Source organism: Lentzea jiangxiensis (assembly GCF_900104175.1).
GTDB lineage: Bacteria > Actinomycetota > Actinomycetes > Mycobacteriales > Pseudonocardiaceae > Lentzea > Lentzea jiangxiensis.
Map to the genome: position 1 here is coordinate 1 of NZ_FNIX01000024.1, position 56,875 is coordinate 56,875.

The 56,875-nt window shown below is 70.3% G+C and carries 51 protein-coding genes (1 of these 51 cut by a window edge); 19 read left to right on the forward strand and 32 right to left on the reverse strand.

The features are described 5' to 3' along the window. Positions 1-760: 760 nt before the first annotated feature. The 3 genes from BLQ91_RS35295 to BLQ91_RS35305 are packed head-to-tail and all read right to left on the reverse strand — an operon-like array spanning position 761 to position 2,955. The gene (locus BLQ91_RS35295) at positions 761-2,041 is read right to left on the reverse strand and encodes a HAMP domain-containing sensor histidine kinase (RefSeq protein ID WP_090104202.1); all 1,281 of its coding nucleotides are present in this window, start codon (positions 2,039-2,041) and stop codon (positions 761-763) included. After that, on the reverse strand, positions 2,038-2,703 hold the full coding sequence (locus tag BLQ91_RS35300; RefSeq protein WP_090104203.1) for a response regulator transcription factor: 666 nt from the start codon (positions 2,701-2,703) through the stop codon (positions 2,038-2,040). The genes BLQ91_RS35295 and BLQ91_RS35300 overlap by 4 nt, the downstream gene beginning before the upstream one ends. A gap of 6 nt (positions 2,704-2,709) precedes the next feature. Next, the gene (locus BLQ91_RS35305; RefSeq protein WP_090104204.1) at positions 2,710-2,955 is read right to left on the reverse strand and encodes a hypothetical protein; all 246 of its coding nucleotides are present in this window, start codon (positions 2,953-2,955) and stop codon (positions 2,710-2,712) included. A gap of 109 nt (positions 2,956-3,064) precedes the next feature. Here BLQ91_RS35305 and BLQ91_RS41830 point away from each other — a divergent pair, with 109 nt between their 5' ends. Continuing rightward, the gene (locus tag BLQ91_RS41830; protein WP_090104205.1) at positions 3,065-3,280 is read left to right on the forward strand and encodes a hypothetical protein; all 216 of its coding nucleotides are present in this window, start codon (positions 3,065-3,067) and stop codon (positions 3,278-3,280) included. A gap of 108 nt (positions 3,281-3,388) precedes the next feature. Here the strand turns inward: BLQ91_RS41830 and BLQ91_RS35315 are convergent, their stop codons facing one another. Together BLQ91_RS35315 and BLQ91_RS35320 are read right to left on the reverse strand one after the other, a co-directional pair. After that, complete coding sequence (locus BLQ91_RS35315; RefSeq protein ID WP_090104206.1) at positions 3,389-4,594, reverse strand: YyaL domain-containing protein; 1,206 nt, start codon at positions 4,592-4,594, stop codon at positions 3,389-3,391. A 293-nt stretch (positions 4,595-4,887) separates the two neighbouring features. Further along, complete coding sequence (locus tag BLQ91_RS35320) at positions 4,888-5,871, reverse strand: alkaline phosphatase family protein (protein WP_090104207.1); 984 nt, start codon at positions 5,869-5,871, stop codon at positions 4,888-4,890. A gap of 109 nt (positions 5,872-5,980) precedes the next feature. On the opposite strand from BLQ91_RS35320, the gene BLQ91_RS35325 reads away from it, so the two are divergent. Further along, a complete protein-coding gene (locus BLQ91_RS35325; protein WP_090104208.1) occupies positions 5,981-6,865 on the forward strand; it encodes a Ppx/GppA phosphatase family protein in 885 nt (294 codons plus the stop codon). A 7-nt stretch (positions 6,866-6,872) separates the two neighbouring features. On the opposite strand, the gene BLQ91_RS35330 is transcribed toward BLQ91_RS35325, so the two are convergent. Together BLQ91_RS35330 and BLQ91_RS35335 are read right to left on the reverse strand one after the other, a co-directional pair. Continuing rightward, complete coding sequence (locus BLQ91_RS35330) at positions 6,873-7,223, reverse strand: STAS domain-containing protein (RefSeq protein WP_090104209.1); 351 nt, start codon at positions 7,221-7,223, stop codon at positions 6,873-6,875. A 369-nt stretch (positions 7,224-7,592) separates the two neighbouring features. Beyond that, on the reverse strand, positions 7,593-7,979 hold the full coding sequence (locus BLQ91_RS35335) for an ATP-binding protein (RefSeq protein ID WP_090104210.1): 387 nt from the start codon (positions 7,977-7,979) through the stop codon (positions 7,593-7,595). A 126-nt stretch (positions 7,980-8,105) separates the two neighbouring features. On the opposite strand from BLQ91_RS35335, the gene BLQ91_RS35340 reads away from it, so the two are divergent. Continuing rightward, entirely contained in the window at positions 8,106-8,453 is a 348-nt protein-coding gene (locus BLQ91_RS35340; protein ID WP_090104212.1) for an STAS domain-containing protein, read from the forward strand. A 220-nt stretch (positions 8,454-8,673) separates the two neighbouring features. Here BLQ91_RS35340 and BLQ91_RS35345 read toward each other — a convergent pair whose 3' ends face one another. Then, positions 8,674-12,819 carry a HAMP domain-containing protein gene (locus BLQ91_RS35345; protein ID WP_090104214.1) on the reverse strand — a complete coding sequence of 1,382 codons (4,146 nt, stop codon included), beginning with the start codon at positions 12,817-12,819 and terminating at the stop codon, positions 8,674-8,676. Between the two features lie 137 nt (positions 12,820-12,956). Between BLQ91_RS35345 and BLQ91_RS35350 the strand changes: the two genes are divergently transcribed. Both BLQ91_RS35350 and BLQ91_RS35355 read left to right on the forward strand, forming a co-directional pair. Then, complete coding sequence (locus BLQ91_RS35350) at positions 12,957-14,342, forward strand: PP2C family protein-serine/threonine phosphatase (protein WP_090104216.1); 1,386 nt, start codon at positions 12,957-12,959, stop codon at positions 14,340-14,342. 84 nt (positions 14,343-14,426) lie between these two features. Continuing rightward, positions 14,427-16,058 (forward strand): PHP domain-containing protein, encoded by a 1,632-nt coding sequence (locus BLQ91_RS35355; RefSeq protein WP_090104218.1) that lies wholly within the window; start codon positions 14,427-14,429, stop codon positions 16,056-16,058. On the opposite strand, the gene BLQ91_RS35360 is transcribed toward BLQ91_RS35355, so the two are convergent. Continuing rightward, complete coding sequence (locus BLQ91_RS35360) at positions 16,025-16,885, reverse strand: helix-turn-helix transcriptional regulator (RefSeq protein WP_090104357.1); 861 nt, start codon at positions 16,883-16,885, stop codon at positions 16,025-16,027. The genes BLQ91_RS35355 and BLQ91_RS35360 overlap by 34 nt on opposite strands. A 135-nt stretch (positions 16,886-17,020) precedes the next feature. On the opposite strand from BLQ91_RS35360, the gene BLQ91_RS35365 reads away from it, so the two are divergent. Continuing rightward, entirely contained in the window at positions 17,021-17,971 is a 951-nt protein-coding gene (locus tag BLQ91_RS35365; protein WP_090104220.1) for an SDR family oxidoreductase, read from the forward strand. Here the strand turns inward: BLQ91_RS35365 and BLQ91_RS35370 are convergent. Both BLQ91_RS35370 and BLQ91_RS35375 read right to left on the reverse strand, forming a co-directional pair. Further along, positions 17,937-18,545 carry an alpha-ketoglutarate-dependent dioxygenase AlkB gene (locus tag BLQ91_RS35370; protein ID WP_245734131.1) on the reverse strand — a complete coding sequence of 203 codons (609 nt, stop codon included), beginning with the start codon at positions 18,543-18,545 and terminating at the stop codon, positions 17,937-17,939. The genes BLQ91_RS35365 and BLQ91_RS35370 overlap by 35 nt on opposite strands. A gap of 38 nt (positions 18,546-18,583) precedes the next feature. Beyond that, on the reverse strand, positions 18,584-19,123 hold the full coding sequence (locus BLQ91_RS35375; RefSeq protein WP_176960126.1) for a TetR/AcrR family transcriptional regulator: 540 nt from the start codon (positions 19,121-19,123) through the stop codon (positions 18,584-18,586). A gap of 51 nt (positions 19,124-19,174) precedes the next feature. On the opposite strand from BLQ91_RS35375, the gene BLQ91_RS35380 reads away from it, so the two are divergent. Beyond that, positions 19,175-20,773 (forward strand): AMP-dependent synthetase/ligase, encoded by a 1,599-nt coding sequence (locus BLQ91_RS35380; RefSeq protein WP_090104226.1) that lies wholly within the window; start codon positions 19,175-19,177, stop codon positions 20,771-20,773. A gap of 49 nt (positions 20,774-20,822) precedes the next feature. Here the strand turns inward: BLQ91_RS35380 and BLQ91_RS35385 are convergent, their stop codons facing one another. Further along, positions 20,823-21,581: a DUF2382 domain-containing protein gene (locus BLQ91_RS35385; protein ID WP_090104230.1), complete on the reverse strand. Its 759-nt coding sequence runs from the start codon at positions 21,579-21,581 to the stop codon at positions 20,823-20,825. Positions 21,582-21,712: 131 nt separating this feature from the next. Then, positions 21,713-22,438, reverse strand: coding sequence for an SDR family oxidoreductase (locus BLQ91_RS35390; protein ID WP_090104232.1), 726 nt, complete (start codon positions 22,436-22,438; stop codon positions 21,713-21,715). Positions 22,439-22,514: 76 nt separating this feature from the next. Here BLQ91_RS35390 and BLQ91_RS35395 point away from each other — a divergent pair, with 76 nt between their 5' ends. Next, the gene (locus BLQ91_RS35395) at positions 22,515-23,393 is read left to right on the forward strand and encodes a LysR family transcriptional regulator (RefSeq protein ID WP_090104235.1); all 879 of its coding nucleotides are present in this window, start codon (positions 22,515-22,517) and stop codon (positions 23,391-23,393) included. Here BLQ91_RS35395 and ilvD read toward each other — a convergent pair. The 4 genes from ilvD to BLQ91_RS35415 form a co-directional block, all read right to left on the reverse strand. After that, positions 23,370-25,058, reverse strand: coding sequence for a dihydroxy-acid dehydratase (ilvD, locus tag BLQ91_RS35400; protein ID WP_090104236.1), 1,689 nt, complete (start codon positions 25,056-25,058; stop codon positions 23,370-23,372). The two genes, BLQ91_RS35395 and ilvD, sit on opposite strands and share 24 nt — an antisense overlap. A gap of 19 nt (positions 25,059-25,077) precedes the next feature. Next, positions 25,078-26,247 carry an alginate lyase family protein gene (locus BLQ91_RS35405; RefSeq protein WP_090104238.1) on the reverse strand — a complete coding sequence of 390 codons (1,170 nt, stop codon included), beginning with the start codon at positions 26,245-26,247 and terminating at the stop codon, positions 25,078-25,080. A gap of 287 nt (positions 26,248-26,534) precedes the next feature. Then, positions 26,535-28,004, reverse strand: coding sequence for a DUF1996 domain-containing protein (locus BLQ91_RS35410; protein ID WP_090104239.1), 1,470 nt, complete (start codon positions 28,002-28,004; stop codon positions 26,535-26,537). Positions 28,005-28,096: 92 nt separating this feature from the next. After that, entirely contained in the window at positions 28,097-29,020 is a 924-nt protein-coding gene (locus BLQ91_RS35415) for a DUF4142 domain-containing protein (RefSeq protein ID WP_090104241.1), read from the reverse strand. Between the two features lie 164 nt (positions 29,021-29,184). Between BLQ91_RS35415 and BLQ91_RS35420 the strand changes: the two genes are divergently transcribed. After that, entirely contained in the window at positions 29,185-29,946 is a 762-nt protein-coding gene (locus tag BLQ91_RS35420; protein WP_090104243.1) for an SGNH/GDSL hydrolase family protein, read from the forward strand. Positions 29,947-29,978: 32 nt separating this feature from the next. Here the strand turns inward: BLQ91_RS35420 and BLQ91_RS41835 are convergent, their stop codons facing one another. Continuing rightward, complete coding sequence (locus BLQ91_RS41835; protein ID WP_176960127.1) at positions 29,979-30,164, reverse strand: hypothetical protein; 186 nt, start codon at positions 30,162-30,164, stop codon at positions 29,979-29,981. A 571-nt stretch (positions 30,165-30,735) separates the two neighbouring features. On the opposite strand from BLQ91_RS41835, the gene BLQ91_RS35430 reads away from it, so the two are divergent. Both BLQ91_RS35430 and BLQ91_RS35435 read left to right on the forward strand, forming a co-directional pair. After that, positions 30,736-32,064 (forward strand): cellulose binding domain-containing protein, encoded by a 1,329-nt coding sequence (locus BLQ91_RS35430; RefSeq protein ID WP_090104247.1) that lies wholly within the window; start codon positions 30,736-30,738, stop codon positions 32,062-32,064. A 171-nt stretch (positions 32,065-32,235) separates the two neighbouring features. After that, positions 32,236-33,252 carry an MFS transporter gene (locus BLQ91_RS35435; protein WP_245734132.1) on the forward strand — a complete coding sequence of 339 codons (1,017 nt, stop codon included), beginning with the start codon at positions 32,236-32,238 and terminating at the stop codon, positions 33,250-33,252. On the opposite strand, the gene BLQ91_RS43150 is transcribed toward BLQ91_RS35435, so the two are convergent. The 3 genes from BLQ91_RS43150 to BLQ91_RS35445 are packed head-to-tail and all read right to left on the reverse strand — an operon-like array spanning position 33,246 to position 34,326. Further along, positions 33,246-33,458, reverse strand: a complete 213-nt coding sequence (locus tag BLQ91_RS43150) for a hypothetical protein (protein WP_245734133.1) — start codon at positions 33,456-33,458, stop codon at positions 33,246-33,248. The genes BLQ91_RS35435 and BLQ91_RS43150 overlap by 7 nt on opposite strands. Next, a complete protein-coding gene (locus tag BLQ91_RS43155) occupies positions 33,416-33,604 on the reverse strand; it encodes a hypothetical protein (RefSeq protein WP_245734135.1) in 189 nt (62 codons plus the stop codon). Before BLQ91_RS43155 ends, BLQ91_RS43150 begins: the two co-directional genes overlap by 43 nt. A gap of 26 nt (positions 33,605-33,630) precedes the next feature. Continuing rightward, positions 33,631-34,326 carry an LLM class flavin-dependent oxidoreductase gene (locus BLQ91_RS35445; RefSeq protein ID WP_245734136.1) on the reverse strand — a complete coding sequence of 232 codons (696 nt, stop codon included), beginning with the start codon at positions 34,324-34,326 and terminating at the stop codon, positions 33,631-33,633. Positions 34,327-34,461: 135 nt separating this feature from the next. Between BLQ91_RS35445 and BLQ91_RS35450 the strand changes: the two genes are divergently transcribed. The 3 genes from BLQ91_RS35450 (at position 34,462) to BLQ91_RS35460 (ending at position 37,635) form a co-directional block, all read left to right on the forward strand. Next, positions 34,462-35,316 (forward strand): bile acid:sodium symporter family protein, encoded by an 855-nt coding sequence (locus tag BLQ91_RS35450; RefSeq protein WP_245734138.1) that lies wholly within the window; start codon positions 34,462-34,464, stop codon positions 35,314-35,316. A 33-nt stretch (positions 35,317-35,349) separates the two neighbouring features. After that, positions 35,350-36,756 (forward strand): carboxylesterase/lipase family protein, encoded by a 1,407-nt coding sequence (locus BLQ91_RS35455; RefSeq protein WP_090104253.1) that lies wholly within the window; start codon positions 35,350-35,352, stop codon positions 36,754-36,756. Between the two features lie 123 nt (positions 36,757-36,879). After that, positions 36,880-37,635, forward strand: coding sequence for a lipopolysaccharide kinase InaA family protein (locus BLQ91_RS35460; RefSeq protein WP_176960128.1), 756 nt, complete (start codon positions 36,880-36,882; stop codon positions 37,633-37,635). Here BLQ91_RS35460 and BLQ91_RS35465 read toward each other — a convergent pair. Both BLQ91_RS35465 and BLQ91_RS35470 read right to left on the reverse strand, forming a co-directional pair. Next, positions 37,552-38,340, reverse strand: a complete 789-nt coding sequence (locus BLQ91_RS35465) for an ABC transporter permease (RefSeq protein WP_090104256.1) — start codon at positions 38,338-38,340, stop codon at positions 37,552-37,554. The genes BLQ91_RS35460 and BLQ91_RS35465 overlap by 84 nt on opposite strands. Beyond that, positions 38,337-39,275 (reverse strand): ATP-binding cassette domain-containing protein, encoded by a 939-nt coding sequence (locus BLQ91_RS35470; protein ID WP_090104258.1) that lies wholly within the window; start codon positions 39,273-39,275, stop codon positions 38,337-38,339. Before BLQ91_RS35470 ends, BLQ91_RS35465 begins: the two co-directional genes overlap by 4 nt. 98 nt (positions 39,276-39,373) lie before the next feature. Between BLQ91_RS35470 and BLQ91_RS35475 the strand changes: the two genes are divergently transcribed. Next, positions 39,374-40,123, forward strand: a complete 750-nt coding sequence (locus BLQ91_RS35475; protein ID WP_176960129.1) for a TetR/AcrR family transcriptional regulator — start codon at positions 39,374-39,376, stop codon at positions 40,121-40,123. 206 nt (positions 40,124-40,329) lie between these two features. Continuing rightward, positions 40,330-41,085, forward strand: coding sequence for an anti-sigma factor family protein (locus BLQ91_RS35480; protein WP_090104262.1), 756 nt, complete (start codon positions 40,330-40,332; stop codon positions 41,083-41,085). Positions 41,086-41,152: 67 nt separating this feature from the next. Here the strand turns inward: BLQ91_RS35480 and BLQ91_RS35485 are convergent, their stop codons facing one another. From BLQ91_RS35485 to BLQ91_RS35500, 4 genes are read right to left on the reverse strand one after another with little or no spacing between them, the layout of a single operon-like run. Continuing rightward, positions 41,153-42,532 (reverse strand): nickel/cobalt transporter, encoded by a 1,380-nt coding sequence (locus BLQ91_RS35485; RefSeq protein ID WP_245734140.1) that lies wholly within the window; start codon positions 42,530-42,532, stop codon positions 41,153-41,155. After that, on the reverse strand, positions 42,529-43,821 hold the full coding sequence (locus BLQ91_RS35490; protein WP_090104264.1) for a tetratricopeptide repeat protein: 1,293 nt from the start codon (positions 43,819-43,821) through the stop codon (positions 42,529-42,531). The genes BLQ91_RS35485 and BLQ91_RS35490 overlap by 4 nt, the downstream gene beginning before the upstream one ends. Then, positions 43,818-45,416 (reverse strand): DUF4331 domain-containing protein, encoded by a 1,599-nt coding sequence (locus BLQ91_RS35495; protein ID WP_090104267.1) that lies wholly within the window; start codon positions 45,414-45,416, stop codon positions 43,818-43,820. The genes BLQ91_RS35490 and BLQ91_RS35495 overlap by 4 nt, the downstream gene beginning before the upstream one ends. A 23-nt stretch (positions 45,417-45,439) precedes the next feature. Next, entirely contained in the window at positions 45,440-46,624 is a 1,185-nt protein-coding gene (locus tag BLQ91_RS35500) for a pyridoxal phosphate-dependent aminotransferase (RefSeq protein ID WP_218130531.1), read from the reverse strand. A gap of 573 nt (positions 46,625-47,197) precedes the next feature. Here BLQ91_RS35500 and BLQ91_RS35505 point away from each other — a divergent pair. Both BLQ91_RS35505 and BLQ91_RS35510 read left to right on the forward strand, forming a co-directional pair. Further along, the gene (locus BLQ91_RS35505; protein ID WP_090104270.1) at positions 47,198-49,249 is read left to right on the forward strand and encodes a DNA gyrase/topoisomerase IV subunit B; all 2,052 of its coding nucleotides are present in this window, start codon (positions 47,198-47,200) and stop codon (positions 49,247-49,249) included. Positions 49,250-49,283: 34 nt separating this feature from the next. Then, the gene (locus tag BLQ91_RS35510; protein WP_090104272.1) at positions 49,284-51,764 is read left to right on the forward strand and encodes a DNA gyrase/topoisomerase IV subunit A; all 2,481 of its coding nucleotides are present in this window, start codon (positions 49,284-49,286) and stop codon (positions 51,762-51,764) included. Between the two features lie 43 nt (positions 51,765-51,807). Here BLQ91_RS35510 and BLQ91_RS35515 read toward each other — a convergent pair whose 3' ends face one another. From BLQ91_RS35515 to BLQ91_RS35525, 3 genes are read right to left on the reverse strand one after another with little or no spacing between them, the layout of a single operon-like run. Continuing rightward, positions 51,808-52,917 (reverse strand): alanine racemase, encoded by a 1,110-nt coding sequence (locus BLQ91_RS35515; RefSeq protein WP_090104274.1) that lies wholly within the window; start codon positions 52,915-52,917, stop codon positions 51,808-51,810. Beyond that, entirely contained in the window at positions 52,914-53,846 is a 933-nt protein-coding gene (locus BLQ91_RS35520; protein WP_090104276.1) for an ornithine cyclodeaminase family protein, read from the reverse strand. Before BLQ91_RS35520 ends, BLQ91_RS35515 begins: the two co-directional genes overlap by 4 nt. Continuing rightward, complete coding sequence (locus BLQ91_RS35525) at positions 53,843-54,508, reverse strand: helix-turn-helix transcriptional regulator (RefSeq protein WP_245734142.1); 666 nt, start codon at positions 54,506-54,508, stop codon at positions 53,843-53,845. The genes BLQ91_RS35520 and BLQ91_RS35525 overlap by 4 nt, the downstream gene beginning before the upstream one ends. A gap of 162 nt (positions 54,509-54,670) precedes the next feature. On the opposite strand from BLQ91_RS35525, the gene BLQ91_RS35530 reads away from it, so the two are divergent. Beyond that, positions 54,671-55,240, forward strand: coding sequence for a TetR/AcrR family transcriptional regulator (locus BLQ91_RS35530; RefSeq protein ID WP_090104280.1), 570 nt, complete (start codon positions 54,671-54,673; stop codon positions 55,238-55,240). Positions 55,241-55,279: 39 nt separating this feature from the next. On the opposite strand, the gene trpA is transcribed toward BLQ91_RS35530, so the two are convergent. Then, entirely contained in the window at positions 55,280-56,083 is an 804-nt protein-coding gene (trpA, locus tag BLQ91_RS35535; RefSeq protein WP_090104282.1) for a tryptophan synthase subunit alpha, read from the reverse strand. Beyond that, positions 56,080-56,875: the 3' portion of a tryptophan synthase subunit beta gene (trpB, locus tag BLQ91_RS35540; protein ID WP_090104284.1), read on the reverse strand. It continues 431 nt past the right edge of the window; only the last 796 of its 1,227 coding nucleotides appear in the window; its start codon lies off the right edge, out of view — the gene reads right to left on this strand; the stop codon is at positions 56,080-56,082. The genes trpA and trpB overlap by 4 nt, the downstream gene beginning before the upstream one ends.

Here is a 56,875-nt window from a genome sequence, read left to right on the forward strand (position 1 = left end):
CTGGGCGTTCGCCTGCATCCTGCCTCCGTTTCGCGTGCGGCGCGCGAGCCGCGACCAGTCACCCGAATGGCCGTCGCGGTGAGCGGGAATCTACATGGGTATACGCGGGAAGCAATGGCCCGGTTGACTCACCCGTCAAAAGTCACGTCCGGGTCACGCCGGGAGGGCCCGGCGCTAACTGTGAGTATAGCGCCGGGCGCATGCCGTGATCGTTTCGGGTCCACATCGCCTGTGGGCGAACTGTGGCGGGGTGTCCACGCTGTCGTCCGCGGGGTGGGCGGCCGCGGCTCGCCGTGCCGCTCCGTCGCGGGTGCTCGTGCCCCCGTCGGCGGGGCTGTGTCTGTGCGTCGCGAACAGGGGAATGGTGGTGCCGGGCGTACTTGTCTTAAATATATTTAACCCACGACAGGGGAATCGCGACTTAAATATATTTAAGGCGGATTAATCGTCTGAACGGCGGATTGGCGGCGATCCGCGGTCGGCTAACTTCATGTCAGATCGCACGGAAAACGATCGCCCAGAACCCCCTGAATACGCCGGTCCCGCACCGGGCGCCGGGAGCCCCGGCTGATCCACCTCGTTCCACCGGTGTGGGAAGGGCAAGCGCGCACCGCTCATCGGGTTCCTCCCTCCTGCTCGGAGCCCGGTGGTGCGGCAGCGGTGCCGCGCGGCCGGCCGGTGCCCGCCGGCGGCTCCGGACCCGTCCCACGGTCCGGACGCCGCCGGCGGTGTTCGTCCCGCCCCCACCTCGGGGGCGGCCCTAGATCCTCCGGAGCCTCAATTGCACGCGTGCACCGCCCAGCGGACCGCGGTCGACGTGGAGCGACCCTCCCGTGCGTTCCGCGGCCCGGCGGGCGATGTCGAGCCCCAGCCCGGTGGAACCGCCACCGCTGGTGCCGCGGCGCACCGCCCCTTCGGCGTCCGCGATGCCCGGCCCGGCGTCCTCGACCACCAGCGCCACCAGATCGGCTTGGTGCACCAGTGCCACGGCGAACCGCGTGCCCTCCGGCGTGTAGCGGAAGACGTTGCCCAGCAACGCGTCCAGCGCGGCCGCGAGGTCGTTGCGGCCCAGCGGCACGAGAGCGGGCCGGTCGGCGCCGCGCACGGTCCACCGCCGTTCCTGGTCGTCGGCGAGCGCGGACCAGAACACCAGCCGGTCGCGGACGACGGCCGACGCGTCCGTGCCGCCGTCGTCGGGCTGCAGGCCGGAGCGGGCGGCCTTGATGATCTCGTCGACCTCCCTCTCGAGGCCCTGGACGGCCTCCCGGACGCGGTCCGCCCCCGGACCCTGCCCGAGCGTGTCCGCGTCCAGGAGAAGGGCTGTGAGAGGCGTTCGCAGCCGGTGCGAGAGATCGGCGACCACCTCGCGTTCGGCGGCGAGCAGCAGCCGGACGCGCTCCGCCATGGCGTTGAAGGCCTTCCCCGCCTCGGCGACCTCGGGCGGCCCCTTGACCGGAACGCGCGCGGAGAGGTCCCCCTGTCCCATTCTCCGCGCGCCTTCCGCCAGCGCCCGCGTCGCCTTCACGGCGCGGGCCCCCAGCCTGTCGGCGACCAGCACCGACCCCGCGACCAGCCCGACGGCGACGCCCGCCAGCACCCACCACGTCCCGACGACGCCGCGGGTGAGCTGCTCGTGCGGCACGAACGCCTCGACGATCGCGATGCCGTTCGAGCTGGTCGCCAGCGGTTGCAGGTAGGCGACGCCGTCGGGCCGTTCGACCGTGGACGCCGTCGCGAGCTTCTGGGCCTCCTCCAGGTCCTTCGCCGTGATGTGCGAGGTGCCGTAGGTACCCGCGGGGGCGCTGAGGTGCACGGCGAGCCGTTGCTGCCCGCCGTAGCGGGTGCTCCTGATCGCCTGCCGGACCTCCTGCGGCTTGCGGGTGATCAGCAGAGCGGGCGTCAGCGCGTTCGCCTGCTTCTCGGCCTCGTCGAGCGCGCGGTTGTACGCGGAGCTCTTGACGACGATCGCGAGCGGGATCAGGAAGGCCAGGGCCACCATGCTGGTGGCCGCGAGAGCGACCAGCACGAGTGACCGCCTCACTGCGGCGCGACCAGACGCACGCCGACCCCGCGCACCGTGTGCAGGTAGCGCGGCTGCGCGGCCCGTTCACCGAGCTTGCGGCGCAACCACGACAGGTGCACGTCGAGCGTCTGGTCGTCGCGGTGGGACGGCCACAGGCTCGCGAGGATCTCGGCGCGCGGCACCACCTCGCCCTGCCGTGCCGCGAGGAACGACAGCAGCTCGAACTCCTTGTGCGTCAGGGAGAGCTCGGTGCCGTCCACGGCGGCCCTGCGCAGGGTGACGTCGATCTCGAGCCCGCCGATCACGAGCTGCTTGCTGTCGCGGGCCCTGCGCAGCACGGCCTGCAGCCGGGCCCCCAGGTGCTCGCTGGAGAACGGTTTGACGAGGTAGTCGTCCGCGCCGGCGTTGAGGAGCCGGACGATCTCGCCCTCGTCGTCGCGCGCGGTCGCGATGACCACCGGGGTGTTCGTGACGCCCCGGATCATCCGCAGCGCGTCCCCGCCGTCGAGGTCGGGGAGCCCGAGGTCGAGCACCACGACGTCGTACTCGTGGACGGTGACTTCGCGCAAGGCCTCGATCGCGAGCGCCACACCGTGCACGATGTGCCCCTGTCCGGTGAGAGCGCGCATGACCGCCGCCCGCACCACCGGGTCGTCTTCGACCAGCAGAACTGATGCCATGAGCCGCTACAGGAGGATTGCCGCAGTGAGACGGTCCGTCGGATACCTGGTCGCCTGGGCAGTGGTGACCGCGGTCGCCGTCGGCCTGTCCTGGTTCGGCATCCGATCGGTGATGGAACCCGCGCCGGTCGCCGTCGTCGACCCCACGCCGGGCTCGGCGGTGCTCCCGATGCCGACCATCACCTCGCCGGCGGTCCCGGTGCCCGAACCGGGCCCCTCCGCCGGTGTACCGCCCGTCACGCCCACGTCCACCAGGCCTCCTGCAGTCAGCTCGTCCGTTCCGGTTCCTCCCCGTACTACGGATGCGCGTCCCACCCCGGCTCAACTCCCCGAGGGGGAGTGGCAGGCGGACGGCTCCTACGTGCACGCGTTCCACCTGCGGGGCGGGGACGTCGTGGTGCGGTACCGGCCGTCCGGGGTGGAGGCGCTGTCCGCCACGCCCGCGGACGGGTGGTCGGTGGCGGTCGAGCAGCCCGGAGGACCTCTGGTGGTGAACTTCCGGACTGCTTCGGGGAGGTTGTCGCGGTTGGAGGCTACGTGGAGCAACGGGCCCACGGCGAAAGTGGTTGAGCAGTAGGGGACCTCGGGGGTGGGGAGGGGCGTCCGACGGCGCGTTGCGGACTCGCTCCGCGACCGGGCGGCTGCCCGGACACGAGGCCCGCACAGCCGCCCGACCGGCCACGACCTACAGGCCGATGGCCTTCGAGACCTCCGCGGGCTTGAGCACCCTCAGGATCGCTTCGAACAGGTAGTAGTCGCCGTACGGCAACGAGATCTCCACGCCGTCCTCGGACGGCCGGTTGCGGGTGCCGCGCGCCAGGACCGCCTCCGCGCGCGTCGACCGGGTGGTGAGGCAGGTGGTCACCAGACCGTCGAGGATCTCCAGCGCCCGGTCGCGGTAGCGGTCGGTGCCGGTGGCCCTGGCGAGGTCGAGCAGGCCGCACGCCATGATCGCGCCCGCGGAGGAGTCCTTGACGTCGTTGGCGCCCAACGGGGAGCGGTAGTCCCACACCGGCACGTGGTCCGGGGTGAGGACGGACAGGGCGTAGTCGGCCATCCTGCGGGCGGTGTCGCGGAACTCGCGCAGGCCCGTGCGGCGGTACATCGTCGTGAAGCCGTAGATGCCCCACGCCTGGCCGCGTGACCAGCAGGAGGTCGGGCTGTAGCCCTGGACGGTGCCCGGGCCGATCGGCGCGCCGGTGTCCGGGTCGAAGTCGAACACGTGCGGGGTCGAGCCGTCGGCGCGCAGGAAGTGGGTCCGGGTGGTCCTGGCGTGGGCGATCGCGATGTCGAGGAACCTGGGGTCGCCGGTCTGCTCGGTCGCGAACGCGAGCAGGTCCAGGTTCATCATCGTGTCGACGATGACGCGGCCCGCGTCGCCCGGGGTGCCGAGACGGCCCCAGGCGCGGAGGAACTTCCCGGCGGCGTTCCAGCGCTGGATCAGCGTGGTGGCGGCGTCGATCGCGCCGTCACGCCACTTCGTGGCGCCGGTGAGGCGGTACGCGGTGACCCAGGACGGGGAGAAGAGGAAGCCGAGGTCGTGGTCGCGGGGGTCGAGCCGGCGCGGTGCCAGCCGGTCGTTCGCGGCCTCGGCCAGCGCGCGGAACCGCGCGTCGCCGCTGTCGAGGTGCGCGAGCCACAGGGTGCCCGGCCAGAAGCCACCGACCCAGCCGCCGTCGGCGACGTAGGTCCACTTCTCGAACCGGGTGATCTCCGGGAACGACGTGATGCCCGGTGCCACGGTCCTCAGCTTGGCCAGGCCGTGGTCGAGGGCTCCGCGGAGCCGGGCGGGTGCGCCGGCGGCTTCCGCGGCGCCGAGGGCGACTCCTGCCCCGGTGAGCAGGGGAGTGGCCGCAGCGGATGTCAGAAGGGTGCGTCGAGACAGGTTCACGAGACCGTCCAGTCCCTTTCTCGTCTTGCGCCCGGCGACACCCTGCCAGAGGAGATCAACGCCTGTAAAGGTGCGTCGAAGAATTGAGCCGAGAAGCTCGCGTCAGGCCGCTGAACAGCGTAAAGGTCAGTTCTCGTACGTGAACCCGCACGATTCCGACGTTGTAAAAATCATTGTTCACGGTGATGAACAAATGGTGGATCGGGACGGCGTCGAGAGGGCGTGGCACCGTCGTGGGTCCGATCGGCGGCATCGGCTTCCCCGAGGAGTGCGCACGTTCGGCCTGCACGCGCTCACTGCACGGCGTTCCAGACGGCGAACGGCACATCGATCTCGTCGGGGCTCAGGCCACCGTGCTCGTACTTCGCCGACGGGTCCGCGATGGGGAACCGCGGGGACGCCGCCACCGCGACGACCGGGCCCGCCTCCGGCTGCGGCAGACCGAGGTCCGTGGCGTCGTGCACCGTCGCCGTGTCACCCAGAGTCGTTGCCACGCGGTCGAAAACGGTCTCCAGCCGGTCCTGCCTCGGGTAGAGCCACCGCAGGCGGCCCGCGCCGCCGGAGGGGATCACGCACTCCTCGCGCACGATGGCGTCCCAGGCCTCGACCAGCTCCGGGTCGGGGTCGACGGCGACCATGCCGTGGTCGGAGTGCGCCACGACGGTCCAACCCTGTGCCGCCCAACGGGAAGCGTGCGCGTCCAGGCGCAGCATCGCCTCGTGCACCGATTCGTCGTAACCGTTGCGGTGCACGTGGTCGTCGATGTTGACGTACGTCCAGAGGAACCTGGCGTCCGGCAGCGCCTTGTCGAGGTCCGCCACGACATTCGCGACGAGCAGGGGCGGATCCTCGGCCTGCGCGATGAGTTTGTGCCGAGGGGGCGCGGGTATCCGTGTGCACCCTCGGAGGAGGGCCTGCGCCCACGTCCCTTCCAGCAGGTCGAGCTCGCGGGCCAGGACGGTCGCGCCGTGCCGTTCGAGCACGGTCGGCAGGTGCGGGACGGCGGGCGTGCCGTTGATCGCGTGCACGAGCCCGGATCCGTTGCGGTACACCGTTCCCGGCACCCGGTGGACGTCGGCGGGAGCGCCGGTGAGAGCGGTCAGCAGAGCCGTCGCGGACGTGGAGGGCACGGTGGAGGAGAGCGTGGAGACGGAGGCGGACAACCACGACTGCTTGGCCACGTCGGAGGAGAGGCCGTCCACCGCCACGACGATCACCCCGCGATCCGCCTCGCCGAGGGCGCGTTCGAGTCGGGCAGGTACCTCCGCCAGTGACATCGGGTGACTGTAACGCATCTCATCGGGTCAACATTCGCTGTTCGGGGGCGAAGTTCCGGAGAATGGCCGCCGATGCGGTAAAGAAGTCTTGGTGAAGAGGAGGTGGCGGATGCCGGTCGGAGTCCTGGACGTCGGGTGCTTCAGCGCGCACCTGGTCGTCGTGGAGCGAGACCTGATGCGTCCGCTGGTGTCCCACAAGGTGCGGCTGAGGCTCGACCGGGAGCTCGATGAGAGCGGTGCCATCACCAGGGCCGGCGTCGACTCGCTGTGCGCCGCGGTGCTCGCGGCCCGCAAGAAGGCGGGTGAGGTCCGCTTCCTGCCGTTCGCCACGTCGTCGGTGCGGGACAGCTCGAACGCCGACGAGGTGATGCGCAAAGTCGCGCGCCGCACCGGCGTTGAGCTGAAAGTGTTGTCCGGCAAGGAAGAAGCCCGACTGTCCTACACCGCCGCCCGCCACTGGTTCGGCTGGAGCGCGGGCCCGATGATCGTGCTGGACGTCGGCGGCGGCACCGTGGAGCTCGCCACCGGGTCCGGGGCCGAACCGGAGCGCGCGATCTCCTTGCCGTTGGGAGCGAGGACTTTGACGCGCACCGGCCTGACCGTGGAGGCGATGAGGTCTGAGGTGCGGGACCGCCTCTCGACCGCGTTCCCGTGGGACGAGCAGGCTCGCGCTGTCGGGTGCTCGAAGGTGTTCGAGCAGCTGGCGCGGCTCGCCGGAGCGCGCAGCGACGTCTACGCACCGCGTCAGCTGCGGCTCAAGGACCTGGAGAAGTGGATTCCGCGTCTCGCGAAGCTGTCGGTGCGCGAACGTGCGGCGCTGCCGGGGATTTCCCGCCACCGGGCCCAGCAGTCACTGGCGGGCGCGGTGGTCGCGGAGGCGTTGATGAAGGTCTCGGGTCACGACGTCGTGGACATCTCGCCCTGGTCCACCAAGGAAGGGCTGCTCCTGGACCTGGTGGAGCGGGCGCGCGGCGGGCGTTCGTCCGCCGCCTGAAAGCGGCTCAGGCCGCGCTGAACGCCGTCACGGCGTCGTCGACGTCTGCGAAGAGGAGCAGGATCTTGTCCACGGCCGTCATCTGCAGCGGCCGCAACACGGCCTTGCTGTCGCTGACGACGCCGAACTTGATGCCGAGCTCGTCGGCCTGGGCCTGTGCCTCGACCAGCGCGCGGATTCCCTCGGAACCGAAGAAGCGGACTTCCCTGAGGTCGACGACCAGCGCGGGCGGCTTGCGGGCGAGCAACGCGGTGAGTCTGCTGGTCACCGGTGCCGAGGACATCATGTCGATCTCACCGGTCAGGGCGATGATCGGAATGGACTGGACATAGGTGGTTCTGTGTTGAAGTTCGTTCATGAGAAGACTCCCGTCCGAAGCGACCGTACGCGCCTTCGTGCGGCGATCACAACCCGAGACGGCTTCGCCGGGTACAAGCCGCTCGAACGGGAAATCCCCTGACAGACGAGGAAATCTCGTCGCGGTATCCCTGCTTTGCAGGGCGGATTTGCAGGCGTGGGACGGGCACGCCGTTTCGCGCCGAGGTCCGTCCCGGACGAGCAGGAAGGTCTCAGCACCACGACGAGCACGGCCGGCAGCGAGTTGAGTCCGATCGCAATGGGGGCGGTGCTCTTCCTGGGCGGCGTTCGCTCCCGATGGGACAGTCCGGCCGTCGTCTGCCCGGAGTCCGGCGGCATGGCGGCCACGCGCGGGCTCAGGTACCCCGTTTCAGCCTTCCAGCTGCGACCAGACGACTTTTCCCGTGCTGCGGGGTGTCGTGCCCCAGCGAACGCTCAGGGCCTGCACGAGCTGCATACCGCGCCCGCGCGCGCTGTTCGGGTCCACCGGTCTGAGCTGCGGCAGCTTCGGCGACTGGTCGTGCACCTCGATCAGCATCCCGGCGGCCCGCTTGCAGACCGTGAGTGTGATCGGCGCCTCACCGTGGTCGATGCCGTTCGACACGAGCTCCGTGACGACGAGCTGGGCGTCGTCCGCGAGGTCGTCGGGCAACCCCCACGACGCTGCCACCTCGCGCACAAGCCGGCGTGCACGGGCGCACGACCCTCCCTCGGCGGTCAGGCTCACCCGCACCTCAGCCAGTGGGTCGTTCAGCACAGGGCGCATCGTCGCACATCCGGCGGCTCGTCCGGATCTTTCAGCCCCCCGGTGGTCGCGTGCTCGGACGTCGTACTGCACGATTTGGATCGCACGAGTCGGGCGTGGCGGGAAGGAACGGCGACGATGGAGCTCAACGTCGGCAGCGAGGTCCAGCGGGGGTGGCGTGTGCTCGCCGTCGCCGGTGAGCTGGACATCGACACCGTGCCCGTGTTGTCGGCGCGGCTGGATGCGGATGTGACCGGGTCCCACGCCGTGCTCGACCTGGCCGGGCTCGCGTTCATGGACTCGACCGGGCTGGCGCTCGTGCTGGACTGGCACCGGCGGTTGACGGAGCAGGGCGGGCAGTTGCGGATCGCCGCTGCTCAGGGACCGGTTCGGCGGTTGTTCGAGCTGGCGGACGTGGCCCAGGTGCTGAGCTTGCACGCTTCGGTGGACGAAGCCGTGCAGGAGGCTGTGGACTCGGCTCGCTGAATCGGCTGTGGGCCGGCTCGTGTTCGGCCGGTTCCTGTTCCGGCGGGCGGTCACTTTCGTGGTGAAGTCAGTTCCAGGCGGTGGTCGCCTTGAGCCCCACATCGCGCATGCTCGCTTTGTCGTCGCTTCACGACAAATGCCGATCGGGGCTCGCCCCCGGCTTCGCCGTGCGTGGTCGGACCGGGGCTCGCCTTCGGCTTCGTGGTCCCGCTTGCGCTGGTCAGGCCTCTCCCGACACGCCCAGGTAATAGGCGATCAGGCGAATGAGGTGTTCTGTGTCCACCGGTTTGGTGACGTAGTCGGTGGCGCCCGAAGCCAGTGACTTCTCGCGATCGCCCTTCATCGCTTTGGCAGTCACCGCGATCACCGGCAGATCGGCGTAGCGTTCCATTGCGCGAATTGCGGAAATGGTCGCGTTGCCGTCCAGTTCCGGCATCATGATGTCCATCAGGACGATGGCCACGTCGTCGTACTGTTCGAGTGCGCGGACGCCTGTGATGCCGTTGTCGGCGTAGATCGCTTCCAGGCCGTGCAGCTCGAGGACGCTCGTCAGGGCGAAGACGTTGCGCAGGTCGTCGTCGACGACCAGCACCTTTTCGCCGTGGAAGCGCATCGAGGTCCAAGTGGCCACGGGCGGGGCCGGGGTGACGATGGGGGTGGGTTCCGGCAGGACGACGGCCTCCGAGACGACCTTGCCCAGGGGCAGGCAGAGGGTGAACGTCGAGCCGATGCCCGGTTCGGAGCGGACCCGGAGCCCGCCGTTCAGGAGCTGGGCCAGCTCGCGGCTGATGGAGAGGCCCAGGCCCGTGCCGCCGTACTTGCGGGACGTGGTGCCGTCGGCCTGCTGGAAGGCTTCGAAGATCACGGCCAGCTTGTCGGCGGGGATGCCGATGCCCGTGTCGTGCACGTCGAAGGCGACGGTGGACGGGTCGTCCATGCGCACGTGCAGGCGGATGCCACCGTCATGGGTGAACTTCACCGCGTTCGAGAGCAGGTTGCGCAGGATCTGCTGGAGGCGGTGCTCGTCGGTGCGGAGGGTCTCCGGGACGTTCGGGTCGACCCGGACGGAGAACTCGAGGTTCTTCTCCGCGGTGAGGGGGAGGCAGAGCGTCTCGACGTAGCGGACCAGCTCGTCCAGCCGGACCGGGTCCTCGTGCAGGGTCATGTGGCCCGCCTCGACCTTGGTGAGGTCGAGGATGTCGTTGATGAGCTGCAGGAGGTCGGAGCCCGACGAGTGGATCGTGCGGGCGAACTCGACCTGCTTCGGGTTCAGGTTGCCGTCGAGGTTGTCGGCGAGCAGCTTGGCCAGGATGAGCAGCGAGTTCAGCGGCGTGCGGAGCTCGTGGGACATGTTGGCCATGAACTCGGACTTGTACTTCGACGCCGTCTGGAGCTGGCGCGCGCGGTCCTCCAGCTCCTCGGAACCTGCCCTGAGCTCGGTGGTCAGGCGCTGGGACTCCACCAGGAGGGCGTCGGTGCGGGAGTTGGCCAGCAGCGTGTTCACGTTGACGCCGATGGCCTCCTTCAGCTGGTCCAGGAGGTCGAGGTGGACGTCGGAGAACTCGTTGAGCGAGGCCAGCTCGATCACGCCCAGGGTCTCGCCCTGGAACAGGATCGGCAGGATCACCAGGTTGACCGGGGCCGAGGAGCCCAGGGCCGAGGAGACCGTCAGGTAGCCGCCGGGGACCTGCGTGACCAGGATGGTCTTCTTCTCCAGCGCCGCCTGGCCGACGAGGGTCTCGCCCACGGCGACGCGGGTGGTCCGGGCGGAGTCCAGGCGGAAGCCGTAGGTCGCGGTCAGTTCGAGGGTGTGCTTGGAGTCGTCCTCCTCGATCTGGAAGAACGCGCCGTGGTGGGCGCTGACCAGCGGCGTCAGCTCGCTCATGATCAGCGACGCCAGTGCCCTGAGGTCGCGGTGGCCCTGCATGAGGCCCGAGAGGCGGGCCAGGTTCGTCTTGAGCCAGTACTGCTCGCGGTTGGCCCTCGTCGTCTCCTTGAGGTTCGCGATCATCTGGTTGACGTTGTCCTTGAGCTCCGCGAGCTCGCCGGACGCGTCGACGGTGATCTGCCTGGTCAGGTCGCCCGCGGTCACGGCGGTGGCCACGGCGGCGATCGCGCGGACCTGGGTCGTGAGGTTCGAGGCGAGCTGGTTCACGTTGTCGGTCAGCTTCGACCACGTGCCGGCGACGCCGTCGACCTCGGCCTGACCACCCAGCTTGCCCTCGGTGCCGACCTCGCGGGCGACGCGGGTGACCTCGTCGGCGAACGACGAGAGCTGGTCGACCATCGTGTTGATCGTGGTCTTGAGCTCCAGGATCTCGCCGCGGGCCGAGACGTCGATCTTCTTCGTCAGGTCGCCTTGGGCCACGGCCGTCGTGACCTGGGCGATGTTGCGGACCTGGTTGGTCAGGTTGTCCGCCATGAAGTTCACCGAGTCGGTGAGGTCCTTCCACGTGCCCGCCACGCCGGACACGCGCGCCTGGCCGCCCAGGATGCCCTCGGTGCCGACCTCGCGGGCGACACGCGTGACCTCGTCGCCGAACGCGCGCAGCGTGTCGACCATGCCGTTCAGGGTCTCGGCCAGGGCCGCGACCTCGCCCTTCGCCTCGACGGTGATCTTCTTCGAGAGGTCGCCGTTCGCGACGGCGGTGGCGACGGCGGCGATGTTGCGGACCTGGTTGGTCAGGTTGTCCGCCATCAGGTTGACGTTGTCGGTCAGGTCCTTCCACGTGCCGGCGACGCCCTGCACGCGGGCCTGGCCGCCCAGGCGGCCGTCGGTGCCGACCTCGCGGGCGACGCGGGTGACCTCCTCGGCGAACGACGAGAGCTGGTCGACCATCGTGTTGAGGGTCGACTTGAGCTCGAGGATCTCGCCGCGGGCGTCGACGGTGATCTTCTGCGACAGGTCGCCGTTGGCCACCGCGGTGGCGACGTGGGCGATGTTGCGGACCTGGTTGGTCAGGTTGTTCGCCATGAAGTTGACGTTGTCGGTCAGGTCGCGCCAGGTGCCGGCGACGCCGGGGACCTGGGCCTGACCGCCGAGACGGCCCTCGGTGCCGACCTCGCGGGCGACGCGGGTGGCCTCGTCGGCGAACGACGAGAGCTGGTCGACCATCGTGTTGATCGTGGTCTTGAGCTCGAGGATCTCGCCGCGGGCGTCGGCGGTGATCTTCTGGGTCAGGTCGCCGCGCGCGATGGCGGTGGTGACCGAGGCGATGTTGCGGACCTGCGTCGTCAGGTTGTTCGCCATGACGTTCACCGACTCGGTGAGGTCGCGCCACGTGCCCGCGACGCCGGGCACCTGCGCCTGACCGCCCAGACGGCCGTCCGAGCCGACCTCGCGGGCGACGCGGGTGACCTCGTCCGCGAACGACGAGAGCTGGTCGACCATCGTGTTGATCGTCGACTTGAGCTCGAGGATCTCGCCGCGGGCGTCGACGGTGATCTTCTGGGTCAGGTCGCCCTGCGCGACGGCGGTCGTGACCTGGGCGATGTTGCGGACCTGGGTCGTCAGGTTCTCCGCCATGAAGTTCACGTTGTCGGTCAGGTCGCGCCACGTGCCGGCGACACCGGGGACCTTCGCCTGACCGCCGAGCTTGCCGTCCGTGCCGACCTCGCGGGCGACGCGGGTGACCTCGTCCGCGAACGACGACAGCTGGTCGACCATCGTGTTCAGCGTGTTCTTCAGCTCCAGCATCTCGCCGGAGACGTCGACGGTGATCTTCTGCGTCAGGTCGCCGTTCGCGACGGCGGTGGCGACCGAGGCGATGTTGCGGACCTGGTTGGTCAGGTTGTTCGCCATCGAGTTGACGTTGTCGGTCAGGTCGCGCCAGGTGCCGGCCACGCCGGGGACCTTCGCCTGACCGCCCAGGCGACCCTCGGTGCCGACCTCGCGGGCGACGCGGGTGACCTCGTCCGCGAACGACGACAGCTGGTCGACCAGGCCGTTCACCGTCGAGCCGAGCGTGGCGAACTCGCCGCGCAGGGTCTGGTCCGACATGCGCTTGGTCAGGTCGCCCTCGGCGACGGCCGCGAGCACGCGGCTCAGCTCGCTCGTCGGCCGCACCAGGTCCTCGACCAGGCCGTTCACCGAGTCGGCCATGAGCGACCAGCCACCGGCGGTGCCCACGGGCGCCACCCGTTCGGTCAGCCTGCCCTCCTGGCCGACCGCCTGCCGGACGCGGCCGAGCTCACCGGCGAGCCACTGGTTGCGCTCGGCGATCTCGTTGAACACGTCGGCGAGCGCGGAGACGGGCCCGTTCCCCGGCACCACGAGCCTGCGGCGGAAGTTGCCGTCACGCAGGTCTCTCATGGCGGAAAGAACCCGTTCGAGGGTCGCGTCCGTCTCTTCGTTGGCCGTGGTCACTCCAAGCCTCCGTGCCTCGGTGGTCGCGGACAAGCCTGCCACGTTAGGTTGGGAGCGAGGTAACTTGATGCCGCGATGCACGCCAACTACCCGCAGGAGGCCGTGATGATTCGGCCGGCTGCGCTGGACAACAGCGGATGAGCAGCGCCGTGGGCATCGACCTGGACGGCTGGCAACGCCTGGTGGACGGGCTGCGCGAAGCCGTCCTCGTCGTGGACCCGGCCGGGGTGGTGCGCGTGCGCAACGCCGCGGCGGCCGACCGGTTCCCCCGCCTGGGGCTCGGCGGCCACTTCGACGTGCACGTCGCCGGCCGCCGGCACGACCTCGGCGACGGCTGGAGCGCCTGGTACTTCGCCGACTCCACACTGGACCACGCCCACCTCCGGCTCGCCGGAGGCACGTCGCGGGAAGCCACGCTGAAGACGATCGTGCAGCTGGCCGCGGAGCTGCTGGGCGAGCACTGCGTCGCTGTGGTTCCCGCCACACGTGATCGCCTGGAGTGGTGGCGTTGCGGCGGCGGCGAACCGACGGTCACGCGCACGCCGCGCCGGGCGTCGCAGATCTCCGAGGTGCTGACCGGCACGTCGACCCTGTCCAGGATCACCTCTTTGGGTGAAGGTAGCTGGGGCGTGCCGGAGGACTACGGCTGCGCGCTGGCCGTACCGCTGGGGGTCGGCGGCGCGCTGGTCGTGGTGCGGCAGGGCGACTTCACGCCGAACGACGTCGAACGCATCAAGCTGTTCGGCAAGCACGCCGCCGTGGCGCTGGAGTCGTCGTCGAAGCTGACCGAGCAGCAGCGGACGATCGAGATCCTGCGGTCGGCGCTGCTGCCGTTGCCGCTGCCCGAGGTGCGGGGCGTCTCGCTCGCGTCGGTGTTCATCCCGGCCCACCAGCGGGCGCTGGTCGGTGGCGACTTCTACGACGTGCACCCGCGCACGGACGGCTCGGCGACGTTCGCGCTCGGCGACGTCTGCGGCCACGGCCTGGAGGCCGCGGTCCACAGTGGACGCGTCCGGCAGTCGCTGCAGGCGCTGTCGCTGGTCGAGACGAACCCGGTGCGGCTGCTGCACCTGCTGAACACGTCGTTGCGCGCGACCGGGTCGAAGCTCTTCACCACGCTCGTCGTCGGCGAGCTCGTGCCGCTGGCGACCGGGGGAGTGCGGCTGTCGCTCGCGTCCGGTGGCCACCCGGCGCCGCTGGTGCTGCGGGCGGACGGCAGCGTGCACGAGGTGAGCGCGACCGGGGCGATCGTCGGCATCCTGGCCGACGTCCGGTTCTCCGGCGAACAGGTCACGCTCGCACCGGGCGACACGCTGGTGCTGTACTCGGACGGCTTCACCGAGGCCCGCGCGCACACCGACCGCACCGAGCTGTTCGGCGAGAAGCGGCTGCGGGCCGTGCTGCAGGAGTGCCAGGGCCTGCCGGCGGAGGAGATCGCACGGCACTGTGAGAAGGCCGTGCTGAAGTGGCTCGACCGCGACGACCACGACGACCTGGCGCTGCTGGCCGTCCAGGCCGTGTGAACGACCGGTGTGAACGAATTTCCCGGTCCAAGGGTTCATCCGCCGTTCGTTGGCCAGGACAGCTCGACCGGCTGAGATCGGCGCATGTCCCACTCAGACGGTCATCCGCACGGTGACCACACGCACCACCACCACGAGGCCGAGCCGGTCGAGGGCAGCTGGCTCGACCCCGGGGACGACCGGCCGTCGTCGGTCGAGCGCCGGAAGTTCTTGGCCGGCATGGGGATCGCGGCCGGTGCCATCGGTGCCCTGGCCGCCGGCACCGGTACGGCCGCGGCGCGCGTTCCCGTCAACCCGTGGGGCGGCGGCGAGCGCTGGTACGCGGGCGACCACCACGTCCACACGCAGTACTCCGACGACGGCCAGTACACGATCGAGCAGCAGGTCGCGAAGGCGCGCCAGTTCGGCCTCGACTGGGTCGTGATCACCGACCACGGCGGCCCCGCGCACCAGAAGTTCTCGATCGACCAGGTGACGCCGGACGTCGAACGCGCCCGCCGCGACCAGCGCGACGTGCTGGTCTACCAGGGCCTCGAGTGGAACATCCCCGGCGCCGAGCACGCCACCGTCTTCCTGCCGCCCGGCAAGCACACCGCCGACATCCTCAAGGCGTTCGAGCTGTCCTACGACGGCCGCATCGCGGGCGGTTCCGAGCCGCTCGCCCTGGCCGCCCTGCGGTACCTGGAGGCGCAGGTCCTCTCGGGACGGACCGAGATCGCGCTGATGTTCGCGAACCACCCGTCGCGGCGCGGCGTCGACAGCCCGCACGAGCTCCGCGGCTGGCGCGACGCGGCCCCCGGTGTCGCGGTCGGCATGGAGGGCGCTCCCGGCCACCAGGCCGCCGGCATCCCGAGGTCCGCGGGCGGCCCCGGCCGTGCGCGCGGCTACTACGACACGGCCGCCCCGCTGCCCGAGTCGTTCCCCGGCTACCCGGCCGAGTCCTACCGCACCCACGGCGGCTTCGACTGGATGACCGCGAAGGTCGGCGGCCTGTGGGACTCGCTGCTCGCCGAGGGCCGCCCGTGGTGGATCACCGCGAACTCCGACGTGCACCAGGTCTTCGCCGACACGTTCACGCCGGGCGGACAGGACTACGCCACGACCGGCTCGAAGGGCGCGCCGATCGACTCGGGCGTCCGGCAGACCGGGTACGGCGACTTCTTCCCCGGCCAGTACGGCGCGAACGTCGTCGGCGCCCGCTCACGGTCCTATGTGGACGTCATGAAGGGCCTGCAGGCCGGCAAGGTGCTGACGGTGCACGGCCGTCTGGTCGACGGCCTGCAGTTGCGCGTGCGCTCCCGCGACGACCTGCGCGGCGTGACGCTGGGCGGGCGGACGTTCGTGCGCCGCGGCGGCGACGTCGAGGTGACGATCGAGATCGACCGCACGACCTCGCCGAACTGGTCGGGCTCCGTCCCCGTGCTCGCCAAGGTCGACCTGATCTCCGGCCCGGTCACCGGTCCCTGCGCCGACCGGGACGTGTTCACGGCGCCGGAGACGACGGTCGCGAAGACGTTCGAGGTGCCGCGCAAGGGCAAGATCCGGTTCACCCACACCTTCTCCGGTGTCGAGCGCTCGTTCTACCTGCGGCTGCGGGGCAGCGACGGCAAGCGGCTCACCTCGTCCGGTGACCCGGTGGTCGACGAGATCGCGAACTCCGACCCGTGGGAGGACCTCTGGTTCTACGCCAACCCGGTGTTCGTCGACGCCATCTGAGCGCCGACGACCGACAGCAGCCGGAGCTTCTCGTAGCTCTCGCTGCCCGGCGTGGCCGTGTAGACGAGCAGGAAGTGGTGCTGGCCGGGGTCGAGCAACGTCTGGCACTGCAGTTCGAGCGCGCCGACGCCCGGGTGGACGTACCGCTTGACCTCGCGCGAGCGCAGGCCGATCTCCTGCCGTCCCCAGACGGTCCGGAACTCCTCGCTGGAAGCCAGCAGGAGATCGGCGTAGTGCGCGGCGCGGGAACGGGGGCCGCGTCGCGCCACGGCCTCGCGCAGCCCCGAGGCGAACATGCGGCCCAGGAACTCGTGGTCGGCGGGCTCGTACAGCGCCCGCGAGGACGGGTCGCTGAACCACCGGAAGCCGAGGCTGCGCTCCGGGCCGGTGTAGGCGGTCGAGTCCCCGGTGAGCGCGACGCCGAGCGGGGTCTGCCGCAGGGTTTCACCCAGTTCGGTGACGACCTCGGCCGGGGTGTCGTGCAGGCGGTCGAAGATCCGGGCGAGGCCGGGGCTCACGTGGTCGCTGGTGCCGCCGCGGCCCGGCGGGGTGTGGCCCGCGAGGCGGAACAGGTGGTCGCGCTCGTCGAGGGACAGGTGCAGCCCCTGCGCGATCGCGGCGATCATCTGCTCGGACGGGTGCGGTCCGCGTTCCTGCTCCAGGCGCGCGTAGTAGTCCGCCGACATGTTGCACCGCGTCGCGACCTCTTCGCGCCGCAACCCGCTGGTCCGGCGCCTGGGCCCGCGCGGCAGGCCGATGTCCTCCGGCTGCAACGCCTCCCTGCGGTGCCGCAGGAACGAGGCCAGGCCGGCCCGGTCGATCGCCATGTGCGGCTCCTCTCTCCGGTCTCTTTCTAACGCGACCGGGGCGCCGCAGCCACGGATCGTCAGGTCCTGGATGAACTTGCGCGTGGTCGGCCACTGTGGAGGAACACCACGGTCGACGAACACGGGAGTGCGCTCATGGCCAGCAAGAACTTCGACGTCGAGGTCCCGGACCTGACCGGGAGGCGGGCGGTCGTCACCGGCGCCAGCGACGGCGTCGGCCTCGGGATCGCCGCACGGCTGGCGGCTGCCGGTGCCGAGGTCGTCATGCCCGTCCGCAACGAGCGCAAGGGTGCGGCGGCTGTGGCGGAGATCCGCCGGCGCACGCCTGGTGCCAGCGTGTCGTTGCGTGCCCTGGACCTCTCGTCGTTGCGGTCGGTCGCCGAGCTGGGCTCCGTCCTGCTGGAGGAAGGGGCGCCGATCCACGTCCTCGTGAACAACGCCGGCGTGATGACCCCGCCCGAACGGCAGACGACCGCGGACGGGTTCGAGCTGCAGTGGGGGACGAACCACCTGGGGCACTTCGCCCTGGTGCAGCACCTGCTGCCGTTGCTGGAGGCCGGCCGGGCGCGGGTGACCTCGCAGGTCAGCATCGCCGCGAACCACAACGCGATCAACTGGGACGACCTGAACTGGGAGCGGTCCTACAGCGGCGCCAAGGCCTACAGCCAGTCGAAGATCGCCTGCGGCCTGTTCGGGCTGGAACTCGCGCGGCGCAGTGCCGCCGGCGGGTGGGGGATCACCAGCAACCTCGCCCACCCCGGGGTGGCTCCCACGAGTCTGCTGGCCGCTCGTCCCGAGATCGGGCGGTCCGCGGACACGCTGGGAGTGCGGCTGATCCGGGCGCTGTCCTCGCGGGGGATCGTCGTCGGCACCGTCGAGACCGCGTCGCTGCCGGCTCTGCTCGCCGCCACCTCGCCGATCGCCGGGACGTTCTACGGGCCCAGCGGGCTCGGGCACCTCGGCGGGCCGCCCGCCGAGCAGGAGCTCTACAGCCGGCTGCGGAGCGCCGAGGAGGCGCGGCGGGTGTGGGAGGTGTCGGAGGAGCTCGTGGCTAGCGGACTCCGTGCGGGCGGAACTGGACGCTGATCCGCGGCCCCACGACCTTCGACGTCTTCGGCACGGCGTGCTCCCAGGTGCGCTGGCAGGACCCGCCCATCACGAGCAGGTCGCCGTGCCCCAGCGCGTACCTGTGGGTCTCGCCGCCACCGCGGGGCCGCAGCAGCAGAGACCGCGGCGTGCCGACGCTGAGGATCGCGACCATCGTGTCCTCGGTCTGCCCGCGCCCGATCGTGTCGCCGTGCCACGCCACGCTGTCCCGGCCGTCGCGGTAGTAGCAGAGGCCCGCCGTGGTGAACGGCTCGTGCAGTTCGGGCCGGTAGTGGGCGCTCAGCGCGTCGCGGGCCGTGGTGAGGACGTCGAACGGCAGTGTGCCGCTGTAGAAGCAGAGCAGGCGTGGCACGTCGACCACGGTGTCGTACATCTGGCGGCGCTCGGCGCGCCACGGCACCTCGGTGACCAGTCGGTCGAACAGCGCGTCGGCGCCCGAGAGCCAGCCCGGCTGGACGTCGATCCACGCGCCGTGGCCCAGTTCGGTGCGGCGCGGGGCGAGCGGGGCCAGGGCCGGCTCCGCTTGCAGGTCGAACAGCGATCCCTGGCGCATGGACCGCAGCATAATCGAACACGTGTTCTACTGCGAGGCTAGGGCTTCAGGACGGCCCAGACGGCGTCGGCGATGATCTCGCGGGCCTCGGCCAGGTCGAACACGCCGAGCAGGAAGCGGCGCACCGACTCGTGGGCCGGGCCCATCGCCACCGGTTCCAGCGCCCACGACGGCACGGGGCGCAACTCGCCGGACGCCGTGCGGTCTGCGAACCACGTCAGGACCGGCGCGAACTCCGCCATCTTCGCCGCCGGATCGGCGTGGTCGGGAGCGACGTAGAGGAAGCGGGCCCGGCTCGGGTTCGCGAGGACCCAGTCGAGGTAGCTCAGCGCCAGCCCGCGCACCGCCGCCTCGGTGCTCGGCGCGTCCAGGGCGGGCAGCATCGAGGCCACGCAGCGCGCGTAGCTGTCGGCGTAGAGCTGCGCGAACACGCCCGCGCGGCTGCCGAAGTGGTGGTAGATGCTGCCGTTAGACATGCCGGAGCGCTCGGTCAGCGCGGCGATCGTCACGGCTTCCAGGCCGCCTTCCTCGACGAGCTTCAGCGCTGAGTCGAGGAGAGACTGTCGTCGGTCGGCCACGGGGGTTAGAGTACCGCTCTGGAGCGACGCTCTAGACAAAGGTGGAGAGCAATGGCGCTGTCGATTCCCGGCCTGCTGCGCGAGCGTGCCACGCGCACGCCCGACGCCGAGGCGATGCGGTACCGCGGCGGCGGTGGCTGGGTCTCGCTGAGCTGGGCCGAGCTGCAGCACCGCGTCGCCGCGGAGGCGTTCGGCCTGGTGGGCCGGGGACTGCGCAGGGGCGACCGCGTCGCGCTCATGGGCGGGACCAGCGTCGAGTGGATCGTCACCGACCTCGCCGTGCTGGCCGCGGGCGGCGCCACCACCACGATCTACCCGAACAGCACCGCGGCGGAGGTCGCGCACGTCGTCGGCGACTCCGGCAGCCGGATCGTCGTCGTGGAGACCGACGAGCACGCCGCGTCGATGCCCGGTGGCGTCGAGGTGCTGCGGTTCGGCGCGATCCCGCGCGGTGAGGGCGACTACGACGCGTTGGTCGACGGGCTGTCGAAGGACGACCTGGCGACGTTGATCTACACCTCGGGCACGACCGGCACGCCCAAGGGCGTCGAACTCACGCACGAGAACTGGCTGACGACCGCGGAAGCCATCGCGTCCCTGGGAATCCTGGAGGAATCCGACCTGCACTTCCTGTGGCTGCCGCTGTCGCACGCGTTCGGCAAGGTGCTGACGATGGCGATGATCGCCGCGGGCGTGCCGACGGCGGTCGACGGCAGCGTGGAGCGGATCGTCGACAACCTCGGGGAGCTGCGGCCGTCCATCGTGGCCGCCGCGCCGCGCATCTTCGAGAAGATCCACGGCCGGATCGTCGCGGGCGCGCGGGAGAAGGGCGGGCTCACCGAGAAGATCTTCCGGTGGGCCGACCGCGAGCACGGTCCGGTGACGCGCCGGCTCGCGGACCGGCTGGTGTACCGCAAGCTGCGCGACCGGGTCGGCGGGCGGATCCGCTACTTCGTGTCGGGCTCGGCGCCGCTCGCGCCCGAGATCGCGGAGTTCTTCGCCCGCGCCGGCATCACGATCCTGGAGGGCTACGGGCTCACCGAGTCGTCCGCGGCCACGTTCTTCAACCGGCCGGGCATGATCGCGATCGGCACGGTCGGGCCGCCGATCCCCGGCATGGAGGTCAAGATCGCCGAGGACGGCGAGGTGCTGCTGCGGGGCCCCGGCGTCATGCGCGGTTACCACAACCGGCCGGACGCGACCGCCGAGGCGCTGGTCGACGGCTGGCTGCACACCGGGGACATCGGCGAGCTCGACGACGCGGGCCGGTTGACGATCACCGACCGCAAGAAGGAGCTCATCAAGACCTCCAGCGGCAAGTACGTGGCGCCGGCCCGGATCGAGAGCATGATCAACGCGGCCTCGCCGTACGTCAGCAACGTCCTCGTGCACGGCGACCGGCGCAAGTACTGCGTGGCGCTCGTGACGCTCGACCCGGACACCGCGAAGGGCCTCGCGAACGCCGAGGAAGAGGTCGGCGCCGCGATCGAGACCGTCAACGCCCAGCTCGCGCGACACGAGACGATCAAGCGGTTCGCGGTGCTGGACAACGACTTCAGCGTCGAGGAGGGGTTGCTGACCGCCTCGCTGAAGCCTCGCCGCCGGGAGATCGAGAAGCGCTACGGAGACGTTCTCGACAGCATGTACTAGCGAACCGCCCACCGGCGGAAGTGGCGGGCGGTTCGCTGAGGTGGTGCGATCAGCGGCGGTCGCGCGGCTCGTCGTCGCGCTCGACCTCGACGCGCTCCTTTCGGATCTCGCCCTTGACGTCCTTCTGCTCGGTGACGGCGTTCTTCTCCAGCCGGACCCGTTCGGTGGCCTCGGTGCGCTTCTGCACCACCGGCTCTTCGCGGTGCAGCGTCACCTCGGCCTGCTCGTCGGCGAACGCCGTGCCCTGGTCGCCCCGCGCCGGCTCGCGGACGACCCGGACCTCCTCGTGCGTCACAGGCACCGTCACGTCGCGCTGCTCGGTGACCGTGTGCTTGACCAGCCGCACCCGGCCCGACTCGACCCTGCGGGTGCCGACGTCGAGCTTCTCCTCCGCCAGCGTGACCTCGGCCTCGTCACCGGTCCTGGCCCCGGCGGCGTGGCGGCCGGTGGCCCGGCGGTCGTCGAGCCGGTCGTGCTCGCCGGTCTTGGCCTGCGGGATCAACCCGTAATGCCGGTAGAGCGCCTCCTGCTCCTCGTCGGACATTTGGTCCTCCGAGGTGTGCAGGCTGGGGGCGTCCTTCACCTGCTGCTTGCTGACGGGGACGGTGATCGCGCCGGCCGTGACGGTGCCCTGCTGGATCGGCACGAAGCTCTCCTTCATGCCGAACAGTCCGGTCTGGACCTCGGCCCACATGGGCTTGCCGGTGCCGTCCTCGAGCCACACCCGCTTGACCGAACCGATCTTCTCGCCCCTGTTGTCGATCACGTCGCAGTCGTACAGAGCCTCAACGTGCGTCTGATCGATCATCGCGTCGTCCTTCCCGAGTTGGCTTTCGGCTTGCGATCGCGAAGTACCCAGCTCGAACGTGCCGGCCGCGGGTGCCGTCCGACCGGGTGACCACACGAGCGCGGCAGTTCAACCGACCGGGGGACACGACCTCACCAGGGGACGACGCCCTCGTCGTCGAAGAAGCCGCCGCGCGGCCCGTCGTCGGGGAGGGTGGCGAGCCGGATCGCGATCGCCGCGCCCTGCTCGGGTGTGCGGTCCGGGAGGAAGCCGGTGAAGTCCGTGGCGACGTAGCCGGGGCAGCAGGCGTTGATGATGACGTTCGTGTCGGCCAGGGCGCGGGCGTACTGGGCCGTGATGCTGTTCAGCATCGACTTCGACGGCGCGTACGCGGCCATGACCGGGCCGGTCCGCAGGGTCAGCGAGCCCATGTTGCTCGACACGTTCACGATGCGGGGCGAGGTGGCCCTGCGGAGCAGGGGGAGCACCGCGTTGGTCACCCGCACGACGCCGAAGACGTTCGTGTCGAGGACCGTGCGGACGACGTCGAGGTCGAGCGTCGTCGGGTCCTGCGCCCCGGCGTCCGCCCGGCCGGCGACGCCCGCGTTGTTCACGAGCACGTCCAGCCGTCCGGTCGTCCGCTCGACGGTCGCCGCCGCGGTGGCGGCGCTCTCGTCGGAGGTGACGTCGAGCGCGACCCCGAACGCGTCGGCTCCGGCTGCCTGCAGGCGGTCGACGGCCTCCTTGCGCCTCACGTCGTCGCGGGCGCCCACGGCGACCGTGAAACCGGCCGCTGCGAGGCCCTGGGCGATGGCGAAACCGATTCCCTTGTTCGCGCCGGTGACCAGCGCGGTCTTCTTGTCGTTCACGGGATCCATGCTCGGCGGGCGTCCACCCGCTGTCCAAGATCGATTCAGTAAGATCTGATACCCGCCGGGTATTAGGCTCGGAAGCGTGGACGACCTCGAGACCCGCGAACTCCGGTACTTCGTCGCCGTCGCGGAGGAGCTCCACTTCGGACGCGCCGCCGAACGTCTCGGGATCGCGCAGCCACCTCTCTCGCGGGCGATCGTGCAGCTGGAACGGCGGCTCGGCGTCCGGCTGCTCGACCGGGACCGCCGCGGCGCCGCGCTCACCGAGGCGGGCCACGTGCTCCTGCGCGAGGCGAGGACGGCTCTCGACGCCGTCTCCGCCGCCGCGCGCCGGACGCGGCGGGCCGCGAACCCGGACCGGCCGCTCGTCCTCGTGACGAAGGCCGGAGCGTCCCACGAGCTGCTGCGGGCCCTGCTGGACGCGGTGGCGGCCGATCCCGGAGGACCGCAGGTCGAGGTGCTGCTGTGCGAGGTGGGGGAGCAGGCGCGGCGGCTGCGCGACGGGCAGGCGGACGTGGCGGTCATGCACCACCCGTACGACGACCTCGCCGGGTTCGACACCGTGGACGTGCACGTCGAGAGCCAGGTCGCGATCGTCCCCGCCACCCACCCGCTCGCGGTCCGCGAGAGCGTGACGCTGGCGGAGGTCAGCGCCGTGCCGGACCTGCCGATCGCGCGCTGGCCGCGGCTCGACGGCACCTACCCGGACGGGCCGGGACCCGAGGTGCGCACCCAGTCGCAGCTCGCCCAGCTCGTGGCGCTCGGCAGGACCCTGCTCGTCATCCCCGCCTCCAGCCGCGCCTGGCAGTGGCCGGAGCACGTCGCGGTGCCCGTCACCGACGCGCCGGAGGTCACCACGCTCCTCGCCTGGCCGCCGCACGGTCACTCGCCGGCGGTCGCCGCGCTCCTGCGTTCGGCGGCCAGGCTGCGCGGAGGGTCAGTCGCAGACCGCCCCGCGTGAGGCCGAGCCGACGAGCTTCGCGTACTTGGCGAGCACGCCGCGTTCGTAGCGCGGGGGCAGCGGCGCCCAGCCGTCCCGGCGGCTGTCCAGGTCGGCCTCGACGTCGAGCGTGCCCTCGGCGACGTTCAGCGTGATGCGGTCACCGTCCTGCACGAACGCGATGGGCCCGCCGTCGACCGCCTCCGGGGCGACGTGGCCGACGCAGAGTCCCGTGGTGCCACCGGAGAACCGGCCGTCGGTGAGCAGCAGGACGTCCTTGCCGAGACCGGCGCCCTTGATCGCCGCCGTGATGGCGAGCATCTCGCGCATCCCCGGCCCGCCCTTCGGGCCCTCGTAGCGGATCACCACGACGTCGCCCGCGGTGATCGTGCCGTCCTCCAGCGCGTCCATCGCGGCGCGCTCGCGGTCGAACACGCGGGCGGTGCCGGTGAAGACGTCCGAGTCGAAGCCCGCGGACTTCACGACGGCGCCCTCCGGGGCGAGCGAGCCCTTGAGGATCGTGATGCCGCCGGTGCGGTGGATGGGCTTGTCGAGCGCCCGCAGCACCAGGCCGTCCGGGTCGGGCGGGGCGATGTCGGCGAGGTTCTCGGCGACCGTGCGGCCGGTGACGGTGAGGCAGTCGCCGTGCAGCAGACCGGCGTCCAGCAGCGCCTTCATCACCACGGGCACACCGCCGATGCGGTCGACGTCGGTCATCACGTGCCGCCCGAACGGCTTCACGTCCGCCAGGTGCGGCACGTTCGCGCCGATGCGGCTGAAGTCGTCCAGGCCCAGCTCGACGCCGGCCTCGTGCGCGATGGCGAGCAGGTGCAGCACGGCGTTGGTGGAGCCGCCGAACGCCATCACGACGGCGATGGCGTTCTCGAACGCCTCACGGGTCATGATCTGCCGGGCGGTGATCCCCCTGCGGAGCATCTCCACCACGGCCTGGCCGGACCGGCGCGCGAACCCGTCGCGGCGGCGGTCGGTGGCCGGGGGAGCGGCGCTGCCGGGCAGCGACATGCCGAGGGCCTCGGCCGCGCTGGCCATCGTGTTCGCCGTGTACATGCCTCCGCAGGCGCCCTCACCGGGGCAGATCGCGCGTTCGATCCGGTCGACGTCCTCGCGGCTCATCAAACCGCGGGCGCACGCGCCGACGGCCTCGAACGCGTCGATGATCGTGACTTCCTTCTCCGTGCCGTCGGAGAGGGTGACGCGGCCCGGCAGGATCGACCCGGCGTAGAGGAACACGCTCGCGAGGTCGAGCCGTGCCGCCGCCATCAGCATGCCGGGCAACGACTTGTCGCAGCCCGCGAGCAGCACCGAGCCGTCCAGGCGCTCGGCCTGCATCACCGTCTCGACGCTGTCGGCGATCACCTCGCGCGACACCAGCGAGAAGTGCATGCCCTCGTGGCCCATGGAGATGCCGTCCGACACCGAGATCGTGCCGAACTCGAGCGGGTATCCGCCCGCCGCGTGCACCCCGTCCTTCGACGCCTTCGCGAGGCGGTCGAGCGACAGGTTGCACGGCGTGATCTCGTTCCAGGACGAGGCGACGCCGACCTGCGGCTTCTCCCAGTCCTCGTCCCCCATGCCGACGGCACGGAGCATGCCGCGCGCGGCGGTGCGCTCCAGGCCGTCGGTCACGTCGCGGCTGCGTGGCTTCACGTCCGGTGTCTCGGTCATGAGCGCACGCTAGTACGACTCAGGAGGGGTTGGCCGCGTGAGTCAGCGTCTCCCAGGCGATGAACAGGTTGTCCGTCCCCTGTGGACGCTGGGCCTCGGTGTAGCGCTGGGTGTTCGTCATGCCGATGCCCAGCCGGGTGTTCAGGGCGTTGAAGCTGACCTCGGACGTCGGCCCGAGCTCGCGGGAGTAGCTGCCGCCGCACAGCCACGACGGCACCGGTTCGCCGTTCTGGTACCTCGTGTGCAGGCCCCACGCGTGGCGCATCCGGTCCTTGATCTCGCCCCAGACGTCCTGGCCCTGGTGCCGCGCCGTCTCGGCGAAGTGCGAGGCCGCGCTGAGCCCGTAGGCGGTGTGCGCGAAGTCCCGGCACGTCTCCTGGGTGAGCCCGTCGACGAAGGTGGACTGGTTGTGCCAGTAGGAGATGATCTCGGCCCGCGTGTCGATGCCGCTGCCCGGCGGCGTCTTCGGCAGGGCGCCGTCGCCGGTGAGGTAGATGAACGCCTGGATGCGCGTCCGGAAGATGCCGACGGCCTTGTCGTAGGCCGCCCGGTCCTCCAGGAACACCGCGATGCCGAGGCTCGCCTCCATCATGCTGAGCTCCCAGTTGCCGTTGGTGTTCGCACGGCCGTTCTGGATCTCGGGCAGGTAGACGTCGCGCAGCATCGCGCCGAACCTCGCGCTGTTCGGCCAGTTGCCGTGCACGTGCTTGATGATCTCCGCCGCCTTCGGCCAGCTGCTCGCCGACCACGCCGTCTGCAGCGGGGCGTTGGAGTTGGTGTGGTCGCGGATCGTGGCGGACCAGGCGTCCATGATCTGGATCGCCTTGGCCGCGTACCGGTTGTCGCGCGTCACGTACCAGACCAGGGACAGGGTGTAGGCGGCGATGGCGTCTTCGCGTTCGTCGGTGCAGCCGAGATCGGGGTTGGAGTAGGACCCGCACTCGACGACGGCGCGGGGCTTCGGCGTGCGGTTGAGGTCGGCGTACTTCGAGGCCAGCATGCGGTCGTAGGCCAGCTTCCAGGGTTGTGCGCCCGCCAGGACCTTCGTGCGCATGAAGTCCAGCTGTGGCCGGGAGACGACGACTCCCGGGTGGACGAACGTCGCGGGCGCGGCGTGGGCCGAGCCGGTGACCGGGGCCGGCAGGGATGCCAGCAGGGCGATCAGTACCGCGCAGGAACGGGTGACCATGCGGCTCAGTGTTGGTGGTCTATACCTTTGCGGTCAATCATTCCGGAACAAGGTTCACGCTGGTGAATCCGGGTGGGTCCGATCGGGTGGTTGGAACACGGGTCGGGTTGCGTTTCGTTGGTCGCTTCGCGTTGACGGCTGCGTCGGCACGGGGGCCTGGGTACGTGGCCGGCTTGCGTCGGCGAGTCCGGTCGGGATGCCTGTGCCTGTTGTGACGCACGAGAAGTCCCCCGGTGCGCGGGAGGTGCACCGGGGGACTTCGTCTGGGTGAACGCGTGGTCAGAGCGTCACTCGCGGCACTTCTTGCCCGAGTTCACGCAGTTGACCAGGCGGTTCATGATCTTCTGCGACATCACGTTCGCGAAGTCGTCGTGGTCGGTGAGCGGGTTGTGCTCCTCCTCCGGGAAGGAGTCGACCAGGTAGCGGCCGTCCTTCTGGACGTTTAGCGGGATGTTGTAGGTCAGCGAGATGCGCAGCTGCGGCACGGCCTTGAAGCCCTGCTTGCACTTGCCGTTCTGGTCGGGGAACACGATGTGGTCGCGGTGGTTCGCGGAGTCGATGTTCTTGCCGTCCCAGCAGCTCGGGAAGTCGTGCACGCGCTTGACCTTCGAGCCCTGCGGGCAGATCGGGTACTTGTCCATCAGGACCTTGTCCTCGAAGCCCGTGCAGGTCCAGGACGCCTTGGCGTTCTTCGGGCCGTTCTGGCCGGCCTTGGCGTCGCCGTAGAGGACGCGGAGGAACTTGGGCATCGCGACGACCTTGCCGGTCGGGCTGCCGCGGAAGGTGAGGTCGACGACGGCCGGGCGCTGGATCTCGCCCTCGTTGCCCTCGAGTTCGTTGTTGCCGTTCTCCTCGGCGTTGTTCTGGTTCTTCTTGTTCTCGGTGCCCTCGGCCTGGGCGTCGTCGCTGTTCTCGCCGCCGTTGTCGAGGCCCTGTTCGCCCTGGGCGGGGTCCTCGACGGCGCAGGCGGCGGCCGGGTTCAGGTCGGGGGCCTGCTGGCCCTGGCGGCTGAACGCCAGCATCATGCGGTTCAGGATGGCGGCGCGCTTCTCCCGGGTCGGGCCGACGATCACGTTGTCGCGGTCCTGGGCCTTGGTCGAGGCGACCTTCTTCTCGGCTTCCGCGGTCACCTTCTCGATGTTCTCGAGCTCGCGGTCGATCTCGGCCTGGGCCGCGTCCGGCACGTTCTCGGGGAGCAGCGAGGCGACGTCCGGGCACTCGAGCTGCGGTGCGTCCTTGGCGGCCTTGTCCTTGTCCTGCTGGGCCTTGTCGTCCTTCTTCGGCGGTGCCTGCTCCGCGGGCGGCGCGGCCTCGTCCGGCTCCTCGTCGATGATGCGCACGACGGGCCAGAAGTAGGCGGACTTGTCGCCGTTCTTGCAGGTCGTGCCCGCCGCCTGGAGCGAGGCGTTGTTCGAGTCCGCGTTCGTGGACAGGTTGCCGACGTAGTCGTGCAGGTGCTGGGCGCCGTTGCGGACGCCGGGCTGCGCGATGAAGTTGTCGGGGTTGAAGTGCCCGTTCTCGTTGCGGCCGCAGTCGACCGTGAACGTGCCCGTGGTGGCATCGTTCTCCGGTTTGGGTTTCTTGACGTTCGGCTTCACCTTGGTGATGTCGACGAACAAGCTCTTGTCCGCACCGTCGGCGAGCGCGGAGCCATCAGAAGAACTGATGGCCACCACCGCGGCACCGCCCGCGACCACGGCCATCGCCGCAGCGGCGGCGGTGAGCCAGATCGTGGATTTCCTCCGGTGAATAGCCATGTGCCACCTCGTGGTAGTCCGATAAAACGGCATGCTGAAGCTGGCGGCGGTAGGGCCGCTGTCTTCGTGAAGAACCTGGGTGTGCTGTTTTCCTAGAACGAACGGGATTTCCGCCGGGATTTCTTGGAACGCGAGATGAACCGCATCCCCACCAGGGCGAGCGCGAGCACCGCTATCGCTCCGAAGAAGACGCCGTTGTTCTCGCCGAAAACGCCCTGCTCGGCGGTGCGGGTGAACCTGGTGCCCTCGGGCACGGTGGGGATCACGCCGTCGGTGGGGTTCGCGGTCGCGTCCGCCGCCTGGTCGCCCGTCGCGTCCGGCGCCGCGGAGTTGTCCGCGGGCGGAGGAGGCGCGAGCGGCTGCGGCGACTCGAGTCCCGCGAAGTCCACGCGACCGGTGTCCTCGAGCACCTTGATGTGGTCGAAGACGGTGATCATCGCCTGGGTGGAGAGGATGCGGATGAGCTCGTTCTTGGTGCCCGCCCGGATCTGGGCCGCGTAGGCGTACACCTTGCCGTGCGCCGCGCGGAGGCGGTTCGCGAAGACGGCGTCGAACTCGTCGCCGCTCGCCGCGTCCATCTCGGCGAGCCAGCCCTTCTGCTCGTCGGAGGCCTCGGTGGGCAACGTGTGGCCGAGCAGGACGCCCGCCCTGTTCACTACGTTGTCGAGGAGCGTGTGTCCCTCGATCAGGTGCTTGCAGGCCTCCAGGATCTTGGGCTGGTCGGGCCGCTTGGCCCTGCCCTTGTCGCCCGCCGGCTTCTCCCACAGCCCGGCCTGCTTGACGCGGTTCATGAAGTCCCGGTCGGCGGGTCCGAGCGGTCCCCACTGCGTCTGCACGACCTCGTCGCCCGTGCCGGCGCTGCCGGGTGGCGGCGTGGAGATAGGGGTGGAGGGCGTTGCCGTGGAGGCCGTTGCCGTGGAGGGCGTTGTCGTGGAAGGCGTCGTCGTGGCGGGCTGCCCGAGTGCGCTCCCGGTGGTGAGCAGCACGGCCAGCGCACAGCCGGTCAGCGCGACCATCAGTCGCGCCGGCCTTGCCAAGTCCAGGGGGAGTCGCACGAACGGGGATACGGCCGGGAATGGTCCGGTGCCTCAGTTCGAGACTCTGCCGTTATCGAAACGTTATCCAGGGCCTCGCAACCCCGGGAGAACTCGCAGGAAAAGCCCGGCATAGGGTCCTGAGCATGAGCAAGCGTTTTGTGGCGTTGGGGGACTCGTTCACCGAAGGTGTGGGCGATGACGACGCCAGTCGTCCGAACGGGGTGCGCGGCTGGGCCGACCGCGTCGCCGACGTGCTGGGGGCCGTCGACCCCGAGTTCGCCTACGCCAACCTGGCCGTGCGCGGCCGGTTGTTGCCGCAGGTGCTGGGAGAGCAGTTCGAGCGCGCCCTCGACATGAAGCCCGACCTCGTCTCGCTCTACGCGGGCGGCAACGACCTCATGCGTCCCAAGGTGGACATCGACGGCTTGATGCGCCGCTACCGGGCGGCCGTGGCGCGCCTCGTGTCCACAGGCGCGCGCGTGATCCTCTTCACCGGCGTCGACGGTGCCGACGACCCGGTGTTCCGCCGGATGCGCGGCCGCGTGGCCATCTACAACGAACACGTGCGCTCGATCGCCGCCGAGCACTCGTGCGTCCTCGTCGACATGTGGAACATGCGGCAGCTGCGCGACCGTCGCATGTGGTCGGCCGACCGCCTGCACCTCAACTCGCTCGGGCACACCGAGGTCGCCATCTCGGTCCTGGAAGGGCTCGGCGTCCCGCACGCCCTGGAACGGACCCTGCTCGGCCTGGCCCCGCTCGTCGACCGCCGAGTCCGGCGCGCGGAGGACTGGAAGTGGGCCCGCGAGCACGTCGTGCCGTGGGTGGTGCGCCGGGTGCGCGGTGAGTCCTCCGGGGACGTCATCCGCCCCCGCCGCCCCGACCTGCTGCCGCCGTCACGGTAGAACGTGTTCCTCGACGGCATCGTCCAACGAGCTCAGCGTCGCGGGAACGCGTTGATCGCGCTGACGGTCTGCGCGTTGGTCGCGGGGCGGGGAGCAGGCTCGCCGACGAGCAACGCGCAGCACTCGTTGTGCCCCAACGACGACGGGGCAGTCCGGGACGGCACGGCGGGCGAGCGGGCGGCGCGGAACCCGCAGCAGCCGAACCCGCCCGGCGGCATCGCGGGCGGCTGCCGAGCTTCGGCGTCGCCTCGAACCTCGTGAACCTCGTGTCGTCGGCCGCTCCGGACTTCGTGAAGCCTCGCAAGCCATCGACATCACCGACGTCGACTACGCCCCCTACGTGGCGAAGCTGGAGGACGGCGGGCATCGCCGCGTTCCTCTTCGCGTGGCGGGGTGCCGCGCACACCGGGTACACGTTCGAGCAGGTCCTGTACGTCGTGTCGGACGGAATCCTCGGGTCGGGCTGATCGGGGTGGGCAGGTTCCTCTGCTTCGGATCGTGACTGACCGAGTTTGCCGGAGGAGCGGGAACGGGTGCGGGCTGTCGAGGGGGCCGCAGAGCGCACCGGCGTTGTGAGGCGTGCGCGGCGGCCCCGGCACCGGTTTCGCCCACGTCACCGGCTTCCACTGGTGTTCCTCCGACCACCATGTCAAGTGGACTTGGCGTGAGAGCGTTCTCATAACCCGCTGTGATGTGGTGGGATGATGTCCGCTTCCGCCTCTTGAACGAGTGGTTTAGACCAGTTAACGTGCCTGCCATCACGTACCCCCTGCACGTGAATGGAGCACCATGAAGAAGTTCCGCCGGCAAATCCTGACCGCCGGTCTGGCGATAGCCACCGTGGTCGGTGGCCTCCTCGCCGCACCCGCGAGTGGCGCTACGGGCGTGACCGCGGCGTTCACCAAGACGTCGGACTGGGGCAGCGGCTACGAGGCCAAGTACACGATCTCCAACAGCGGCGGGGCCGCGCTCTCGTCGTGGACCGTCGAGTTCACGCTGCCGAGCGGGCAGTCGATCGCGTCGCTGTGGGACGGCAGTTACGCCGCCAACGGCCAGAACATCACCGTGCGCAACACCTGGAACGGCAACGTCCCGGTGGGTGGCAGCGTCAGCTTCGGCTTCACCGTGAAGGGTTCCGGCGCGAACCCCTCAGGCTGCAAGGTCAACGGCGGTTCGTGCGAGGGCGGCTCGCAGCCGACCACCACGACCACCACCACCACCACCACGTCGACCCCGCCGGTGCCCGGCACCGGGCGCGGCGCTCCCTACCTGTACCTGGGCTGGGGCAACCCGCAGAGCGCGACGCAGGTCATGAGTGCGACCGGCGTCAAGTGGTTCACGCTCGCGTTCGTGCTGTCCGGCGGCGGCTGCACCCCCTCGTGGGACAGCTCGCGTCCGCTGACCGGTGGCGTCGAGCAGCAGACGATCAACGCCATCCGCTCGGCCGGTGGTGACATCGTGCCGTCGTTCGGTGGCTGGAGCGGCAACAAGCTGGGTCCGAACTGCGCGACCGCCGAGGCGCTGGCCGGCGCGTACCAGCAGGTCATCAACGCCTACAACCTCAAGGCGATCGACATCGACATCGAGAACTCCGACGAGTTCGAGAACACGACGGTCCAGGACCGGATCCTGACCGCGCTGAAGATCGTCAAGCAGAACAACCCCGGCATCCAGACGATCGTCACGTTCGGCACCGGCACCACCGGCCCGAACTTCTACGGCGCTCGCCTGATCGACCAGGCCAAGGCCCTGAACGCGAACATCGACGTGTTCACGATCATGCCGTTCGACTTCAACAGCTCCAACATCCGCACCGACACGATTGGCGCGGCCACGGGGCTGAAGAACAAGCTCAAGTCGACCTTCGGCTGGAGCGACGCCGAGGCGTTCAGGCACGTCGGCATCTCGGGCATGAACGGCCTGTCCGACCACCGCGAGCTGACCACCGTCGACGACTGGACCGCGATCCGCGACTGGTCGAAGGCGAACGGCCTCGGGCGACTGGCCTTCTGGTCGGTCAACCGCGACCGCGGTGGCTGCGACGGTCAGATCGCCGCCCACTGCTCCGGCATCCAGCAGGCCGACCTGGCGTTCACGAAGATCACCGCCGGGTTCTGATCACCAGCGGTACCCGAACGACCACGAGCCGTCAGCGCCGTTTATCCGGTGGCGCTGACGGCTTATCCTTGTGCCATGCGTCGACGACATTGATCCTCAACCGATCTCTCCCGAACCGCGACGGCGTGGGCGTGGTGCTCGCACCTCATCCCGATCTACGCGCTGTACGCGTTGCTCTTCGCCGACAGCGGGCTGTCGGACGCCCAGATCTCGGTGCTGCTGGCCGTCTGGTCGCTCACCGCGGTGGTCTTCGAGGTGCCCTCCGGTGCCGTCGCGGACCGGTTCTCGCGGCGCGGCTCCCTCGTGGTTTCCGGTGTGCTGCAGGCGCTCGGGTACGCGGCCTGGGTGGTGTTCCCGTCGTTCTGGGGCTTTGCCGCCGGTTTCGTGCTGTGGGGGCTGGGCGGCACGCTGCAGTCGGGCGCGTTCGAGGCCCTGCTGTACGACGGGCTGGCGGCCAACGGTGACGAGGAGCGGTACGGGCGGCTGAAGGCCCGTGTCGACACCATCGAGCTGATCGCCCAGGTGCCGGTCGCCGTCGTGGCCACCGCGCTGTTCTCCCTCGGCGGCTACCGGCTGGCCGGCTGGATCTCGGTCGCGATGTGCCTCGCCTCGTCGGTGATCGCGCTGCGGTTCCCCGAACCGGAACGCGGCTCGGAGGACGACGACGAGCCCGGTTACCTCGCGACCCTGATGACCGGGCTCCGCGCGTCCGTGCCGATCAAACGCGCTGTCGTCGCAGTGGCCCTGGTGTACGCCATCGACGCGTTCGAGGAGTACTTCACGCTGCTGGCCCAGGACTGGCACGTGCCCACGGTGTGGGTGCCGATGGCGACCATCGGCGTGCCGTTGACGGGCGCCGCCGGTGCCCACCTGGCGGGGCGGCTGCCGTTGCGCGGCTGGGTGCTGTTCGCCTCGGGCGTGCTGCTGGTCGTGGCGGCGTGGCTGGCCGTGCCGTTCGCGATCATCCTGTTGGGACTGTTCTACGGGCTGTACCGGTTCGTGCTGGTGCACGTGGAAACCGAGCTGCAGCACCGCATCGAGTCCGACGCCCGTGCGACCGTGACGTCCGTGGCCGCGATCGGGTCTGAGTTCGTGGCGTTCGCGGTCTACGGCATGTGGGTGCTCGGGGCTGCCTTCGCCGTCGGGGTGCTGGTCCTCGTCATCGCTGTGGTGGTGCGGCGTCAGTGAGGAAGTGCGCACCGGGGACGGCGTTTCTCGGAGCTCTCGCGGTACTCCTCGATCGCGAGAGCGACGTCGAACGCCGTCCGCGTGTTCTCCAGCAACGGCAGGTAGTGCACGCCGCGGGCCAACGCGTCGAGGTCGACGCTGAGGTACACGCCCATCAACGGGTTCACGAACAGCTCGCTGCCCTCGGTGCGGGTCGTGAACTGCACGTCGCCGAACTCGCCGCCGCGCAGAAGGATGTCCGGACGCCCGTGCGCGGGAACGCGTAGACGATGGCGTTGAGGAACCGCGCGAGCTCGCGTTCGGGGAAGTACGCGTCCTCGCCCGAGGTCTCCGGCTCGACGGCGGCGAACACGTCGAACCCGCCTCCCGCTTCGGCGATCAGGACGGTACGTTCCGCGCGGAGCCGTGCGAAAAGCGGCGGTGTGGCAAGGCTGAACACACGTCCGACCCCAGCTCTTCCACGTCCGCGGGGCTGCTGACCTCGACCAGCAGGCGGTCCGGGGCGTGGGCGAGGCCGTCGTCGAGGTGCTGCGCCAGCACGCCGATCCTCGGATGGGCTGCCTGGTCGCGGTACCGGGTGACGTGCTCGGTCCGGCTGGCGAACACGAACAGGCCGTCGTCGTTCTCCGCAGCCAGGTCGGCGATCTCGGGCGAACGTGTGCAGGCGTGCCAGACGTACGTGCCGCGCCACAGGGCTTTGAACGCCGCGTAGTGCTCGATCGTCAGCGGCAGGCTGTACTCGATCTCCTTGCCGAACCAGCCGAACACCTTCGCGGTGTTGCCGCGCCCCAGCACCAGGTCCGTGCGGCCCGGGGCGAGGAGGGCGAGCGTGGCGTACTCGGCGGCGAGACGTGCTGGGTCGTTCGTCGTGATCAGCGTGGTCGCCGTGGACAGTCGCAAGGTCGTCTTCGCCGCGATGTGGGCGAGGAGCGTCGTGGGGGAGGAGGAGGTGTAGGGCGGGTTGTGGTGCTCGCCCACCGCGAAGACGTCGAAGCCCGCCTCGTCGGCCGCGACCCCCAGGGCGACGATCTCCGACGGCGGGAGGTCACCCGCGGTGAACACGCCGATCTGCACGGCGTTCAGTGTCCTCCACGAACACCGTGGAGGCGGCTCGCTGCCGCCACCTGGCCTATTCCATCGGCGCGGGCGTAACGCCAGGATCGTCCGAACAGATCGAACTGCACAAGCCGGACATCAGCGGAGGCCGTCGTGCCAGTCGTACAGATCTTCCTGCCACTGGCGCTGGGCCTGGTCATGTTCGGCCTCGGCCTCACGCTCACCACCGAGGACTTCGCGAGGGTCGCGAAGTACCCCAAGGCCGCCGTCATCGCGCTCGTCTGCCAGGTGGTCGTGCTGCCCGCGATCTGCCTCGGGCTGGTGCTCGCGTTCGGGCTCAAGGGCGTGCTCGCGGTCGGCATGATGCTGCTCGTCGCGTCGCCGGGCGGCACGTCGGCGAACCTCTTCAGCCACCTCGCGGGCGGCGACGTCGCGCTCAACATCACGCTGACGGCGATCAACTCGGTGCTGGCGGTGTTCACGCTGCCGCTGGTGGTCGGGCTGAGCATGGCGCACTTCATGGCGGACGACGCCGAGGTCGGGTTGCAACCGGCGAAGTTCGTGCAGGTCTTCGCGATCGTGCTGGTGCCGGTGGCGATCGGCATGCTGGTGCGCCGCAGGTTCGAGGCCTGGGCGCTGAGGATGAACGACCCGGTGCGCATCGCGTCCGTCGTGGTGCTGGTACTCGTCATCATCGCGGCGATCGCGCAGGCGTACCGGCAGCTGGTCGACAACATCGCGACGCTCGGACCGGTGGCGTTGCTGCTGAGCGTCTTCAGCTTGCTGATCGGGTACTACGTACCCAAGGCGTTCCGCGTCGACCGCAAGCAGGCCATCGCGAGCGCCATGGAGATCGGCGTCCACAACGCCACGATCGCGATCACGCTGGCGCTCACGGTGCTCGACGACGAGACGATGGCGATTCCGCCCGCGGTCTACGGCGTGCTCATGTACCTGCCCGCGGCGGTGGCGGCGCGGTTGTTGTCCCGAACCAGGGCGACCGTCTAAAGCGGTTGCGGCCGTGGCTACGTTGGGCGTGACATGCGTTCAACCACAACCACATTGCTGACGGCCGCACTCCTGGCCGCGACCGCTGTTCCCGCCCACGCCGCGGGAACCGTCCGCACCGACACCGGATTCGTGTCGGGAACAACCACCTACGCCCAGCGCTCGTTCCAGGGCATCCCGTTCGCCGCGCCGCCCGTCGGCGAGAACCGCTGGCGCGATCCGCAGCCGCCACGGGCCTGGCAGGGCGTTCTGAAGGCCGAGAAACCCGGTCCGCGCTGCGACCAGGCCGAGGACTGCCTGTACCTCAACGTCACCACGCCGCGGAAAGCCGTGAACCGGCCGGTGCTGGTCTGGATCCACGGCGGCGGCTTCACCAGCGGGGCCGGGGCCGACTACGGCGTGGACCGGCTGGTGGACGGCGGCTCCGTCGTCGTCACGATCAACTACCGCCTCGGCGCCTCCGGGTACTTCGGCTTCCCCGGGCTCGAGGGGTCCGGCGCGTTCGGCCTGCGCGACCAGCAGGCCGCGCTCGAGTGGGTCCAGCGCAACGTCCGGCGCTTCGGCGGCGACCCGCGCAACGTCACGCTGTTCGGGGCGTCGGCGGGCGGGCTGTCGACCTGCGCGCAGCTGACCTCGCCCAGGACGCGCGGGCTGTTCCACCGGGCGATCATCCAAAGCGGACCGTGCCAGTTCGGCACCCCGGCGGGGGAGGGACGGGTCCAGCACCCGTGGGCCGACCGCGAGGACGTCGAACGGGCAGGAGCCCTGGCGTCGGGTTGCCCGGACGTGACCTGCCTGCGCGGCCTCACGTTCGAGCAGGTGCAGGCGTTGACGCCGCAGTTCTCGTCACCCGCCTACGGAACGGAGGCGCTGCCGGAGAACCCGGTCACGGCGCTGCGGGAGGGCCGCTTCCACCGCGTCCCGGTGCTGGCCGGCACCGCTCGCGACGAGTTCTCGGTGTTCGCCGCGATGTTCTACGCGCCGCTGGACGCCGCCGGCTACGAGCAGGCGCTGACCGACGGGTTCGGTGCCGCCGGGGCGAAGCGGGTCCTCGCCGCCTACCCGCCCCGCGGTGGTGACGAACGGGTGGCGCTCTCCGCGGCGCTCTCGGACATGACCTCGGCCTGCCCGACCGCCGAGCTGCGCGCGCAGACGCAGGCGTTCGGCTACGAGTTCGCCGAACCGGACCCGCCGATGATCTTCCCGGGCATGCCGGAGTTCCCCTACGGCGCCTACCACGGCTCGGAGCTGCCGTTCCTGTTCGGGTACGGCGGCGTCGAGCTCACCGCCGGGCAGCGGGAGCTGGCGGACGAGATGGTGGGTGCGTGGACGAGGTTCGCGCGCACCGGGCGTCCCGGCTGGGCACGCCAGGACGTCCGGATCTTCGCGACCGGACAGGTCGCACCGGCCGACCACCGGTGCGAGCTCTGGGCCGGCTGAGCGACCCGAGCGGCGCGCGCCCGTGCGACCTGCCGGCGCGCGCCGTTCACCGACACCTGGTATCCAGGACGCCGTCGAGGGTGACGGCTCCGGTGGGGGCACCGCTGCTGCTGGAGGTGGGTGTTGTTCCGCTTGCTGGAGACCGCCGTCCGCGTCGAACCCCTGCAAGGGGAGGGGCTCACCAACGTCCTGCACCTCGTGACGCTGGCCGACGGCCGCAAAGCCGTGCTGCGGCAACCGAAGGTCGCCCGCGACCTGCCGAAGTTCGTCGTGCCCGGCGCACCGGCGGTCCTCGCGCACAACGGTCGCGGCGACGTGCTGGTCGAGTACGTCGAGGGGCGGACGCTCGCGGACGCGTTGCCGGTGTCCGCCGAGGTCTGGCGCGGCATCGGCCTGGCGTTCCGCAGGATCCACCGCGTCGGCCTGCTGCACAACGACGTGAACCTGCACAACATCATCGTGGGCGACGGGAAGGCCACCCTGATCGACTGGGACAACCCGGGGCAGGGCAACCCGCTCGACGAGCTCGCGGCGTTCGAGGAACACCTGTACCTGCACGGAACCGAACTGCCACAAGCGTTCTGGACCGGGTACGGCCACCGGCCCGACCTGCAGTTGTTGCGGGCGCACCGGATCGCGGGCTGCGTCGGCTGGCTCGCGAGCGACGACTGGCGGCGGTGGGAGCACGACAGGGCTCTCCGGCCCGAGCAGCTGGCCAGGGTCCGGGACTGGCGGCGGCTCCTCGCGAGGTGGCTCGCCGGCCAGTTCCGGACGGCCTGGCTGGAAAGCGGCCGGCTAGCGGCTGAGGTTGCGGTACTTCAGCACCGACAGCGGCCAGAAGATCGCCACGAACACCGCCGGCCACAGCACGGCCAGTAACAGCGAGTGCTGCGCGGCCCACGAGTCGCCGCCCACACCGGGGTTGCCGAAGAGCTCCCGCGCCGCCGCGACCGTGGACGACAGCGGGTTCCACTCCGCGACCACCCGCAACCAGCCCGGCATCAGCTCCGGCGAGACGAACGTGTTCGCGAACATCGTCAGCGGGAACAGGAACATCCACGACGCCTGGGCCGCCTCCGGCTTCACCAGCAGGCCGAGGTAGATGCCGATCCACACCAGTGCGAACCGCAGCCACAGCAGCAGTGCGAACGCCAGCAGCGCGTTGAGCAGCCCGTCGTGGAACGACCAGCCGATCACCAGACCGCACAGGGCGAGCACGAGCAGCTCCAGCGACGAGTTCACGAGGTCCGCGATGCTGCGCCCGGCCACCACGCCGGTCTGCGACATCGATGACGCGCGGAACCGGTCCGTGACACCGCGGTCGGCGTCCATCGACACCATCATCAGCGTGGTGCCGACACCGAACGCGATGGTCTGCCCGAACATGCCCGGTAGCAGGAACTCGATGTAGTCGCCGCCGCCGAAGACGTTCATCGCGCTGCCGAACACCAGGCCGAAGATCAGCACCGAGATGACCGGGTAGGCGAGGTTCGCGAACACCCTGACCGGCTCGCGCACCCAGTGGATCAGATCCCTCTTGGCGACGACCCACGAGTCGACCGCCGCGAACTTGACCGCGTTCACGCCCGTGCCTCCGCCCTGTGCCCGGTGATCGCCAGGAAGACCTCGTCGAGGGTGGGCCGCCGCAGCGCGATGTCCTCGGCTTCCACGCCCTTGGCCGCCAGGGCCGACGCCACCCGCGTCAGCGCCGCGACCCGGTCGGTCACCGCCGCGCTCACCCGGAACGCGTCGGGGTCCACCTCGGCGTCCGGCCCGAGCACGTCCGCCACCAGCGGCAGCTCGACGGCGTCGCGGACCACGACCTCGATCCGGTCGCCGCCGAGCTTGGACTTCAGCTCGTCCGGCGTGCCCTGCGCGGCCACGCGGCCGGTGTCGAGCACCACGACCTGGTCGGCGAGCTGGTCGGCCTCGTCGAGGTACTGGGTGGTGAGCAGGACCGTCGTCCCCTCCGCGACGACCCGCTTCACCTCACGCCACACCTCGCCGCGGTTGCGCGGGTCGAGGCCGGTCGTCGGCTCGTCGAGGAACAGCACCGACGGCCGCATGATGAAGCTGGACGCCAGGTCCAGGCGTCGCCGCATGCCGCCCGAGTAGTGCTTGGCGCGCTTGTCCGCCGCGCCGGTGAGCCCGAACTGCTCCAGCAGCTCGTCCGCCCGGGCTTCGGCCTGGCGCCGGGTGAGGTGGTAGAGCCGTCCCCACATGACCAGGTTCTCCCTGCCGGTCAGCACGTCGTCGACCGTCGACTGCTGGCCGTTCAGCGCCACCTGGCGGCGCACGGCGGGCGCCTCCCGTGCCACGTCGTGCCCGGCGACCTCCGCACGGCCGCCGTCCAGGCGCAGCAGCGTCGCGAGGATGCGCACCGCCGTCGTCTTCCCGGCGCCGTTCGGGCCGAGCAGCCCGCACACCGTGCCGGCGGGCACCGCCAGGTCGAACCCGTCGAGCGCCCACCTCTTGTCGAACCTCTTGCGCAGGCCTTCCGCGACCACCGCGTGTCCCACGACTTCACCCCCGTGACTTGACTGCTTACGTTGTACGCTAGGTGTACGTTGTACACGGTTTTAGGATTCACAGGCAAGGCGGTGGCGGAGGAGGCTGGGTGAAGAGCGATCGTGACCGGAGCGTGCGGCTGCTGTGGGAGCCGCCGGCGGAGGCGACGAGAGGGCCGAAGGCGGCGCTGAGCCAGGCGCGGGTGGTCGAGGCGGCCATCAAGGTGGCCGACGCCGAGGGCGTCGACGCGCTCACGATGCGGCGGGTCGCCGAGACGCTCGGCAACACGGCGATGTCGCTCTACCGGCACGTGCCCGGCAAGTCGGAGCTGCTCGACCTGATGGTCGACGCGGTCTGGAGCGAGACCGCGCACACGCCGAAGGGCCCGTGGCGGGAAGGTCTCGAGTTCTTCGCCCGCCAGATGTGGGCGATGTACCGCGCACACCCGTGGATGCTGCAGCTGACGACCTCGCGCCGCATGCCGGGTCCGCACGCCATGACCCGCCAGGACGCGGCCTACGCCGTGGTGTCGGAGCTGGGCCTCGCGTCCGAGGAGATCGTGGCCGTCGTGACGGCCGTGGCGCACTTCGTCGACGGCGTCGGCCGCACGATGGCCGACCGCGTCCAGGCCGAACGCGAGACCGGCGTGTCCGAGGAGGACTGGTGGAACGGCAGGGAGACGCTCTGGGAGCACTTCACGCCCGACCGCCTGCCGATGATGACGCACATCTGGAACACCGGCGGCTTCGAACAGCCGCTCGACGAGTTCGAGTTCGGTCTCGCGCGCGTCCTCGACGGTCTCGCGGTGTTCATCGAGTCGCCGGAGCGACCGGCAGTTCGTCCATCTACGTGCCTGTAGTCATTCGAGCCGCCTTGAGTCGTCCGATCGAGTGAAAAGCGCAGCTCAGGCCTGACCGGAACCGTAGTTGCGCGGTCACGTAATGCCATTGTTATGCGATATCGGAATGAACTCGTTCGCAAGCTGAACCGACCACTCCTATCTGCCCGTTTTCCTTGTGACACCGTTTCGCCGCGGGGGTCGAATCGGGACGACGAGGAGGTCGTATGACAGCTGGCGCGCACGACGCGGTCACCCTTGGCTGCTACGCGCTCGGCGTTCTGGACGTGCACGAGAGTTCCGGCGTGGAACAGCACCTGAGGGGTTGTCCGCCCTGCCGTGCGCAGGTCGCCGACTTCCACCGGATCCGCACAGCGCTCGACGACGTGCCTCGCGAGGCGTTCCTGCACGAGCTCGAGGACGACCTGCCCATGCCTTCGGACCTGGTGCTGCAACGCACGTTGCGGCAGATCAGGCAGGAGTCGGCCATTCCCTCGCCGAGGGTGGCCGACCCGCGCCCGAGAGCCAGTCCGGTGCCGGTGGAGGAACTCCCCGAACCGCAGCACGCCAAGGCCCGGCGCTGGCCGGGGTACCTCGCCGCCGCGGCAGTCGCCGCGGTGGTCGCGTTCGGGGGTGCCGCCGTGTTCGTGCAGAACCAGGCGCCGGGCACCGGCACCGCCTCCACCCGCGCGGGCGAGGGGACGACGGGCGGGATCAGGCTGGTGGCGGAGATCGCGCCGTCATCGCAGGACCGGTACCTGGTGACGGCGGACGTGGACGGCTTGCCGGCCGCCCAGAAGTGCAAGCTCGTCGTCATCGGCACGGACGGCACGAAGACCGAGGCGTTCGCGTGGACCACGACCGAGAAGCAGCGGGTCGAGGGTTCCACCGTGCGGGGCATGGTCAGCGTCTCGCCCGACAAGGTGAAGTCGATCTCGATCGAGAACACCGAGGGCAAGGCGTTCGTGGTGGCGAACCTGTAAGGGCGGAAACAGTCGAAGGGCCCGGATTCAGACCGAATCCGGGCCCTTCGGCTTAACCGCCGTGCAATTAAAGCGCCTGCAAAGCGAGCCAGCCACCGACCACGATCACCATCGCGGCTGTGCCGACAGGTGCGCAATGGGACAGAGCGCGGGTGGCACGGCCGTCCAGGATTTTCTCGACGCGTTCCCGCGCTTTCACGAGCAGCAGGCCGACCGCGGTCAGCGTGGCCGCCATGCCGACCCCGTAACCGACGACGAGCAGCACGCCGAACCACGTCCGGCCGAGTGCCATCGCCCCCAGCAGGACGACGAGCGCGGACGGGGAGGGGACCAGGCCGTTGGCCGCGCCCATGCCGATCAGACTCGCGCGGCTGTACCCGTGGCCGTGCCCGTGCCCATGCCCGTGTCCGTGCCCGTGTCCCGTCAGGGCGCCGACGAGCGCGGGTTCGCGGGTCGTGGACAGTGCCGAGCGCAGCAGCACCACGCCGATCAACGCGATCAGCACGCCGCTGACGAGCCCGAGCCAGCGCAGGACCTGCTCGCCGGCCAGCGCGCTGGACGCGCTGATGACGAGGCCGAGGACCAGCACGCCGCCGGTGTGCGTCGCCGTGACCGACGCGCCGACGACGAAAGCGTCCTTCGGCGTGCCCTGGCGCCCGGCGAGGTAGGCGGCGATGAGCGTCTTGCCGTGACCGGGCAACGCGGCGTGCGAGGCGCCCAGGACGAGGGAGAGCAGCACGGCCAGGAACCCGAGCCACGGGGTGAGGTCGTCGCTGCCCAGGATGTCGTGGAGGCGGGCCGCCGTGACGCTGAACGACCCCACGGGGGAACCGGTGGCCCTCTTCGGCTCGGACCCGGTGCCGGGTTCGGCGGTGAACGCGACCGAACGCACGTCCACCGGGTCGCTGAGCAGGTCTTCCGGGTAGGTGCGCAGCTCGTCGCTGATGCTCTCGGTGGGCACCTCCGAGCCCGCGAGCCGGATGCCGGTGCCCGCGGCGGTGATCTCGCGCCAGCCGACCCGGTCGGCGTTCGCCTCGTCGCGGAACTCGAACCTGGCCGGGCGGGCGAGGTCGACCCGGGCGGTGAACTCGCACACCAGCCGCGTCGTGGGCAGGTCGGCCTGACCTGCCGGGTGGTCCTTGGAGGAGCTCGACAGCGTCCAGCTGATCCGCCGTCCGTCCACGGTGGACACATCGGTCCCGGAGACCTCCTCGCACCACTGCCGCGCGTCGCGGGCCTTCAGGTTCTCCTGCAGCGTCGGGATCTCCGCGACGTCGACCACGGACCGGAGGTCGACGCGGTCCGGGTGCAGGTGCAGGCCGTGGTAGTGGTTGACGCTGAAGTTGCCGAGCGGGTGGGCCGACGCCTCGCCGGTGATGAAGAAGATCCCGGCGAGCAGCAGGGCGACCACCAGGACCGGTCGCACCACCCAGCTCGACAGGCTCACCTGCCGCCCCGGAGCTCCGCGAGCTTGCGACCCGCCTTCAGAGCCTGCAACGGGGAGAAGTTCGGATTCAGCGTCAGCGCCCGCACCAGTGCCTCCTGGGCCTCGGCCACCCGGCCCAGCGCGGCGAGGATCATGCCGCGGTGGTAGGAGAACGTGGCGTTCTGCCAGCCCAGGGCGACGGCGCGGTCGGAGTAGCCCAACGCCTCCGCGTCCCGGCCGTTCACGTGCAACGCCCAAGCCATCGCGTCGGCCACGAAGACGCTCTGCCGGCGGCCCCACTCGGCTTCCGCACGGCGCAACGCCTGCACGCCGTCACCGCGGTCCGCGGCGACGAGAGCAGCGGCCAGGTCGTCGGAAGCACCCTGCGACTCCATCAGTCGTTGCTGCTCGGTCAGCACGCCGTACTGCCTGGCGGCCTCGTCGGTCTTCCCGGCGGCCTCCAGCAGCTCCGCGTACTCCTGCAGGTACTGGGGCAGGGGAGCGCGGGCCACCAGCCCGCGGTAGTCCTCGAGCGCCGCCGGGACGTCACCCCGTGCCGCCGCCACCTTGGCCATGCCTTGGGTGAGAGTCATGTCGTCTCCTCTCGCCGCCAGTCCCTGCTCGTAGTGCTGCGCGGCTTCGTCGAGCCGGTTGTGGTCGAACGCGAGTTCGCCCAGCCGGTAACGGCAGAACGCGATCTCCTCGGGCGTCGAGGCGGCCTTCAGCGCGCGGTGCATCGTGGCGCGGGCGCCCTCGACGTCGCCGTGGAGCTCGAGGTGGAAGGAAGCACGGGCGAACGAAGCGGTGTTCGGCTTGAGGTCGAGCATCCTCTGCACCGCGTCCTGTGCGCCGGCGTCGTCGCCGAGCTGCGTCAACGCGTCCGCGAGCACGCCGTGCGCCTCCGCGGAGGACGGCAGCGCGGTGACGGCCCTGAGGGCCCAGTCGCGGGCCGCGGGGAAGTCGTGGCGGGCGTTGGCGAGCGTGCCCATGCCGATGGCGGCGGGACCCGTGTCACCCGCGTTCTTCAACGCGCCCTCGGCCTTCGCGTAGTACGAGGGGTCGGCCGTGACGCGCGCCAGCTCCACGTAGGACGAACCCAGCCGCGCCCAGGAAGCCTGGTCCTGCGGCAGTGCGTGCAGCCGCTGCTGCAGCTGGTGCACCACCCGGTGCATCTGGTTCTGCCGCGCCACGGCCGGAACGGGAGGCTCGCCCCCGGCCCTGCTGTCGGCAGGACCGGAGGCGGCGAGGTGGGCAAGCGCCGCGGTGACCAGGAGACCCACCGCGACGGCCTGCCGCTGCTGGTACCTCACTTCGAGTGCGACCCGTACTTGCGGATCGACTGCTGGCGCTTGCGCCAGAGGAAGAAACCGGCGCCGAACACGGCCGCCGAACCCACCGCGGTGGTCATCGCCATCGGGTCGATGGTGCCGATCTTGCCGACCGGGTTGACCGCGACCTCGGCGGTGGTGCCCGAGGCGTTGACCGCGGTGCCGTTGCGGGGCAGGCCCACGTACGGGAAGGCCGCCTCGAACGGCTGGTCGTTCGCGTCGACCTTGTCCCCCGTGGCGAGCGCCTCGACGATCTTGCCCGACGCCGCGGCGCCCTCCATCGCCTGCACGGCGATGTCCACCACGTCGTCGGTCAGCCGCCGGCCGTTCGGGAAGCCCTGCGTGTCACCGGCCAGCAGGCCCAGGCGGTTCGGGTTCGCGTTCGGCTCGATCATCATGTTCAGCCGCAGCATCTCGCTGGGGCGGAAGCGGTTCTTGTCGACGTCGGCGTTGTCGACCTGCGAGTTCAGGTCGGCGTTGATCTGCCCGCCGAGCTTCTTCGTGATGCCCGTCAGGAAGATCTCCGCCAGGTCGTCGCGCTGGCCCTGCGGCGCCGGGATCTTGTAGATCTGCTCGACCAGCTTCGGCAGCTCCGGGTTCACGACCCGGTCGACGAGCTCCTTCACGCCGGCGTCCTGGTCGGGGCGCAGGCCGTTGAACGCGTCCTTGAGGCCCGCGGGCGCCACGACCTCGTTCACCAGCGGGTTTCCCAGCCGCGAGACCTGCACGAAGTCGCCGACCGCCTCGGCCTTGCCGGGCGAGAGCTTCATCGTGCGGCGCTGCGTGGTGCTCCAGACGCCGATGTTCGGGTTGCGGTGCATGTCGTTCTTCAGCGCCAGCGCGTTCCTGGGCAGCTGCACCGCGATCGTGTTGACGTTGTAGCCGCGCAGCGTGTCCTGGCCGACCTCGCTCAGGTTGCCGCCGTAGAGCAGGTCGAACACCCGCAGGTCGGCGAAGAACGCGTCCTCGGACGGGCCCACGTAGACCTTGCCGCCACCGGGGATCTGCACGACGGCCTGGTCGCGCAGCTTCTTGAAGTCCGGCATCGACGCGGGGCCGTTCGGCGACGGAGCGACCGGGGCGTTGGTGACCAGCTTGACCTTCTGGCCGCTCTCGTAGATCGCCTCGAGGTCGTAGCGCTGCCGGAACAGCAGGTTCTCGTCGTCGAGCGAGTCCACGACACCGTTGGTGTAGAGGAACGTGTTGTTCTTGCGCCGGTCGTCGTCGCGGAACTGCCAGCGCAGCGTGATGTCCGGCTTCGCGTCACCGTCGTTGTCGATGTTGAAGTCGTACTGCGCGTCCTCGGCCCACGGGAAGAAGTTCGGGCCGCCGTTGGGTTCCTGGAACCCGGACCAGTTGCCGACCAGCGTGACGGTGTCCTTGTGGTCAGGACTGACGAACGCGTACAGGTCCGTGTTGTCGACGGCCGGGTCACCCGCGATCAGCGGAGCCTCGCGGTGCGACGACGCCGTGGCGTTCGTGCCGCCGAACAGGGCCGCGTTGAGCAGTGTGGCGCCCACCAGCGCGGCCGCAGCCACCTGGCCGCGCCGACCGCTGAGGACGTGCGGTGATGACATCTCTGGTCTGCCTTTCAAGGGGTTCAGGCGCTGTGCATGAGGAGCGACGGTTCGCTCGAATGACTCGAATGACTCGAATGGCTTGCGTGGTCTGTCGTCCACCTCGATTGCGCGAAGTCGCGGATGCCCTCGACGAGCCGGTCGACGTCGTGCTCCGGCCGCACCACCAGGCGCGCGAACCGGCTGCTCATGCCGAGCTTGTTGCCGCACTCGCGGATGAAGACCTGGTGGCGGGACAGCAGGTGGTCGCGCAGCTCGCGGCCGTCCACCCCGCCGCCGAGCTTGACCAGCAGGAAGTTGGCCTGCGAGGAGTAGACGGTGAGGTCGGGGACGCGCGAGAGCTCCATCCCCATCCGGTACCTGTCGCGCGACAGCAGGCGCAGGCTCTCGGCGTACTCCGCCTCGTGCTCGGCCAGCATGAACACGACGGCCTCCGCCAGGGAGTTGAGGTTCCACTTCGGCAGGGTCCGGCGCATCTTCCCCGCCAGCCCCGGGTTCGCGACCAGGTAGCCGAACCGGACGCCGTGCAGGCCGAAGTTCTTGCCGAGGCTCTTCAGCACGACCACGTTGGGCCGGATGGACGCCTCGGCGGCGACCGACGGGTTGCGCTCGACCTCGACGAAGTCGACGAACGACTCGTCGATCACGACCAGGTCCAGGTCGGCGAGCTCGTCCAGGAACCGGACGATCTCCCGGCGCGGCAGGTAGCCGCCGTCGGGGTTGTTCGGGTTGCAGATCACGGCGACCCTGCTGCCGCGGGCCCTGATGAACTTGACGTACTCGTCGACGTCCAGCTCGAAGTTGTCGCTCTCCTGCAGCAGGAACATGTCGACGCGCTTGTTGCTCTCCATCGGCTGGTCGGTCCAGCGGCCGAACGTCGGGATCGGGACGGCGACGCTCTCGTGGATCCACAGGTGGTCCATCCACGTGATGAGCTCGGTGCTGCCGTTCGACATCGCGATCGTGGCCGGGTTGAGACCGAGGACGGTGCACAGCTGCTGCGCGATCTTCGACGAGTCGCTCGGGTAGAACTTCAAGACCGCCTCGAGGTTCTTCGAGAGCTCCTCGAACATCTGCGGCGTCGGGAAGTACGGGTTGCACGGGATGCAGAAGTCCACGAGCTCGCCCGCACCCGTCCGCGACAGCTCGAAGTAGGACGGGCTGTGCGCGGTCTGCTGGAAGAGGCCCGAGTCCACACCATGCCGCACGCGATCACTCCGTCCCTCGGTCCGTCTCCGACACCGGGGCATACGTGCCGCTGCCGATCCCGGTTCACGGCTCCGTTCCGGGAAGGTCTCGGAACGGTCTCGCGCGCAACCCGGCCCCGTCCGGGGTCTCGGGGGCGGGGAGCGGCCCTTCGCCCGGTTCCGCCGGCACCGGGACCGGCCCGCTTCCAGTCCGGTGTGGACAGACGACTCGCGGGGTCTCGCAGCGGTCGAACGGACCCGTCCGAACCTTCCCGGGGCGTCGCGGAGGAGGTGCCCGGCCACGCTCGGTCACCGGTCGTGACTCGGTGAGGCGCTCGCCTTGGACGTGACCTGCGCCGACCCGCCGCTGAACGGCCTCGGGCCGCCGCTCACCGATGTGAGGGCTCCCGTTGGGCGGTAAGGCTCTGAAATGCGGGTACTCCCCGGCTGCGCCGGACGCGAAGACCGTGGTCACGGCGTTGTGACGCAGCACCCGCCGCCCGTTCCACGGTCATCACGGGCGTCGTGCAAAAAATTGTCGGGGGGTCCGGATACCCTGCTGGCAGTCCGCACACGATCCAGGGAGCAGTACCCGTGACCGCAGAGACCCTGTACGGGGCCGACGACCTGACGCACCTCGAAGGACTCGAGGCCGTCCGCAAGCGGCCCGGCATGTACATCGGGTCGACCGACAGCCGGGGCATCAACCACCTCTTCAGCGAGATCGTCGACAACTCGACGGACGAGGGCGTGGCGGGCCACGCGTCGAAGATCGTGGTCACGCTGCACGCCGACGGCAGCGTCCAGGTCGACGACGACGGCCGCGGCATCCCCACCGACGTGCACGCCAAGTCCGGTCTGTCCGGTGTGGAACTGGTGCTGACCAAGCTGCACGCCGGCGGCAAGTTCGGCGGCTCCGGCTACAAGACCTCCGGCGGCCTGCACGGCGTCGGCGCCTCGGCCGTCAACGCCCTCTCGCACCGCTTCGACGTGACGGTCCGCCGCGGCGGCAAGGTCCACGAGATGTCGTTCGCCCACGGCGTTCCCGGCGTCTTCGACGGCCCCGGCCCCAAGGCGAAGTTCACCCGCCAGAACGGCCTGAACGTCGTCGGCAAGATGAAGCGCAGCGAGTCGACCGGCACCTCCATCCGCTACTGGTACGACGCCCGCTACTTCGAGAACGGCGCTTCGCTCGACGTGGACACCGTCCGCACGAAGCTCCGCAACACGGCGTTCCTCGTGCCCGGCGTGACCTACGTGCTGCGGTCGGCACTGGAGGACGCGATCTCCGAAGAGGTCTTCCACTACCCGAACGGCCTGACCGACATGGTCGAGTTCCTGGCCCCCTCCGGCGACCGCGCGGTCTCCGGCACCCTGGTGATCACCGGCACCGGCACCTACTTCGAGAACGCCGCCGACGAGAACGGCGTGATGCGGTCCAAAGTGGAGCGTCAGGCCGAGGTCGAGGTCGCCCTGCGCTGGGGCACCGGCTACGAGCGCACCGTCGAGTGCTTCACCAACACCATCCGCAACGTGCACGGCGGCACCCACCGCCGCGGCTTCGACCGAGCGGTGCTCAAGTCGGTCCAGGACGCCATCTCCAAGACCCGCGGCCTCCTCAAGCCCAAGGAGGAGATGCCCACGCTGGACGACGTGCTGGAGGGCATGACCGCCGTCGTCCACGTCCGCATCCCCGAGCCGCAGTTCACCTCGCAGACCAAGGACGAGCTCTCCACCGCCGGCATCACCAAGGTGCTGCAGGGCATCGTCGACGCCCAGGTCCGCGCGTGGACCGAGGACCGCAAGACCAAGGTCGAGGCCAAGACCGTGCTGCAGAAGGTCGTCGACGCCTCGCGCGTGCGGCTCACGCAGAAGCAGCAGAAGGACGCGGCTCGGCGCAAGACGGCGCTCGAGGGCGCGGCGATGCCCGCCAAGCTCGTCGACTGCCGGACCACAGGTGTTTCGCGTAGCGAACTTTTTCTCGTGGAAGGCGACAGCGCACTCGGCTCAGCGCGCATGGCGCGCGTCTCCGAGTACCAGGCGCTCCTCCCGTTGCGCGGCAAGATCCTCAACGTCCAGAAGGCCTCCCTGGCCGACACGTTGCGCAACGCCGAGATCGCCTCGATCGTCCAGGTCCTCGGCGCGGGCACCGGCCGCACGTTCGACCTCTCCCAGATGCGCTACGGCCGCGTGATCCTGATGGCCGACGCGGACGTCGACGGCAGCCACATCCGCACGCTGCTGATCACGCTGTTCGCCAAGTACATGCGCCCGGTCATCGAGGACGGCCGCCTGTACGCCGCCATGCCGCCGTTGCACAAGGTGATGACGCGCGGCCGCAACGCCGAAACGCACTTCACCTTCACCCAGCGGCAGATGGAGCAGACGGTCGCGCGGCTGCAGAAGGCGGGCAAGCAGGTCGTCACGCCGGTGCCGCGGTTCAAGGGCCTGGGCGAAATGGACGCGGACGAGCTGTGGGAGACCACGATGAACCCGGCCAGCCGCTCCGTCCGCCGCATCACCATGGACGACGCCGAAGCCGCCGAGGAAGCCCTCGAACTGCTGATGGGCGAGAAGGTCGAGCCGCGCCGCAACTGGCTCGTCGAGTCCGCCGCCAGGGTCGACCAGTCGGCCATCGACCTCTAAGCCTTCTTCAAGACACAGACGGAGTTACGAAGTCATGGCACGCCGCAAGGGACCCACGACCAAGGTCGACCCCGCCGCGTTCGACCGGGCCGGTGCGAAGGTTCTCGACAACTCGCTGAAGACCGAGATCGAGGACTCGTACCTCGAGTACGCGTACTCGGTCATCCACTCGCGGGCTCTGCCGGACGCGCGGGACGGGCTGAAGCCGGTGCACCGCCGCATCCTGTTCTCGATGCACGAGGCGGGATACCGCCCGACGCACGCGTACGTGAAGTCGTCCCGCGTCGTAGGCGACACAATGGGCAAGTTCCATCCTCACGGTGACACGGCGATCTACGACGCGTTGGTCCGCCTCGCCCAGGACTTCAGCCTCAACGAGCCGTTGATCGACGGACACGGCAATTTCGGTAGTCCAGACGACGGACCGGCTGCGAGCCGTTATACGGAGTGCCGCATGTCCCCGGTCGCCATGCAGCTGGTCGGCGAGCTGAACGAGGAGACGGTCGACTTCCGGCCCAATTACGACGGCTCGCTCGAAGAGCCGAGCGTTCTGCCGGCGGCGTTCCCGAACCTGCTGGTCAACGGCACGTCCGGCATCGCGGTCGGCATGGCCACGAACATGATCCCGCACAACCTGCGCGAGGTGGTCGGGGCGGCGCGGTGGCTGATCACGCACCCGAACGCCGACCTCGACAAGCTCATGGAGTTCGTGCCGGGGCCGGACCTGCCGACCGGCGGCATCCTGCTGGGCCTCGACGAGGTGCGGAAGGCGTACGAGACCGGTCGTGGTGTCGTTCGCATGCGCGCCAAGGTGGAGATCGGTCCGCTGGAGGGCTCGCGGGGCAGGCAGGCGATCACGGTCACCGAGCTGCCGTACGGCGTCGGGTCGGAGCGGATCGTCGAGAAGATCACCGACGAGGTGAACAAGTCCAAGCGGCTCACGGGCATCGCGGACGTCAAGGACCTGACCGACCGCGAGAACGGCATCCGGCTCGTCATCGAGTGCAAGGTGGGCGTGAACCCGCAGGCGCTGCTCGCGGACCTGTACCGGCTGACGCCGATGGAGCAGTCGTTCGGCATCAACAACCTGGTGCTGGTCGACGGACAGCCGCAGACGCTCGGCCTCAAGCAGCTGCTGGAGGTCTTCCTGGGGCACCGCTACGAGGTCGTCACGCGGCGCACGAAGTTCCGGCGCCGCAAGCGCGAGGAGCGGTTGCACCTGGTCGAGGGTCTGCTGAAGGCCCTGCTCGACATCGACAAGGTCATCAAGCTGATCCGGGGCAGCGAAAACGCCGCTGCCGCCAAGGACGGCCTGATGAAGCAGTTCAAGCTGTCGGAGATCCAGGCCTCCTACATCCTCGACACGCCGCTGCGCCGCCTCACCAGGTACGACAAGATCGAGCTCGAGAACGAGCAGGACAAGCTCACCCGGGAGATCGCCGAGCTGTCGGCGATCCTCGACGACGAGGGCGTGCTGAAGAAGCTCGTGTCGTCGGAGCTGGCGGCCGTGGCCAAGGAGCTGGGCGGCGAGCGGCGGACGAGCCTCATCGACGGTGACCTCAAGGAGGTGCTGGCGGCGTCGAAGCCCGCCGGGCCGCTGGAGGTCGCGGACGACCCGTGCCAGGTCATCCTCAGTGCCACCGGGCTGGTCGCGCGGACCGCGGCGGAGTCGGAGGAGGCGTCGGAGGGCAAGCGGCGGGCGGGCCGGGTGAAGCACGACGCGGTGCTCGCGGTCGTGCACTCGACGGCTCGCGGGCAGGTCGTGCTGATCACGAACAAGGGTCGCGCGTTCAAGACCGACGTGCTGCCGTTGCCGGTGCTGCCCGAGCAGAGCGGGACGGTGAGCCTTCGCGGCGGTATGGCGGCGAGCGAGCTCGTGCCGCTGGAGAAGGGGGAGAAGGTCGTCGGCATCGCGCCGCTCGACCCGAAGGACTCGCCCGGTCTCGCGCTCGGCACCCGGCAGGGCACCGTGAAGGTGTGCGTGCCGGAGTGGCCGGTGCGGTCGGACGAGTTCGAGGTCATCACGCTCAAGGACGGCGACGAGGTCGTCGGCTGCACGTGGCTCGCGGACGGCAGCGAGACGCTTGCGTTCGTCAGTTCTGATTCGTCGTTGCTGCGTTATGACGCGAAGCTGGTGCGGCCGCAGGGGCTCAAGGGTGGCGGTATGGCCGGCATCAACCTCAGCGGGGACGCGCACGTGGTGTTCTTCGGAGCGATTCGCACGGACGACGGGGAGCACGGCGAGCCGATGGTCGTCACGTCGTCGGGACTGAGCGTCAAGGTCACGCCGTTCAGCGAGTACCCGGCCAAGGGGCGCGCGACGGGGGGTGTGCGGTCGCAGCGGTTCCTCAAGGGCGAGACGCACCTGGTGCTGGCGTGGATCGGCAGCAGGCCGGCGGGTGCGGACGAGAAGGGGGCGCCTGTCGAGCTGCCGGACGTCGACCCGCGGCGTGACGGCTCGGGTCACGCGCATCCCGGCCCGGCCGTGGTGGGGCACCGGGTCGAGAGGGACTAGCCGGATCCGGCGAGGCGGTGTGACCGCCTCGCCGGTCGGGTGGTCACCAGCCGCGGAGTCGTGACCAGGTCGCTTCGACGGTGGCGCCGCGGACGACGTGGTAGCGGTCGTGCTGCGCGGCGGTGGCGCAGGCGTGGTTGGGCAGGATCCGCAGGCGGGTGCCGATCGGCAGGTCGGGTACCGGCTGGCTGTCGCGCGTGCTGAGGATGCCGTGTTCCTGGCTCGCGCCGGTCATGAGCAGGCCGGGGACGAGGGTGCCGTGCGCGTCGGTGACGAGGCCGTAGCCCTGGTCGACGGCTTGGACCTGGGTGCCGCGGTCTCGTGAGGTGGCCATCCAGCCGCCATCGGTGAGGATCCAGTTCTTGTCGTGCCGATGGCCGATGACGGTGACGACGACGGAGAGGGCGAGGTCGTCGGTGGTGCAGACGCCGATGCCGGCCATGACGAGGTCGAAGAAGACGTAGTTGCCCGCGCGGACCTCGGTGACGCCGGTCAGGTCCGTTGCCGCGTGGGCGGTGGGGGTGGATCCGACGCTGACGATCGGGCACGGCAGGCCCGCGCCGCGCAGGGTGCCGGCGGCGGTGACGGCGACGTCGCGCTCGTGCTGCGCTGCGTGGTGCAGAGCTTGTGGTGTGCGAGCGAAGTAGGACTCGCCCGCGTGGGTGAGCACGCCGGCGAGGTTGTCGCCGAGGACGCGGCCGATCTCCACGAGTGCCGGATCGGTGGGTGCGACGCCGCCGCGGTGGCCGTCGCAGTCGATCTCGACCAGCGCCGGGACGCGGAGGTCCCCGTCGCGTGCGAACCGGGTCAGCGCCTCGGCCTGGGCGAGGGAGTCGAGCAGGACGGTGAGGGTCACGCCGAGGCGGAGCAGAGTGGCGACGCGGGGCAGTTTGTGCGGGTCGATGCCGACGGCGTAGAGGATGTCGCGGTAGCCCGCGTCGGCGAAGTGCTCGGCTTCGGCGAGAGTGGAGACCGTGATCGGTCCGCCCGCGTGGACCCGGTCGGCGACCTCGACGGACTTGGCGGTCTTGACGTGCAGGCGCAGCGGCACGCCCAGCGCGTGGAGGTGGTCGCGCAGCCTCAGGGCGTTGCGGTCCAGGCGGTCGGCGTCGACCAGGGCGAACGGCGTGCCCGGAGTGTCCACGGTGGTCATTCGGTGTCTCCTGCGAGGGCGGCGCGGTGCAGCAGCGCGGCGGCGAGGGTGAGGTCCTGGAGGGCGAAGCCGGAACTGTCGAACACCGTTGTGTCCTCGGGCGAGGTCCGACCTTCGGAGGCGCCGGTCAGCACTGCGCCGAGTGCCACCGGCACGGCCCCGGGAGCGTGCTGGAACTCGCCGATCGCACGGGACTGGTCCGGCAGGTCGCAGAAGAGCTTGGCGGAGCCGTGGATCTCGGTGGGGAGCTCCTGCTTGCCCGGTCCGTCGGCGCCCATGGCGGAGATGTGCGTGCCCGGCCTGACCCAGGCGGCGTCGAACAGGGGCTCGCGGGCGGTTGTGGCGGTGACGAGCACGTCCGCGGCGGTCACGCCGGTCCGGGCGTCGGCGGGGTCCGCGGGCAGGCCGGTCACGGCGGTCACCTGCGCGGCGAACGCCCGCGCCGCGTCGGCACGCCGGCCGACGACGAGGACGCGGTCGATCGGCCGCACCCGGCTGACCGCGCGGACCTCGTGCAATGCCTGGTGTCCTGTGCCGATCACGGTCAGCGTGCGCGCGTCGGGGCGGGCGAGCGTGGCGACGGCGAGCGCGTCGGCGGCGGCCGTGCGGTAGGCGTTGGCGGCCGCCGCCTCGACCACGGCGCGCAGCCTGCCGGTGGCGGGGTCGAGCAGGACGATCGTGGAGCTGTGGCGGGGGAGAGCGGTGTTGTCCGGCCAGAAGCTGCCGATCTTCACGCCGACGAGGTCGCCCGCGGACCCGGACTTGAGCGTGAACCTGGTGTGCGGCAGGGAGGAATGTCCGATCACGACCGGGAACGTCGAGCCGTCCGCGGTGGCCAGGAACGCCTCCCGGGCGGCGGCGAGTGCGAGGTCGTCGTCGACGAGCGCGGCCGACTCGGACTCGCTGAGGAAGACGGGGCTGTCGGTCACGGCGTGTCCTTCTTCAGTTCGGCGAGGTCGTTGTAGAGGCCGGTGCGGGAGATGCCGAGACGTGCGGCGATGCGGCCTGGTGCACCGCGCAGCGCGAACACGCCGGCGTCGTTCAGCGAGCGGACGAGCGCCAGTCGTTCTTCCCGTCCCAACGCCGCCACGGGCACCGCGTGCGCGCGCTCGGCGCGTTCGACGAGCGACTCCACGACCTGGTCCAGGTCGCCGGAGAAGTTCGTCGACGTGGCGGGGACCTGCTCCGGCAGCGCGGACAGGCCGAGCAGGTCGGAGAGCACGCCGGTGGCGCGGTTGATGGCCGAGACGTCGATGTTCACGCACAGCGCGCCGATCAGCGTCCCGTCCACGTCGCGCAACGGCAGCGTTGTGCACTTGAGCACCCGGCCGTCCTGCGCGCGGGTGAGGTAGCCGACCTCGTTGCGGGCGTCGTCCCCGGCGGCGAGGACGCGCAGGCCGATCTCGCTCATCGCGTCGCCGGCCACCCGGCCGGTCACGGAGCCCGCGACCGCGACGACCGACCGCTCCCGGTCGCGGTAGTCGTGCAGCACCACCTCGCAGCTGCGTCCGAAGGTGGCCGCGATGCCCTCGACCACGGGGGTCAGCGCGGCGAACACCGCGTCCGCGGTGCTGGAAGGGACGTCTGGCACGTCCGGCTCCTCCCGTTGTGAACAAACTGTCATTTTATGGACAAAGTGTCACACGTGGATGAGCTGCCGTGTCTGTGGTGCTCGCCACGGCGGAGAGGAACGAGACTCGTCGCGAAGGCCGACAAGGCGAGACTGACCGTTCTGTCCAGTACCATCGGCGCAATGGTGCACAACGGTCAGGTCTCCGAAGCGCGCTCGCGCCTGCTCGCCACGGCGTCCCGGATCTTCTACTCGGAGGGCCTGCACTCCGTCGGGATCGACCGGATCGTCGCGGAGTCGAAGGTGACCCGGGCGACGCTGTACCGGCACTTCGCGAGCAAGGACGACCTCGTCGTCGCCTATCTCCGGACCGTCGCGCGGATGGAGCGCGACCAGGTCGAGGAGGCGGCCGCCAGCGGCGGCACCGCGGACGAGGCGCTGCGGGCCGTGGCGCGGACCATCGCCGCGGGGATCGAGTCGGCCGGGTTCCGCGGGTGCGCCTTCCTCAACGCCGCGGCGGAGTTCCCGGACCCCGCACACCCCGTGCTCCGGACCGTCCTCGAGCACCGCGAGTGGTTCCTGCGCACCATCACCGGCCTGTTCGAGCAGAGCGACGCGAAGTCGGCCGCGGCCGCGGGCCGGCACTTCGTCATGCTCCGCGACGGCGCCATGGCGGCGGGGTGCCTGACCGACGCCGCGGAGGTCGGCGCGACCTTCCTCGCCGGTGTCGACGGGTTGCTGCGCTTCAAGTAGGACCGTGCCGGGCTCGCGGTGCGAGCCCGGCGCCGTGCCTCAGCCCGCGCGCACCCCGGCCGCCAGCTCCGCGGTGAGCTCCGCGAGTGCGGCCTCGCCCCCACCCGCGTCCAGGAGCGTTGCCACCAAAGCGGATCCGACGATCACGCCGTCGGCGAACCCGGCGACGTGGGCGGCCTGCGCGGCGTCCGAGACCCCCATGCCGACGCACACCGGCAGGTCGGTGATCGCGCGCAGCCTGCGGACCAGGACCGCCGCGGCCTCGTCCACCGCGGCGCGCGCTCCGGTGACGCCCATCAGCGCGGACGCGTAGACGAACCCGGTTCCGGTCGCGACGGTCTCGGCCAGCTGGGCGTCGGTGCTGCTCGGCGCGACCACGAACACCGTGGCGAGGCCGTGCTCCGCGGCGTGGTGCCGCCACTGCGCCGACTCGGCCACCGGCAGGTCCGGCAGCACGCAGCCCGCGCCGCCCGCCTCGGCCAGTTCGCGTGCGAACCGCTCGACGCCGTAGCGCGACACCGGGTTCCAGTACGACATCACCAGAACCGGTTTGCCCGTGGCGGCGTGGGCCTCCCGCACCGTGCGCAGGACGTCCGCGATCCGCACCCCGCCGCGCAACGCGATGTCGTCCGCCGTCTGGATGACCGGCCCGTCCAGCACCGGATCGCTGTGCGGCAGGCCGACCTCGACGACGTCCGCGCCGGCGTCGAGCGTCGCCAGGACCGAGGTGATCCCGTCGTCGACCGTCGGGAAGCCGGCCGGCAGGTAGGAGATGAGCGCGGCGCGGCCTTCCCGCTCCGCCCTCGCGAGCGTGTCCGTGAGGAGCTGGAGGTTTCCGCTCATCGCGCACCCGCCAGTCCGAAGTGGGCGGAGGCCGTGTCGAGGTCCTTGTCGCCGCGGCCGGACAGGTTCACGAGAACCAGGCCGTCCGGGCCGAGCTCGGCGCCGACCTGGAGAGCACCGGCCAGTGCGTGCGCGCTCTCGATCGCCGGGACGATGCCCTCGGTCGTGGCGAGCAGCCGGAACGCGTGCATCGCCTCGTCGTCGGTCACCGGGCGGTACTCGGCCCGGCCGCAGGAGTGCAGGTGCGCGTGCTCCGGACCGACGCCGGGGTAGTCGAGCCCGGCCGAGATCGACCAGGCCTCGGCGATCTGGCCCTCGTCGTCCTGCAGCACGTAGGAACGGGAGCCGTGCAGCACCCCCGGTTCGCCGGCCGTCAGGGACGCCGCGTGTTCACCGCTCTGCACGCCGTGCCCGGCGGCCTCGCACCCGACCAGGCGGACGGGGTCGTCGAGGAACGCGTGGAACAGGCCGATCGCGTTAGAACCGCCGCCCACGCAGGCGATCGCGGCGTCGGGCAGCCGTCCGGTCCGTTCGAGGAGCTGGCGGCGGGCCTCGACGCCGATCACGCGCTGGAAGTCGCGGATCATGGCGGGGAACGGGTGCGGCCCCGCGACCGTGCCGAAGAGGTAGTGGGTGTCGTGCGTGCGGGCGACCCAGTCCCGGAACGTCTCGTTGATCGCGTCCTTGAGCGTGCGCGACCCCGACGTCACCGGGACGACCTCGGCGCCCAGCAGCTCCATCCGCGCCACGTTGACCGCCTGGCGCCGCATGTCGGTCTCTCCCATGTAGACG

Coding starts and splice junctions, on each gene's coding strand:
- BLQ91_RS35455 (WP_090104253.1), top strand. CDS start 35,350: ATGCGTTCAACCACAACCACATTGCTGACGGCCGCACTCCTGGCCGCG.
- BLQ91_RS35515 (WP_090104274.1), bottom strand. CDS start 52,917: ATGACCACCGTGGACACTCCGGGCACGCCGTTCGCCCTGGTCGACGCC.
- BLQ91_RS35320 (WP_090104207.1), bottom strand. CDS start 5,871: ATGTCACTGGCGGAGGTACCTGCCCGACTCGAACGCGCCCTCGGCGAG.
- BLQ91_RS35300 (WP_090104203.1), bottom strand. CDS start 2,703: ATGGCATCAGTTCTGCTGGTCGAAGACGACCCGGTGGTGCGGGCGGCG.
- BLQ91_RS35365 (WP_090104220.1), top strand. CDS start 17,021: ATGGCCAGCAAGAACTTCGACGTCGAGGTCCCGGACCTGACCGGGAGG.
- BLQ91_RS35480 (WP_090104262.1), top strand. CDS start 40,330: ATGACAGCTGGCGCGCACGACGCGGTCACCCTTGGCTGCTACGCGCTC.
- BLQ91_RS35360 (WP_090104357.1), bottom strand. CDS start 16,885: ATGGCGATCGACCGGGCCGGCCTGGCCTCGTTCCTGCGGCACCGCAGG.
- ilvD (WP_090104236.1), bottom strand. CDS start 25,058: ATGACCGAGACACCGGACGTGAAGCCACGCAGCCGCGACGTGACCGAC.
- BLQ91_RS35385 (WP_090104230.1), bottom strand. CDS start 21,581: ATGATCGATCAGACGCACGTTGAGGCTCTGTACGACTGCGACGTGATC.
- BLQ91_RS35370 (WP_245734131.1), bottom strand. CDS start 18,545: ATGCGCCAGGGATCGCTGTTCGACCTGCAAGCGGAGCCGGCCCTGGCC.
- BLQ91_RS35415 (WP_090104241.1), bottom strand. CDS start 29,020: ATGGTCGCGCTGACCGGCTGTGCGCTGGCCGTGCTGCTCACCACCGGG.
- BLQ91_RS35330 (WP_090104209.1), bottom strand. CDS start 7,223: ATGAACGAACTTCAACACAGAACCACCTATGTCCAGTCCATTCCGATC.
- BLQ91_RS35325 (WP_090104208.1), top strand. CDS start 5,981: ATGCCGGTCGGAGTCCTGGACGTCGGGTGCTTCAGCGCGCACCTGGTC.
- BLQ91_RS35510 (WP_090104272.1), top strand. CDS start 49,284: ATGGCACGCCGCAAGGGACCCACGACCAAGGTCGACCCCGCCGCGTTC.
- trpA (WP_090104282.1), bottom strand. CDS start 56,083: ATGAGCGGAAACCTCCAGCTCCTCACGGACACGCTCGCGAGGGCGGAG.
- BLQ91_RS35340 (WP_090104212.1), top strand. CDS start 8,106: ATGGAGCTCAACGTCGGCAGCGAGGTCCAGCGGGGGTGGCGTGTGCTC.
- BLQ91_RS41835 (WP_176960127.1), bottom strand. CDS start 30,164: ATGCCGCCGGGCGGGTTCGGCTGCTGCGGGTTCCGCGCCGCCCGCTCG.
- BLQ91_RS35430 (WP_090104247.1), top strand. CDS start 30,736: ATGAAGAAGTTCCGCCGGCAAATCCTGACCGCCGGTCTGGCGATAGCC.
- BLQ91_RS35380 (WP_090104226.1), top strand. CDS start 19,175: ATGGCGCTGTCGATTCCCGGCCTGCTGCGCGAGCGTGCCACGCGCACG.
- BLQ91_RS35355 (WP_090104218.1), top strand. CDS start 14,427: ATGTCCCACTCAGACGGTCATCCGCACGGTGACCACACGCACCACCAC.
- BLQ91_RS35405 (WP_090104238.1), bottom strand. CDS start 26,247: ATGGTCACCCGTTCCTGCGCGGTACTGATCGCCCTGCTGGCATCCCTG.
- BLQ91_RS35390 (WP_090104232.1), bottom strand. CDS start 22,438: ATGGATCCCGTGAACGACAAGAAGACCGCGCTGGTCACCGGCGCGAAC.
- BLQ91_RS35420 (WP_090104243.1), top strand. CDS start 29,185: ATGAGCAAGCGTTTTGTGGCGTTGGGGGACTCGTTCACCGAAGGTGTG.
- BLQ91_RS35495 (WP_090104267.1), bottom strand. CDS start 45,416: ATGTCATCACCGCACGTCCTCAGCGGTCGGCGCGGCCAGGTGGCTGCG.
- BLQ91_RS35350 (WP_090104216.1), top strand. CDS start 12,957: ATGAGCAGCGCCGTGGGCATCGACCTGGACGGCTGGCAACGCCTGGTG.
- BLQ91_RS35530 (WP_090104280.1), top strand. CDS start 54,671: ATGGTGCACAACGGTCAGGTCTCCGAAGCGCGCTCGCGCCTGCTCGCC.
- BLQ91_RS35410 (WP_090104239.1), bottom strand. CDS start 28,004: ATGGCTATTCACCGGAGGAAATCCACGATCTGGCTCACCGCCGCCGCT.